The organism is Actinokineospora guangxiensis (assembly GCF_042657845.1).
Taxonomy (GTDB): domain Bacteria; phylum Actinomycetota; class Actinomycetes; order Mycobacteriales; family Pseudonocardiaceae; genus Actinokineospora; species Actinokineospora guangxiensis.
The window spans coordinates 57,672-113,610 of record NZ_JBHSKF010000011.1; the positions used below are offsets into that span (position 1 = coordinate 57,672).

Annotated in this window: 55 protein-coding genes and 1 riboswitch (2 of these 56 only partly in view); of the genes, 30 read left to right on the top strand and 25 right to left on the bottom strand. The window is 73.8% G+C overall.

Going from position 1 to position 55,939, the window contains the following annotated elements; translation table 11 throughout:
- Positions 1-1,220 carry the 5' portion of a DNA gyrase/topoisomerase IV subunit B gene (locus tag ACFPM7_RS20435; protein WP_378249272.1) on the bottom strand. It extends 832 nt beyond the left edge of the window, so the window shows 1,220 of its 2,052 coding nt (coding positions 1-1,220); the start codon lies at positions 1,218-1,220; its stop codon lies beyond the left edge, outside the window.
- Between the two features lie 341 nt (positions 1,221-1,561).
- Here ACFPM7_RS20435 and ACFPM7_RS20440 point away from each other — a divergent pair, with 341 nt between their 5' ends.
- From ACFPM7_RS20440 to ACFPM7_RS20455, 4 genes are all read left to right on the top strand, one after another.
- Positions 1,562-2,308, top strand: a complete 747-nt coding sequence (locus tag ACFPM7_RS20440) for a lytic polysaccharide monooxygenase (protein ID WP_378249273.1) — start codon at positions 1,562-1,564, stop codon at positions 2,306-2,308.
- Between the two features lie 67 nt (positions 2,309-2,375).
- Entirely contained in the window at positions 2,376-3,020 is a 645-nt protein-coding gene (locus ACFPM7_RS20445) for a DUF305 domain-containing protein (RefSeq protein ID WP_378249274.1), read from the top strand.
- Between the two features lie 30 nt (positions 3,021-3,050).
- Positions 3,051-3,272, top strand: a complete 222-nt coding sequence (locus tag ACFPM7_RS20450) for an ATP-dependent Clp protease adaptor ClpS (protein ID WP_378249275.1) — start codon at positions 3,051-3,053, stop codon at positions 3,270-3,272.
- Positions 3,269-3,778 (top strand): DUF2017 family protein, encoded by a 510-nt coding sequence (locus ACFPM7_RS20455; RefSeq protein ID WP_378249276.1) that lies wholly within the window; start codon positions 3,269-3,271, stop codon positions 3,776-3,778. The genes ACFPM7_RS20450 and ACFPM7_RS20455 overlap by 4 nt, the downstream gene beginning before the upstream one ends.
- On the opposite strand, the gene ACFPM7_RS20460 is transcribed toward ACFPM7_RS20455, so the two are convergent.
- From ACFPM7_RS20460 to ACFPM7_RS20495, 8 genes are all read right to left on the bottom strand, one after another.
- On the bottom strand, positions 3,762-4,334 hold the full coding sequence (locus tag ACFPM7_RS20460) for a 1,2-dihydroxy-3-keto-5-methylthiopentene dioxygenase (protein ID WP_378249277.1): 573 nt from the start codon (positions 4,332-4,334) through the stop codon (positions 3,762-3,764). The two genes, ACFPM7_RS20455 and ACFPM7_RS20460, sit on opposite strands and share 17 nt — an antisense overlap.
- Complete coding sequence (gene mtnB, locus ACFPM7_RS20465; RefSeq protein ID WP_378249278.1) at positions 4,331-4,942, bottom strand: methylthioribulose 1-phosphate dehydratase; 612 nt, start codon at positions 4,940-4,942, stop codon at positions 4,331-4,333. Before mtnB ends, ACFPM7_RS20460 begins: the two co-directional genes overlap by 4 nt.
- On the bottom strand, positions 4,935-5,660 hold the full coding sequence (gene mtnC / locus ACFPM7_RS20470) for an acireductone synthase (RefSeq protein WP_378249279.1): 726 nt from the start codon (positions 5,658-5,660) through the stop codon (positions 4,935-4,937). Before mtnC ends, mtnB begins: the two co-directional genes overlap by 8 nt.
- Positions 5,657-6,658, bottom strand: coding sequence for a s-methyl-5-thioribose-1-phosphate isomerase (locus ACFPM7_RS20475; protein ID WP_378249280.1), 1,002 nt, complete (start codon positions 6,656-6,658; stop codon positions 5,657-5,659). The genes mtnC and ACFPM7_RS20475 overlap by 4 nt, the downstream gene beginning before the upstream one ends.
- On the bottom strand, positions 6,658-7,800 hold the full coding sequence (locus ACFPM7_RS20480; protein ID WP_378249281.1) for an acyl-CoA dehydrogenase family protein: 1,143 nt from the start codon (positions 7,798-7,800) through the stop codon (positions 6,658-6,660). The genes ACFPM7_RS20475 and ACFPM7_RS20480 overlap by 1 nt, the downstream gene beginning before the upstream one ends.
- A gap of 98 nt (positions 7,801-7,898) precedes the next feature.
- Complete coding sequence (locus ACFPM7_RS20485) at positions 7,899-8,237, bottom strand: antibiotic biosynthesis monooxygenase family protein (RefSeq protein ID WP_378249282.1); 339 nt, start codon at positions 8,235-8,237, stop codon at positions 7,899-7,901.
- 42 nt (positions 8,238-8,279) lie between these two features.
- On the bottom strand, positions 8,280-9,008 hold the full coding sequence (locus tag ACFPM7_RS20490; RefSeq protein ID WP_378249283.1) for a putative protein N(5)-glutamine methyltransferase: 729 nt from the start codon (positions 9,006-9,008) through the stop codon (positions 8,280-8,282).
- 2 nt (positions 9,009-9,010) lie between these two features.
- On the bottom strand, positions 9,011-9,472 hold the full coding sequence (locus ACFPM7_RS20495; protein ID WP_378249284.1) for an anthrone oxygenase family protein: 462 nt from the start codon (positions 9,470-9,472) through the stop codon (positions 9,011-9,013).
- 129 nt (positions 9,473-9,601) lie between these two features.
- Here ACFPM7_RS20495 and ACFPM7_RS20500 point away from each other — a divergent pair, with 129 nt between their 5' ends.
- Positions 9,602-10,537 (top strand): DUF2382 domain-containing protein, encoded by a 936-nt coding sequence (locus ACFPM7_RS20500; protein WP_378249285.1) that lies wholly within the window; start codon positions 9,602-9,604, stop codon positions 10,535-10,537.
- Positions 10,538-10,598: 61 nt separating this feature from the next.
- Here ACFPM7_RS20500 and ACFPM7_RS20505 read toward each other — a convergent pair whose 3' ends face one another.
- Genes ACFPM7_RS20505 through ACFPM7_RS20515 form a run of 3 tightly spaced genes read right to left on the bottom strand, consistent with a single transcriptional unit; the run spans position 10,599 to position 14,838 of the window.
- On the bottom strand, positions 10,599-11,747 hold the full coding sequence (locus ACFPM7_RS20505) for an SWIM zinc finger family protein (RefSeq protein WP_378249286.1): 1,149 nt from the start codon (positions 11,745-11,747) through the stop codon (positions 10,599-10,601).
- Positions 11,744-14,452, bottom strand: coding sequence for a DEAD/DEAH box helicase (locus ACFPM7_RS20510; protein WP_378249287.1), 2,709 nt, complete (start codon positions 14,450-14,452; stop codon positions 11,744-11,746). The genes ACFPM7_RS20505 and ACFPM7_RS20510 overlap by 4 nt, the downstream gene beginning before the upstream one ends.
- Positions 14,453-14,481: 29 nt before the next feature.
- Positions 14,482-14,838 carry a VOC family protein gene (locus tag ACFPM7_RS20515; RefSeq protein ID WP_378249288.1) on the bottom strand — a complete coding sequence of 119 codons (357 nt, stop codon included), beginning with the start codon at positions 14,836-14,838 and terminating at the stop codon, positions 14,482-14,484.
- Between the two features lie 72 nt (positions 14,839-14,910).
- Between ACFPM7_RS20515 and ACFPM7_RS20520 the strand changes: the two genes are divergently transcribed.
- Together ACFPM7_RS20520 and ACFPM7_RS20525 are read left to right on the top strand one after the other, a co-directional pair.
- Positions 14,911-15,642, top strand: coding sequence for a TetR/AcrR family transcriptional regulator (locus ACFPM7_RS20520; RefSeq protein ID WP_378249289.1), 732 nt, complete (start codon positions 14,911-14,913; stop codon positions 15,640-15,642).
- Positions 15,643-15,733: 91 nt separating this feature from the next.
- Entirely contained in the window at positions 15,734-17,101 is a 1,368-nt protein-coding gene (locus ACFPM7_RS20525) for a glycoside hydrolase family 6 protein (protein WP_378249290.1), read from the top strand.
- Between the two features lie 55 nt (positions 17,102-17,156).
- Here ACFPM7_RS20525 and ACFPM7_RS20530 read toward each other — a convergent pair whose 3' ends face one another.
- Genes ACFPM7_RS20530 through cbiE form a run of 3 tightly spaced genes read right to left on the bottom strand, consistent with a single transcriptional unit; the run spans position 17,157 to position 19,797 of the window.
- Positions 17,157-17,870, bottom strand: a complete 714-nt coding sequence (locus ACFPM7_RS20530) for a cobalt-precorrin-6A reductase (RefSeq protein ID WP_378249291.1) — start codon at positions 17,868-17,870, stop codon at positions 17,157-17,159.
- Positions 17,867-18,610 carry a precorrin-4 C(11)-methyltransferase gene (gene cobM / locus ACFPM7_RS20535; RefSeq protein WP_378249292.1) on the bottom strand — a complete coding sequence of 248 codons (744 nt, stop codon included), beginning with the start codon at positions 18,608-18,610 and terminating at the stop codon, positions 17,867-17,869. Before cobM ends, ACFPM7_RS20530 begins: the two co-directional genes overlap by 4 nt.
- The gene (cbiE, locus tag ACFPM7_RS20540; protein WP_378249293.1) at positions 18,607-19,797 is read right to left on the bottom strand and encodes a precorrin-6y C5,15-methyltransferase (decarboxylating) subunit CbiE; all 1,191 of its coding nucleotides are present in this window, start codon (positions 19,795-19,797) and stop codon (positions 18,607-18,609) included. Before cbiE ends, cobM begins: the two co-directional genes overlap by 4 nt.
- Positions 19,798-19,913: 116 nt before the next feature.
- Positions 19,914-19,983, top strand: a riboswitch (cobalamin riboswitch).
- Positions 19,984-20,038: 55 nt separating this feature from the next.
- On the opposite strand from cbiE, the gene ACFPM7_RS20545 reads away from it, so the two are divergent.
- Genes ACFPM7_RS20545 through lepB form a run of 4 tightly spaced genes read left to right on the top strand, consistent with a single transcriptional unit; the run spans position 20,039 to position 24,611 of the window.
- Positions 20,039-22,006 carry a putative cobaltochelatase gene (locus ACFPM7_RS20545; RefSeq protein WP_378249294.1) on the top strand — a complete coding sequence of 656 codons (1,968 nt, stop codon included), beginning with the start codon at positions 20,039-20,041 and terminating at the stop codon, positions 22,004-22,006.
- Between the two features lie 10 nt (positions 22,007-22,016).
- Positions 22,017-22,631: a cob(I)yrinic acid a,c-diamide adenosyltransferase gene (gene cobO, locus ACFPM7_RS20550; RefSeq protein ID WP_378249295.1), complete on the top strand. Its 615-nt coding sequence runs from the start codon at positions 22,017-22,019 to the stop codon at positions 22,629-22,631.
- Complete coding sequence (locus ACFPM7_RS20555; protein WP_378249296.1) at positions 22,625-23,992, top strand: cobyrinate a,c-diamide synthase; 1,368 nt, start codon at positions 22,625-22,627, stop codon at positions 23,990-23,992. Before cobO ends, ACFPM7_RS20555 begins: the two co-directional genes overlap by 7 nt.
- A 25-nt stretch (positions 23,993-24,017) precedes the next feature.
- On the top strand, positions 24,018-24,611 hold the full coding sequence (gene lepB, locus ACFPM7_RS20560) for a signal peptidase I (RefSeq protein WP_378249297.1): 594 nt from the start codon (positions 24,018-24,020) through the stop codon (positions 24,609-24,611).
- A 47-nt stretch (positions 24,612-24,658) separates the two neighbouring features.
- Here lepB and ACFPM7_RS20565 read toward each other — a convergent pair whose 3' ends face one another.
- Positions 24,659-25,456, bottom strand: coding sequence for a CbtA family protein (locus ACFPM7_RS20565; protein ID WP_378249298.1), 798 nt, complete (start codon positions 25,454-25,456; stop codon positions 24,659-24,661).
- On the bottom strand, positions 25,447-25,650 hold the full coding sequence (locus ACFPM7_RS20570; RefSeq protein WP_378249299.1) for a CbtB domain-containing protein: 204 nt from the start codon (positions 25,648-25,650) through the stop codon (positions 25,447-25,449). Before ACFPM7_RS20570 ends, ACFPM7_RS20565 begins: the two co-directional genes overlap by 10 nt.
- A gap of 167 nt (positions 25,651-25,817) precedes the next feature.
- On the opposite strand from ACFPM7_RS20570, the gene ACFPM7_RS20575 reads away from it, so the two are divergent.
- From ACFPM7_RS20575 to ACFPM7_RS20600, 6 genes are all read left to right on the top strand, one after another.
- On the top strand, positions 25,818-26,375 hold the full coding sequence (locus ACFPM7_RS20575; RefSeq protein WP_378249300.1) for a histidine phosphatase family protein: 558 nt from the start codon (positions 25,818-25,820) through the stop codon (positions 26,373-26,375).
- A 330-nt stretch (positions 26,376-26,705) separates the two neighbouring features.
- On the top strand, positions 26,706-28,280 hold the full coding sequence (locus tag ACFPM7_RS20580; RefSeq protein ID WP_378249301.1) for a GAF domain-containing sensor histidine kinase: 1,575 nt from the start codon (positions 26,706-26,708) through the stop codon (positions 28,278-28,280).
- Positions 28,280-28,936: a response regulator gene (locus ACFPM7_RS20585; RefSeq protein WP_378249302.1), complete on the top strand. Its 657-nt coding sequence runs from the start codon at positions 28,280-28,282 to the stop codon at positions 28,934-28,936. The genes ACFPM7_RS20580 and ACFPM7_RS20585 overlap by 1 nt, the downstream gene beginning before the upstream one ends.
- 104 nt (positions 28,937-29,040) lie before the next feature.
- Positions 29,041-30,207: a UDP-N-acetylglucosamine 2-epimerase gene (locus ACFPM7_RS20590; RefSeq protein ID WP_378249303.1), complete on the top strand. Its 1,167-nt coding sequence runs from the start codon at positions 29,041-29,043 to the stop codon at positions 30,205-30,207.
- A 30-nt stretch (positions 30,208-30,237) separates the two neighbouring features.
- Positions 30,238-31,443 carry an MFS transporter gene (locus tag ACFPM7_RS20595; RefSeq protein WP_378249304.1) on the top strand — a complete coding sequence of 402 codons (1,206 nt, stop codon included), beginning with the start codon at positions 30,238-30,240 and terminating at the stop codon, positions 31,441-31,443.
- 11 nt (positions 31,444-31,454) lie between these two features.
- Positions 31,455-32,792, top strand: coding sequence for a GH1 family beta-glucosidase (locus ACFPM7_RS20600; RefSeq protein ID WP_378249305.1), 1,338 nt, complete (start codon positions 31,455-31,457; stop codon positions 32,790-32,792).
- On the opposite strand, the gene ACFPM7_RS20605 is transcribed toward ACFPM7_RS20600, so the two are convergent.
- The 3 genes from ACFPM7_RS20605 to ACFPM7_RS20615 all read right to left on the bottom strand — a co-directional run bounded on the left by ACFPM7_RS20605 (position 32,789) and on the right by ACFPM7_RS20615 (position 37,336).
- Positions 32,789-33,778: a beta-ketoacyl-ACP synthase 3 gene (locus ACFPM7_RS20605; protein ID WP_378249306.1), complete on the bottom strand. Its 990-nt coding sequence runs from the start codon at positions 33,776-33,778 to the stop codon at positions 32,789-32,791. The two genes, ACFPM7_RS20600 and ACFPM7_RS20605, sit on opposite strands and share 4 nt — an antisense overlap.
- 155 nt (positions 33,779-33,933) lie before the next feature.
- Positions 33,934-36,264, bottom strand: a complete 2,331-nt coding sequence (locus ACFPM7_RS20610; RefSeq protein WP_378249307.1) for a beta-xylosidase/alpha-l-arabinosidase — start codon at positions 36,262-36,264, stop codon at positions 33,934-33,936.
- Between the two features lie 73 nt (positions 36,265-36,337).
- Positions 36,338-37,336, bottom strand: a complete 999-nt coding sequence (locus ACFPM7_RS20615) for a LacI family DNA-binding transcriptional regulator (RefSeq protein ID WP_378249308.1) — start codon at positions 37,334-37,336, stop codon at positions 36,338-36,340.
- A gap of 263 nt (positions 37,337-37,599) precedes the next feature.
- Here ACFPM7_RS20615 and ACFPM7_RS20620 point away from each other — a divergent pair, with 263 nt between their 5' ends.
- The 4 genes from ACFPM7_RS20620 to ACFPM7_RS20635 are packed head-to-tail and all read left to right on the top strand — an operon-like array spanning position 37,600 to position 41,089.
- Positions 37,600-38,874: an extracellular solute-binding protein gene (locus ACFPM7_RS20620; protein ID WP_378249309.1), complete on the top strand. Its 1,275-nt coding sequence runs from the start codon at positions 37,600-37,602 to the stop codon at positions 38,872-38,874.
- 32 nt (positions 38,875-38,906) lie between these two features.
- Complete coding sequence (locus ACFPM7_RS20625) at positions 38,907-39,776, top strand: carbohydrate ABC transporter permease (protein WP_378249310.1); 870 nt, start codon at positions 38,907-38,909, stop codon at positions 39,774-39,776.
- Positions 39,773-40,651, top strand: coding sequence for a carbohydrate ABC transporter permease (locus ACFPM7_RS20630; RefSeq protein WP_378249311.1), 879 nt, complete (start codon positions 39,773-39,775; stop codon positions 40,649-40,651). The genes ACFPM7_RS20625 and ACFPM7_RS20630 overlap by 4 nt, the downstream gene beginning before the upstream one ends.
- Before the next feature lie 9 nt (positions 40,652-40,660).
- Positions 40,661-41,089, top strand: coding sequence for a hypothetical protein (locus tag ACFPM7_RS20635; RefSeq protein WP_378249312.1), 429 nt, complete (start codon positions 40,661-40,663; stop codon positions 41,087-41,089).
- A gap of 37 nt (positions 41,090-41,126) precedes the next feature.
- Here the strand turns inward: ACFPM7_RS20635 and ACFPM7_RS20640 are convergent, their stop codons facing one another.
- The 3 genes from ACFPM7_RS20640 to icmF are packed head-to-tail and all read right to left on the bottom strand — an operon-like array spanning position 41,127 to position 46,217.
- A complete protein-coding gene (locus tag ACFPM7_RS20640; RefSeq protein ID WP_378249313.1) occupies positions 41,127-42,074 on the bottom strand; it encodes a hypothetical protein in 948 nt (315 codons plus the stop codon).
- Between the two features lie 2 nt (positions 42,075-42,076).
- On the bottom strand, positions 42,077-42,943 hold the full coding sequence (locus ACFPM7_RS20645) for a 3-hydroxybutyryl-CoA dehydrogenase (RefSeq protein ID WP_378249314.1): 867 nt from the start codon (positions 42,941-42,943) through the stop codon (positions 42,077-42,079).
- Between the two features lie 46 nt (positions 42,944-42,989).
- On the bottom strand, positions 42,990-46,217 hold the full coding sequence (gene icmF / locus ACFPM7_RS20650) for a fused isobutyryl-CoA mutase/GTPase IcmF (protein WP_378249315.1): 3,228 nt from the start codon (positions 46,215-46,217) through the stop codon (positions 42,990-42,992).
- Positions 46,218-46,343: 126 nt separating this feature from the next.
- On the opposite strand from icmF, the gene paaI reads away from it, so the two are divergent.
- Genes paaI through ACFPM7_RS20680 form a run of 6 tightly spaced genes read left to right on the top strand, consistent with a single transcriptional unit; the run spans position 46,344 to position 51,000 of the window.
- Positions 46,344-46,730, top strand: a complete 387-nt coding sequence (paaI, locus tag ACFPM7_RS20655; RefSeq protein WP_378249446.1) for a hydroxyphenylacetyl-CoA thioesterase PaaI — start codon at positions 46,344-46,346, stop codon at positions 46,728-46,730.
- Positions 46,730-47,470: a precorrin-6A synthase (deacetylating) gene (gene cobF, locus ACFPM7_RS20660; protein ID WP_378249316.1), complete on the top strand. Its 741-nt coding sequence runs from the start codon at positions 46,730-46,732 to the stop codon at positions 47,468-47,470. The genes paaI and cobF overlap by 1 nt, the downstream gene beginning before the upstream one ends.
- 8 nt (positions 47,471-47,478) lie before the next feature.
- Complete coding sequence (locus ACFPM7_RS20665; RefSeq protein ID WP_378249317.1) at positions 47,479-48,318, top strand: ABC transporter substrate-binding protein; 840 nt, start codon at positions 47,479-47,481, stop codon at positions 48,316-48,318.
- A complete protein-coding gene (locus tag ACFPM7_RS20670) occupies positions 48,279-49,145 on the top strand; it encodes an amino acid ABC transporter permease (RefSeq protein WP_378249318.1) in 867 nt (288 codons plus the stop codon). Before ACFPM7_RS20665 ends, ACFPM7_RS20670 begins: the two co-directional genes overlap by 40 nt.
- Positions 49,142-49,897, top strand: coding sequence for an amino acid ABC transporter ATP-binding protein (locus tag ACFPM7_RS20675; protein ID WP_378249319.1), 756 nt, complete (start codon positions 49,142-49,144; stop codon positions 49,895-49,897). The genes ACFPM7_RS20670 and ACFPM7_RS20675 overlap by 4 nt, the downstream gene beginning before the upstream one ends.
- A 59-nt stretch (positions 49,898-49,956) precedes the next feature.
- Positions 49,957-51,000 (top strand): serine hydrolase, encoded by a 1,044-nt coding sequence (locus ACFPM7_RS20680; RefSeq protein ID WP_378249320.1) that lies wholly within the window; start codon positions 49,957-49,959, stop codon positions 50,998-51,000.
- A 46-nt stretch (positions 51,001-51,046) separates the two neighbouring features.
- Here ACFPM7_RS20680 and ACFPM7_RS20685 read toward each other — a convergent pair whose 3' ends face one another.
- Together ACFPM7_RS20685 and ACFPM7_RS20690 are read right to left on the bottom strand one after the other, a co-directional pair.
- The gene (locus ACFPM7_RS20685) at positions 51,047-52,051 is read right to left on the bottom strand and encodes a class I SAM-dependent methyltransferase (protein ID WP_378249321.1); all 1,005 of its coding nucleotides are present in this window, start codon (positions 52,049-52,051) and stop codon (positions 51,047-51,049) included.
- A gap of 349 nt (positions 52,052-52,400) precedes the next feature.
- Positions 52,401-54,035 carry an ABC-F family ATP-binding cassette domain-containing protein gene (locus tag ACFPM7_RS20690; RefSeq protein ID WP_378249322.1) on the bottom strand — a complete coding sequence of 545 codons (1,635 nt, stop codon included), beginning with the start codon at positions 54,033-54,035 and terminating at the stop codon, positions 52,401-52,403.
- Between the two features lie 91 nt (positions 54,036-54,126).
- Here ACFPM7_RS20690 and ACFPM7_RS20695 point away from each other — a divergent pair, with 91 nt between their 5' ends.
- The 3 genes from ACFPM7_RS20695 to ACFPM7_RS20705 form a co-directional block, all read left to right on the top strand.
- Positions 54,127-54,384, top strand: a complete 258-nt coding sequence (locus ACFPM7_RS20695) for a hypothetical protein (RefSeq protein ID WP_378249323.1) — start codon at positions 54,127-54,129, stop codon at positions 54,382-54,384.
- Positions 54,385-54,406: 22 nt separating this feature from the next.
- A complete protein-coding gene (locus tag ACFPM7_RS20700) occupies positions 54,407-55,360 on the top strand; it encodes a DNA polymerase domain-containing protein (protein WP_378249324.1) in 954 nt (317 codons plus the stop codon).
- A gap of 79 nt (positions 55,361-55,439) precedes the next feature.
- Positions 55,440-55,939, top strand: the start of a protein-coding gene (locus ACFPM7_RS20705) for a chitinase (protein ID WP_378249325.1). Its footprint extends 1,291 nt past the window's final position; 500 of the gene's 1,791 nt are visible here — the first part of the coding sequence; it begins with the start codon at positions 55,440-55,442; its stop codon lies off the right edge, out of view.

The window sequence follows — 55,939 nt, forward strand, 5'->3', positions numbered from 1 at the left end:
GCCTTGGTCTTGCGGTCCTCGCTCCAGGCGCGGATGTGCTTGTCCACCACGGCCTGGATGACCTTGGTGATGCCCGCGGTGGACAGTTCGTCCTTGGTCTGGGAGGTGAACTGCGGCTCGGGGATGCGCACGTGCACGACCGCGGTCATGCCTTCCAGCACGTCCTCCAGGGTCGGCATGTCCTCCTTGGGCTTGAGCAGCCCGCGGGTCTTGGAGATGGCGTCCTGCAGCGCCTTGACCGCGCCGCGCTCGAAACCCTTGCGGTGCGTGCCGCCGTGCATGTTGCGGATGGTGTTGGTGAAGCACTCCACCGTGCGCTCGTAGCCGGTGCCCCAGCGCAGCGCCACCTCGACCTCGGCGCGGCGCTCCACTTTGGAGCGCATGACGCCGTTCTCGTCGGCGGCGTTCTCGTGGTAGACGCCCTCGCCGGTGATCACCAGGGGGCCGCAGACCTCGCGCTCGCTGGACGGGGCGAGGAAGGAGACCATGTCGGTCAGGCCGCCGGGGAAGACGAAGGTCTCCTCGGCGATCGCGCCCTCGGTCGCATCGCGTAGCACGTACGTCACGCCGGGTACGAGGAACGCGGTGTTGCGCAGCTTGGCGCGGACGTGGTCGGCGTCGAGGACGGCGCCGTTCTCGAAGTAGCGGGTGTCGTACCAGTAGCGGATCGAGGTGCCGGTGGACTCACCGCGCTTCATCTTGCCGACGACGCGCAGGCCGGACTCGTGGGTGAACTTCGCCTTCGGCCCCGGCCCGTCGAAGACCCCGGGCACGCCGTGGGCGAAGGACATCTCGTGGACCTTGCCGTCGCGCTTGACGGTGACGTCGAAGCGCAGGGACAGGGCGTTGACCGCCGAGGCGCCGACGCCGTGCAGGCCGCCGGAGGTCTTGTAGCCGGAGCCGCCGAACTTGCCGCCCGCGTGCAGCCTGGTCAGGACCAGCTCGACGCCGGAGAGGCCGGACTTGGCGTGCACGCCGGTCGGGATGCCGCGGCCGTCGTCGTCGACCTGGACGCTGCCGTCGGCGTGCAGGGTGACCACGACCTTGGCGGCGTACCCGGCCACGCCCTCGTCGGTGGAGTTGTCCACGATCTCGGTGAACAGGTGCTGCACGCCGCGGCTGTCGGTGGAGCCGATGTACATGCCGGGCCGCTTGCGGACCGCCTCCAGCCCTTCGAGGTGCGTGAGGTCGTCGGCGCCGTACAGGGTCTCGGCTGTCACTTCTTCTCGCTCCCCGGGAATGGCTCGCTGGTCGAACAGGTGTCCAAGGTACCGGAGGGTATCCGGGCCGCCCGACAACGCGCCGGTTTGGCCGGGCTCGTGTGGCGGACTGGGCGGAGAGAAGGTATGGCGGGCCGGTATGCCCACTCGGCCGCAGGGCGCTGGTAGGAACGGATCAGCCGGGCATCATCCCTGGTCTTGACGGGTGATCCACAGGCTGGTTATGGTCTAGACCAAAGCTTGACTTCGGGAAGGCAGGCGTCCCACTGCTTGCCCGTTTCCACACCCCTGCGCCGGCTGCCCGCCGGCGGAAACGCAGTCCTCCCGTGGAGGAGCAGACGATGAAGCACAAGCGAAAGATCGCCACCATCGCCGCGGGCGTCGGCCTGAGCCCGCTGATCATGGTTCTCCTGCCCGCCTCTCCCGCGGCGGCGCACGGATACATCTCCAACCCGCCCAGCAGGCAGGCCCAGTGCGCATCGGGCACGGTGTCCAACTGCGGCGCGATCCAGTGGGAGCCGCAGAGCGTCGAGGGACCGAAGGGGCAGCGCAACTGCCACGCCGGTGACTCGCGCTGGGGCCCGCTCAACGACGACTCCAAGGGGTGGCGCGCCACCTCGGTCGGGTCCTCGGTGACCTTCAACTGGATCAAGACCGCCCGGCACTCCACGTCGAACTGGGAGTACTACATCGGCGGCACCCGGATCGCCTCGTTCAACGGCAACAACCAGCAGCCCGGCTCGACGGTGACCCACCAGGTCAACCTGGGCGGCTACAGCGGGCGCCAGAAGGTCCTGGCCATCTGGAACATCGCCGACACCCCGATGGCGTTCTACAACTGCGTCGACCTGCAGATCGGTGGCGGCGGCACCAACCCGCCGACCACGAACCCGCCCACCACCACCCCGCCGACGACCAACCCGCCCACCACCACCCCGCCCGCCTCGGGCACCTGGTCGGCGGGCACGGCCTACGCCACCGGGTCGACCGTGACCTACAACGGCGCGTCGTACCGCTGCGTCCAGGCGCACACGGCGCTCGCGGGCTGGGAGCCGAGCACGACCCCGGCCCTCTGGACCCGGATCTGACCAGCCGGGTGCGGGGTCCGCGGCGCGGCGGGCCCCGCACCCTTTCCGTCACTGGAGTGACTACCCCATGCGGCGATTCCTCCTGTTTCCCCTGGTCCTGGCTCTGACGGCGTGCGCGGGACCGCTTCCGGCCGAGTTCGCCCCGAAGTCCCCGGCCGCGGGCCACCAGCACGGGCTGCCACCCGCGGCGTCGGTCCCCGCCCCGGCCGACGCCCCGGCCGACGGCGCGGCCGACCCGTCGGTGAACGACTTCAACCTCGCCGACGTCATGTACCTGCAGATGGCGATCGCCAACCACGAGCAGGGCGTCGAGATGGCCGCGCTGGCCGAGCCGCCGCGGGTGCGCCCGCAGGTGGCCGAGCTGTCGGCGGCCATCGGCTCCACGCAGCGCTCCGAGGTCGACCAGATGCGCGCCTGGCTCACGAGCTGGGGCCACACCGACGAGGTGTCGGCCGACCCCGCTGACCACGCCCACCACGGTGGCATGCCGCTCACCACGCCCGAGTCGATCGCGGCGCTGGCGGCGCTGCCCGACGCCGAGTTCGAGCACAGCTACCTGACGCTGCTGACCGGGCACCAGCACAACGCGGTGGAGATGGCCCGCGCCCAGATGACCGACGGCGCGAACCCCGAGGTGAAGAAGTTCGCCGACCGGGTGGTGCAGTCGCGGACCGGGCAGATCAGCGCCATGCTGAAGATCAGCGCGGGCTGACAGGCGGCCCCGCCACGGCATACTCGTGGTGTGCGGGTCCTCATCATCAACGACGACGTGAACACCATGCCCGTCGTGGCGCACGCCCTGATGGCGGTCTGCGGCGCGAGCGGCGCGCAGGCGTGGGAGTGGACCCAGCACGTGCACCTGACCGGGCACGCCGAGGTCGCCAACGCCCTGGACCCCGACGCGGCCGAGGCGGTGGCGCTGCGGCTGCTGCGCTACGGCGTGCGGGCGATGGTGCTGCCGTGACCGCCGACATCTCCGAGGACTACTTCGACGCCGCGCCCGCGGCCGACGGCGTCGTCGTGCGCATGTCGGCCAACGTCGCGGCGACCCTGGCGCACCGGGTGGAGCGGCTGGCCCGGTTCCTGGAGACCGGCGAGGTGGACGCCGCGCCGGGCGGGCTCCTGCGGCGCAGGACGACCGCCGAGGACGTCATCCGGCGGATGTACCCCGACGTCTACCCCGACCGGGCCGCCGCCGACGGGTTCCGGCAGCGGCACAGCGCCGCGCTCGGCGACAGCAGGGCCGCGCGGGCGCTGGTCTTCCGCTGCTCGGCGCAGACCCAGCACGTGCTCTCCCGCGAGGAGGCCGAGGGCTGGATCGGGGCGCTGGGGCTGGTCCGCTTCCTCACCGCCGAGCGCACCGGCCGCGGCGGTGACGCCGCGGACCTGGTCTGGTTCAGCTGGGCGCAGGAGGCGCTGGTGGGCGCCCTGCACCCGGACTGGCTGAGCCCGCCTACCGACCCGCGGTGATCTGGTCGAAGGTGGGGAAGCGGTGGGCGACGGAGTCGGCGAGGAAGTCGGCGACCCAGCCGTCGTCGTCGTGGAAGAAGCGGATCGACACGTAGTCGGGGTTGGTGCCCATGTCGAACCAGTGGGTGGTCTTGGCCGGGACGCTGAGCAGGTCGCCCGCCTCGCACAGCACGGCGTGGACCTTGCCGTCGACGTGCAGGTAGAAGATGCCGGAGCCGCGAGCGAAGAAGCGGTCCTCGTCGTCGTCGTGGGTGTGCTCGGAGAGGAACTTGGCGCGGGCCCGCGCCGCCTCCTCCCGCCACTCGGGGCTGTCCTCGGGGGTCATGGCGACGGCGTCGACGAAGGTGTAGCCCTCGGCGGCGATGACACCATCCACTTCGGACCGATAGGCGGTCAGCACCTCGTCGGAGGCGGGGTGGGCGGGCAGCGGGACCACGCGCCAGCGGGCGAAGCGCACGCCCAGGCCCGCCAGGATCTCGGTGATCTCGTCGGGGTCGTCGGTCGTGACCAGTTCGGTGGCCGGATCGGTGTCCGGCCACACGGTCAGCAGGGTCATCGGGCCACCTCCATGGCGAAGCGGAGCAGCCACTCCAGGCACTCGGCCCGGTGGCGGGCGGTCATCAGGTCATCAGCCCACACGTACACGCCGTGGCGGGCGACCACCAGCGCCGGGGTCCTCGGGTCGTGCACGGCCTCGAAGGCGTCGCCGAGCACGCGCATGTCCTGGCTGTTGGGCACGACCGGGACCAGCACCTCGTCGTCCTCGGCGGCGCGGCCGAAGCCCTTGAGCATCTCCAGGTCGCGCAGGACGATGCCGTCGGGCCACAGCTCGGCGGCCACGACCGGGGCCATCATGTGCAGGTGCACGACGGCGCCCGCGCCCGCGACGGCGGCGATGCGCGCGTGCAGCCCCGCCTCGGCCGAGGGCCGCAGCCCAGCGCCGCCGGGCTGCTCCCCCGCTGCCGCGCCCTCGGCGTCGACCACGACGAAGTCGGTGTCGGCCAGCTCGCCCTTGTCCAGGCCGGAGGCGGTGACGGCCAGCCGCAGCGGGTCGCGTCCCAGGGTGACCGACAGGTTCCCCGACGTGCCGCGCATCCAGCCGAGTCCGGTGTAGCGGGCGCTCTCGGCGGCCAGCGCGGCGCCGGCGGCCAGGGCGTCAAGCACGGGTCACCTCGATGTCGGCCAGGGACTCGACGGCGCGGTGGCCGCCGAAGTCGGCGCCCGCGTACGGCTCGCCGGGCCGGGCCAGGCCGACGGTGCGCCACCCGGCCTCGGCGGCGGCGTCCAGCTCGGCGGGGACGTCGGAGAGGAACAGCACGCGGTCGGGGGCGGGCCCGCCGAGGCCTTCGGCGATCGCGGCGTAGGAGCGCGCCTCGCGCTTGGGCCCGGCGTTGACGGTGTCGAAGTGGTGGCGGAAGAGGCCGGTGAGGTCGCCGTCCGTCGTGCTGGAGAACGAGGCGATCTGCCCGGCGACCGAGCCCGAGGAGAAGATCGCCATGGGCACGTCGGCGGCATGCCACTCGCGCAGCCTGGGCACCACGTCGGGGAAGTACTCCGAGACCAGGTCGCCGTCGGCGTAGCCGCGCTGCCAGATGAGACCTTGCAGCGCCTTGAGCGGGGTGGCCTTGCGGTCGGCGTCCATCCAGCCGTGCAGGACCGCGACGATCTCGGCGGTGGTGGCCGTCTCCGGCAGCCCGGCGTCGGCGCGGATGTCGGCCACCGCGCCCGCGACGACCGGGTCGGCGGGGTGCGCGTCGATCCACGGGCCCAGGCGGGGCCGGGCGTAGTCGTAGAGCACGACGTGGACGCCGCTCGTGGGCATCAGCGTGCCCTCGATGTCGAGCACGACCCAATCGACCTTGTAGGTGCCGCCGTCAGTCACTCTCGTCCTTCCCAGTAGCGGGTCAACGCCTCGGGCGCGAAGGGGCCCCGGTCGGTCACCACGGTGGTGACGAAGCGGGGCGGGGTCACGTCGAAGGCCGGGTAGTGCCCGCGCACCCGGGTGCTCGCGGTGCGGGCGCCCAGGGTGTGCAGCACGTCGTCGCCGTCGCGGTGCTCGATGGGGATGTCGGCGCCGGTGGCCGCGCCCCGGTCGGGGGTCTGCACCTGGGCGAGGTAGGGGACGCCGAAGGCGTGCGCGGAGACGGCCAGGCCGAGAGTGCCGACCTTGTTGACCACCGACCCGTCCATCGCGACGCGGTCGGCGGCGGTCAGCAGGACGTCGACCTGGCGGCCCGCCAGCACCGAGGCGCCCATGCCGTCGGTGATGAGCGTGGTGTCGACGCCCATCTCGGCCAGCGTCTCCGCGGTCAGCCGGGCACCCTGGAGGTAGGGCCGGGTTTCGGTGCAGACGAACGCGAGGGTCTTGCCCGCGCGCCGGGCGGCGGCGACGGTCTCGGTCAGGTACAGGTCGGCCCAGCAGTGGGTGAGGACGCGCTGGCCGTCGGCGAGCAGGGCGGCGGTGTGCTCGCCGAGGGCGCGGCTGCGCAGCCGGTAGGCGGTGTCCCCCGCCTCGGCCCCGCGCTCGGCGGCGGCGACCAGGTCGTCGCCGCGCAGGCCCGCGGTGGCGTCGAGGACGAAGGCGACGGCCTTGGCCAAGTGGTCGTTGGTCGGGCGGGCGGCGATGAGCAGGGCGGCGTCGGCGGACAGGGCGGCGTGCGGGTCGGGCAGTTCGGCCGCCGCCCGCGCGGAGAGCACCATGGCCTGGAGCGCGGCGAAGTACGGCCCCGACGACTGGGTGACCATGTCGGCGATGGCCTTCGCGACCTCGGCGGCCGTCGCGCACCGCACCCACACCCGCTCGAACGGGAAGCGGCGGCGGTCGAGGATGTGCACGCCGTCGGCGTCGGCGCGGACGCTGCGGGCGAGGGTCGGCTCCATCAGCTGTAGCCGGAGGGCTCGGGCAGCTCGCCGGTGAGCAGGTGCCTGCCGACCTCGGCGGCCTTGTAGACGGCCGGGTCGTGCAGGGTGAGCGTGCGGGCGTTGCGCCAGAACCGGTCCAGGCCGTAGCGGTTGGACGTCGCCCGCGCGCCGGTCAGCTCGAAGACGCGGGCGGTCACCTCGACGGCGACCTCGGAGGAGAGCGCCTTGGCCGCGGCGATGGCCAGGCCCGTCGCGCCGCGCTGCTCGGGGGTGAGCGCCGCGCCCTGGGCGTCGGCGTCGGCGAAGGCCGCCGCGGCGCGGTCGACCAGCAGGTCGGCGGCCTCGGTGCGGGCCAGCAGGGTGCCGTAGGCGGCGAGGGTGTGCGGGTCGTCGACGGCGCGCTCGACGCCGGAGGCGGGCCAGGCCCTGGTGAACTGGCGGGTGTACCCGGCGGCGGTGTGCAGGGCCCCGCGGGCGGTGGCGGTGAGGACCCGGCTGAGGACCAGCTGGAAGGCGATGGCGGGCAGGGTGGCCCGCGGGTAGGCGGGGTCGTCGGCGGCGGGGTGGACGCCGAGGACGTCGGCTTCCGGCACGAACACCTCGGCGAACTCGACGCCGCCGCTGGCCGAGCGGCGCTGGCCGAGGTTGTCCCAGTCGCCGAGGGGCCGCAGCCCGGGAGCGTCGGCCGGGCAGACGAAATTGAGTTTGCGGTTCCCGTGCGCCCCGGCGACGATCAGCCGATCGGCGACGCTGGCCCCGGTGGCGAACATCTTGCGCCCGGTGACCAGGTATCCGCCATCCACAGAGGACAGTGTGAGGGCGTCGTCGCGGGGGTTGGCCACGCCTGCCCAGAACCAGCCGCGCTCGGCGGTGGCGGCGGCCAGCTCCTCGGCGCGGCCGAAGCCGTCGAACTGGCCGAGCCGCCAGAGGTGCAGGTAGTGGTAGCCGAGCAGGTGCCCGACGGAGGCGTCGGCGGCGGCGACCTCGCCGAGCACCCGGTGCACCAGCGGCCACTGGCCGCGCACCGGCAGGGCGAGCAGACCGTGCGCGCGCAGCAGGGCGACCTCGGCGGTCGGCTCCCCGCCCTTGGCCTCGCGCTCGACGGCGTCCCCGGCCAGCTCGCGCGCGGCGGCGCGCGCCGCCTCCACCCACTCGCTCATTGATCCCCTCTCGGCGTGCCCGGCAGTGGAAGTATGCCTGCCCGCGTCCCGCCCTCCCACCACCCGGACGCCATCGGGGTGACCGGGATCACCGCCGGTCAGTCCACTTCGGAATGCCGGTGGCCGTAGGCCCGCTCCACCCGCGCCACCCGCACCGTGTAGGCGCTGTACCACTCGGCCCGCCCCCGCGCCCTGGTCACGGTGTGCTCGGGGTGCTCGCGCCAGGCCGCGATCGCCGTTTCGTCGGTGAAGTACGCGACCGTGATGCCCACCTCCTCCCGCGCGTGGTCGGAGCCCAGGTAGCCGGGAGTGGCCTGGACCAGCTCGGACATCCGGTCGGAGGCCTCGGCGTAGCCGGGGGCGTCCGGTCTCAGCAGCGAGGTGAAGATGACGGCGTAGTAGGGCGGTTCCGGCGTCGTGGCCAGCGGGTCCTGCACCCGGTCATCGAACCCCCGGCCGCCGGTGTGGCGCAACCGGGTTCAGCGGGTGCCGGTGACGATGGTGGCGGCGGGGCCGTGGGTGGCGCCGGGGGTGAGGCCCGCGGCGGCGAAGATCGCGGCAGCGGCGGGGGCCTGGCTCTCGTGGGTCTCGATGAGCAGGGTGCCGCCAGGGGCCAGCCAGCGCGCGGCGTCGGCGGCGACGCGGCGGTGGGTGTCGAGGCCGTCGGGGCCGCCGTCGACGGCGGTCCTCGGCTCGTGGTCGCGGGCCTCCGGCGGGAGCAGGGCGATGGCGTCGGTCGGGACGTAGGGGGCGTTGACGGCCAGCAGGTCGACCCGGCCCAGCAGCGTGCTCGGCAGCGGAGCGTAGAGGTCGCCGAGCAGGACCCGGTCGCCGATGTTGCGGCGGGCGCAGCGCACCGCGGTGGGGTCGATGTCGACGGCGGTCAGCTCGACCGCGCCCAGGCGGGCCTCGATGGCCATGCCGACCGCCCCGGAGCCGCAGCACAGGTCCAGCACGACCCGGCCGCCCGCGGCCACCGCGGCGTCGACCAGGTCCTCGGTCCGCTTCCTCGGGACGAACACCCCCGGCTCGACGGCGACCCGCAGCCCGCAGAACTCGGCCCAGCCGAGCACGTGCTCCAGCGGCTCCCCCGCGACCCGCCGGGCGGTCGCCGCGGCCGGATCGGGTGCGGCGAGCAGCAGGTCGGCCTCCTCCTCGGCGAAGACGCAGCCCGCTGCCCTGAGCCGGGCGACGGTTTCGGCGCGCACCGCTACAGGCCCGCGCAGAAGAAGGCGACGCCCGCGGTCGAGACGATCCCGCGCACGTGGTTGAACCGCACCCAGCGCGGCTCGAACGCGGCGCGGACCGCGGCGAGGTCGGCGCCGTCGGCGACCGGCCCGGCGGCCTCCAGGGCGTTGTTCAGCGGGACGTTGACCGTGATCGTGATCAGGGTCGCGGCGACGGTCAGCACCGCGCCGGCGAGCACCGGCCAGCGCGGGTCGTCGCCGAGCAGCTCCATGACGGCGATGGCGATCGATCCGATCGGCGCGGCGGCGAACACGACGCCGAACACCGCGTTCTGGATGCGCCGGTTGATCCGCTGCATGGTGTCGACGAACGCGCGGTCGTCCACTTCGCCCAGCGCGAGCATCACCGAGATGGAGAACGCGAAGTAGAGCCCGGCGATCAATCCGCTTGCGACGGTCGTGGCGATCAGCACGACATCCGACATCGTTACCCCCTGAGTGTTCGCCGGTCAACCTACCCGGTCACGGCTGTCACTGGCACGAGTGAATCAGCGGATGACCGTTCGGGGGCCCGGGTACGCCACTCGGAGTACAGCCGAGAAGAGGAGTGAGCGATGATCGATCGGGCTCAGGTCAGCCAGCTGCTGGAATCCGACGTGGTCGACTCCCGGGGGGAGAAGATCGGCGCGGTCCGCCAGGTGTGGCTCGACGACCAGACCGGCGCCCCGCTCTGGGCCGAGGTCCACACCGGGCTCTTCGGCATGCGGGACACCTTCGTGCCGATCCAGGACGCGTCCCTCGGCGACGGCCAGGTCATGGTGCCGCTGGAGAAGAAGCAGGTGAAGGACTCCCCGAGCATCAGCGTCCACGACGGACACATGTCCGAGGAGCAGCAGGACGAGCTCTACCGCTACTACGGGATGATCCCGCAGGCCAGCACCGGCGACCACGACCGGCTGCCGAACGGGAAGTCCGGACGGGACGGCCGGCAGACCGGGATGGCCGCGGACCAGCGCGCCGACGCCGGGGCGGTGGACCGCCGCGCCGACGGGCGGCAGGCGGGCATGCGGGACCAGGCGGGCATGCGCGGGGACGGCAAGACGGGCATGCGGGAGCAGGCAGCGGGCCAGGCGGGAGCGCGGGGTCGGGCGGGAGAGCACGACGGCGCGGCGATGGTCCGCCACGAGGAGGAGCTGCACGCCGGGGTCCGCGACGTGGAGGCGGGCCGGGTTCGGCTGGTCAAGCACGTGGTGACCGAGGAGCAGCAGATCACCGTGCCGGTCAAGCGCGAGGAGGTCAGGGTCGTGCGCGAGCCCGTGACGGGCGGCACCCCGGACCGGGACGCCTTCAGCGAGGGCCAGGCCGAGGTGACCCTGCACCGTGAGGAGCCAGTGGTCGAGAAGACGGTCCGCCCCGTGGAGAAGGTCCGCCTGGACAAGGAGACCGTCACCGACGAGCGCACGGTGAGCGGCACCGTGCGCAAGGAGCGAGTCGACATCCAGGACGAGACCGGCGGCACCGAGAAGGACCGCGCCAAGCGATCCCGCTAGAAGCGATCGGCTCCGTCATCGGGCCCCCGACGGCTGTCACCGTCCGGGGGCCCGATGACGTTCACCCACCCTCCACCACGCCCCCAGCGTCCAACAGAGCCGCCGCGGCGTCTGGGTTGGGTCGGCCCGATGGCCACCAGTTGTTCGCTCGCCGTCGGTACGGGTACCAGCGCCCGTCGCGGCCGTAGCGCAGCTGTGCGTCGCCGAGGGTGACGTGGTTGCCCGTCACCTCCACGGCCGCTTCCGCGACGGAACCGGCGGCGTCCCCGCCCCTGGCCAGTTCGGCCCTCGGCGCCTTCCACACCGTGTCGAGCGCCCGCAGGCCCGCCAGACCGCCCTGCCGCCACGCGGCCACCGCCCGGTCGAGGTCGGCCCGCGCCCCCCGCAGCCGGGGCTCGGCCGTCGGGTGGACGGCGGCGAAGCGCACGATGTCGTCCGCCAGGGGCAGCACCGCCACCTCGCCCGGGGCCGAACACTCGGCCAGCAGCGCCCTGGCCCGCACCGCGGCGTCCGCGGCCAGCAGGGCCAGCGCGTCGGGGTCGATCCCTGGGGCGGCGGGCACCGACAGCGCCGCGGGGCGATCGGCGGGCACGCCCGGCGGGGCGGGCAGGGTGGCGACCGGGTCGGCGAAGGCGGCGGTGGCGGGTATGCCGGGTGGAGCGGTCTCCACGAGGAAGTCGCGGTCGCGGCCGCGCAGCAGCAGGAGGACGAACGGGTCGGCGTCGAGGAGCCAGGCGGCTTGGTAGGCGACGGCGGCGGCGTGCCTGCAGGGCATCTCCCAGCCGGGGCATCCGCAGTCGGAGTCGAAGTCGCCGATGCCGGGCAGCAGCGCCACGTCGACGGCGGACGCGGCGTCGGCGAGGGCGGTCGGCATCTCGCCGTCGAGCAGTGCGGCCAGGTGCCCGGACTCGGCGCCCACCTGGGCGGCGAGGCGGTCCCACTCGGCGTCGGTCAGCTCGGGGACGCGCACCGCGGTCGGATACGCGGCGTCGTCGCCGGGGTCGTGGACGACGGCCGACAGCCTGCCGGGGCTGGCCGTGATCGCCCCGACGTGCCCGGCGCGGGCCAGCTTGCGCCCGACGCGCAGCTGCTCGCCGTCCAGGGCGCTGTCCTCCAGGCCGGCGACCCAGGCCCGGCCCCACCACGTTCTGGCGAAGCGGCCCGCGCCGCGCACCGGCCCGAACGCGGGGAACCCGCGCGCCCGGCTCACGCCCCGCCCCGCAGGTCCACCAGCGCGGAGAGCTCCGCGTCGGTCAGTTCGGTGAACGCCGCCTCGCCGCCGGACAGCACGGACTCCGCCAGCTCGCGCTTGCCCGCCAGCAGGGTGGCGATGCGGTCCTCCAGGGTGCCCTCCGCGATCAGCCGGTGCACCTGCACCGGGCGGGTCTGCCCGATCCGGTAGGCCCGGTCGGTGGCCTGGTCCTCCACCGCCGGGTTCCACCACCGGTCGAAGTGGACGACGTGGTCGGCGCTGGTGAGGTTGAGGCCGGTGCCCGCCGCCTTGAGGGAGAGCAGGAAGACGCCGAAGTCGCCGCGGGTGAACCCGGCGACCAGCTCCTCGCGCGTGGGCACCGGGGTGCCGCCGTGCAGGAACCCGGTCGGCACGCCGCGCTCGCGCATGCGCCGCTCGATCAGCCGCGCCATGGCCACGTACTGGGTGAAGACGAGCACCGCGCCGTCCTCGGCGCGGATGGTGGCGACCAGCTCGTCGAGCAGGTCGAGCTTTCCGGAGCGACCGGCGAGCGGCCCGGTGGTGTCCTTGAGGTAGTGCGCCGGGTGGTTGCAGATCTGCTTGAGGCCGGTGAGCAGCTTCATCACCATGCCGCGGCGGGCCATGCCGGACGCCGAGCGGATCTGCGCCATGGTCTCGCGGACCAGGGCGGTGTAGAGCCCGGCCTGCTCGGCGCTGAGCGGCACCGGCTGGTCGGTCTCGGTCTTGGGCGGCAGCTCGGGGGCGATGCCCGGGTCGGACTTGCGCCGCCGCAGCAGGAACGGGGCGATGAGCCGGGCGAAGCGGCGGGCGGCCTCGGCGTCGCGGTCGCCCTCGATGCGCTCGGCCCAGCGGGCGCGGAAGGCGGCCTGGCCGCCGAGCAGGCCGGGGGTCGTCCAGTCCAGGATGGACCACAGCTCGGTGAGGTTGTTCTCCACGGGCGTGCCGGTGAGCGCGACGCGGGCGGCGGGGCGCAGCGCGCGCAGCGCCTTCGCGGTGGCCGACGCCGGGTTCTTCGCGTGCTGGGCCTCGTCGGCGACGACGAGGTCCCAGGTGTGCCCGGCGAGGCGGTCGGTGTCGGCGCGCAGGGTGCCGTAGGTGGTGAGGACGAAGCCGTCGTCGGCCAGTTCGCGGGCCGCGCCGTGGAAGCGCCGCACCCCCACGCCGGGGGCGAAGCGGCGGATCTCGCGCTCCCAGTTGCCCAGCAGCGACGCCGGGCAGACCACCAGCGTCGGGCCGCAGGCCCGGTGCAGGTGCAGGGAGATCAGGGTGATGGTCTTGCCGAGGCCCATGTCGTCGGCCAGGCACGCGCCGAGGCCCAGCGAGGTCATCCTGACCAGCCAGCGCAGGCCGCGCAGCTGGTAGTCGCGCAGGGTCGCGGCCAGGCCGTCCGGGGCGGTGACCGCCTCGCCGCCGGTGTCCGGCTCGGCGATGCGGGCGCGCAGCTCCGCCAGCCAGTCGGCGGGCTCGACCTCGATGGACTCGCCGTCGACCTCGGTGACGCCGGTCAGCGCCATGCCCAGCGCGGCGATGCCCTCGACCGGCTTCAGCGCGCGCTCGCGGGCGCGGCGCAGCGTCTCGGCGTCGACCAGCACCCAGCCGTCGCGCAGCCGCACGAGCGGCCGGTGCGCGTCGGCGATGCGGTCCAGCTCCTCGGCGGACAGCGCCCGGCCGCCGACGCGCACCTGCCAGTCCAGCTCCACCGGCGAGCCGAGCCCGCCGCTGGGCCTGCCGACGGAGACCCGGGAGGACAGCCCGCCCAGCAGCTCTCTCGGCCAGTGCACGTCCACACCGGCCGCGGTGAGTCGGGGCGCGGCGGCCATCAGCTCGCCGATCTCGGCGTCATCGATGACCAGCCGGTCGGGCACCGGCTGGCCGAGCAGGCGGGCCAGCGGCGTCCACTCCCGCGACGCGCGGCGCAGCGCCCTGGTCACCTCGACGCGCGCGCCGCGCCCGAGCGCGGACCCGGCCCACACCCGCTCGGCGTCGAGCACCACGGCCGGGTCGGCCAGCGAGTGCGCCTGCACGACGACGTGGAAGGCGCCGGTGGCGTAGTCGCCCCCGGGGACCTCCGCGCGCAGCGAGACCCGCACGCCCGCGTCGAGCCCGCCGGAGACCTCCTCGGCCCACGAGCGCAGCTTGGGCGCGCGGTGGGCGGACCGGGAGGCGTAGAGCGGGCCGCCCGCCACCTTCACGGCGGCGGCGGTGCGCGGCATGCCGTCGACCACGGCGTCGATGAAGGCGCGCAGGTGGGTCAGCGCGTCGGGCAGCAGGCCGTCGCCGACGGGCACGGCGCGCGCGGTGGCGGGCATGGCCTCGGCCAGCTCGCGCAGGCGGGCGGTGTCGGCGTCGTCGTAGGGGCCTGCCCGCCAGACGTCGGCGTCGGAGGGGCTGAGGGCGGGCAGGACGCGTCCGCGCGCGACCAGGTGCAAGGCGAGCAGCACGGCCGCGCCCCAGAACGCGGCGGCCGGGTCGGCGGCGGGGTCGCGGCGGGCGCGGCTGAGCACCGGGACGGCGTCGGCCACCGGGATGCGGGTGACGGCAGCGGTGCGCGGGTCGGGGTCGAGCAGGGCCAGCGAGCCGGGCGCGCCCACGTCGAAGGCGCCGACGAAGGCGACCACGCCCGCGCGGGCCGGGTCGTCGGGCAGGAAAAGCGCCTGGCTGCGGGCCAGGGCGGCGGCCGCGTCGGCCGGGATGTTCGCCACGGGCGGGGATTCTCCAGGAGTCGGCGGGTTCAGGCGGGACGCTCGCCGAGCCACTGGACGAGCTGGACGGTCAGGCCGTTGGGGTCGCGGACCTGGCAGAGCCGCTCGCCCCACTCCTCGTCCTGGACCGGGCCGGTGGCGATCCCGGCGGCGGCCAGCCGTTCGGCCTCGGCGCGCACGTCGGCGACCTCCAGGGCGATGATCACTCCGCCGGCCCGGGCGGCGCCGGGCAGCAGAACCAGCTCGAAGTCGGTGTCCGGCTGGACGAGCTTGGCGACGTGGTCCCACACCATTGTCGGCCGGAACGCGAAGTGCTCGGTGTAGAACGCGGCACCGCCGCGCACGTCGGCGACCTGCGCGGCGAGGCTTACCCGCTGAACCCGCATGGCTACACTCCTAGGGTCAGTACGCCGTACGACTCGTACACTGTACCGTACACGATACGAAGGGCGGCGCGCATGCCGGAGAAGGCCGAGCGCCGCGACCCCGCGCGCACAATGTCGCTGCTGTGGCGCTCCCCCGGCGAACCGGCCCGGGGCCGCAGGCCGGGGCTGACCGCCGACGCGGTCGTCGCGGCGGGGATCGAGCTGGCCGACGAGGCAGGCCTGGCCGAGCTGTCGATGCGCCGGGTCGCCGAGCGGCTGGGCGTGGGCACCATGTCGCTCTACACCTACGTGCAGAACAAGGCCGACCTGGTGGCCGCGATGCGCGACCAGGTCGTCGGCGAGGTCGCGGTGCCCGATCGCGACGGCGACTGGCGGGTCGAGCTGACCGCCTACGCGCACGGCCTGTGGGACCTCATGCACCGCCACCCGTGGCTGCTGGGCACCCCGATCGCGCACGAGCTGGCGGGCCCCAACGAGACGGTCAGGATGGACGCGGTGCTCGGCATCGGCGCGGCGGCCGGGTTGGCCGAGTCGGACATGCTCGGGGTCTACCTGCTCGTGGACGCCTACGTGCGCGGGCTCGCCTGGATCTCCGTCGACACCCAGCAGGCCTCGGCGCGCAGCGGGATGACCGAGGTCGAGTGGTGGGCCGACAAGGAGGCCATCGTCAACGCCTACGTCACCCCGGCGCGGTTCCCGGCCATGACCGCGGTGGCCGCGGCGGGGGCGTTCGCGGGCGACGGGTTCGACTTCGGCCTGCAGCGGGTCCTCGACGGGATAGCGGCGCACCTGGACGGCCAGTGATCGATTCAGCGCGGGGGGTTCACAAGACCTACGTCCACTCGTAAACTGGGAGCGCTCCCAGCGTCTCACCGCCGAGAAACCGGAGTCGACCGTGCCCCCTGCCACACCCGTGTCCCCGCCCGCCCGCCGGTCCCGGCGCGCCACGTTCGCCGCAGGCGCGCTGGCCGCCGCCGCGGCCATCGCCGCGACCGCGGTCGCCCTCACCGCGCCGCCCGCGGGAGCAGCGGAGTCGGAGTTCTACGTCGTGCCGGACACCTCGGCCGCCCGCTGGGCCGCGGCCAACGCGGGCGACAGCCGCGCCGCGGTGATCCGCGACCGGATCGCCTCGGTCCCGCAGGCCAGGTGGTTCACCACGACCAACACCAGCGAGGTGCGCGCCCAGGTCAGCTCCTTCGTCGGGGCGTCGGCAGCCGCGGGCAAGATCCCGATCATGGTTGTCTACAACATCCCCAACCGCGACTGCGGCGGGGCCAGCGGCGGCGGGGCGCCCAGCCACGACGCCTACCGCGCCTGGGTCGACCAGGTCGCCGCGGGCCTGGGCAACCGACCGGCCTACATCGTGCTCGAACCCGACGTGCTGCCCCTGATGAGCAACTGCCAGAACGCCGACCAGCAGTCCCAGACCCGCGCTTCGATGGCCTACGCGGGCAAGAAGCTCAAGGCGGGCTCCGCGCAGGCCAGGGTCTACTTCGACATCGGCAACTCGGCCTGGCTGACCCCGGGCGAGGCCGCCAACCGGCTGCGCGCGGCAGACGTGTCCAACAGCGCTGACGGCATCTCGATCAACGTGTCGAACTACCGTGCCAACTCCGAGACCGTGCCCTACGCCAAGCAGGTCCTGAACCAGCTGGGCGACTCCCGCCTCAGGGCCGTGATCGACACCAGCCGCAACGGCAACGGCCCGCTGGGCGAGGAATGGTGCGACCCGGCGGGCCGCGCGATCGGCGTGCCCAGCACGACCCAGACCGGCGACTCCCAGATCGCGGCCTTCCTGTGGGTGAAGCTGCCCGGCGAGGCGGACGGCTGCATCGCGGCGGCGGGCCAGTTCGTCCCGCAGCGCGCCTACGAGCTGGCCATGGCCGCACCGCCGGTGTCGACCACCACCCGCCCGACGACCACGACCACCTCCACGACCACCACGACCCCGCCGCCGTCGGGCTCCTGCCGGATCGCCCACCGGGTCGTCAACTCCTGGAGCGGCGGCTTCACCGCCGAGGTCTCGATCACCAATGGCGGCTCCGCGCTGTCGTCCTGGGCCGTGGAGTTCTCCGCCCCCGGCGTCTCGGTCAGCAACGGCTGGAACGGCACCTGGTCGGCCGCCGGCGGCAAGGTCCGGGTGACCAACGCCGCCTGGAACGGCAACCTCGGCGCCAACGCCACGGTCACGGTCGGCTACAACGGCACGGGCAGCGCGCCGTCGACCAGCAGCCACACGCTCAACGGCGCGCTCTGCAACTGACGCATCGACGCGCGCCCGCATAGGGGCCCGGCTCGCCGCCCGAGCCGGGCCCCTCCTACGTCCGCAGCCAGGCCAGCGCGGCGGCGACGTCCTCGACCACCGGCACGTCCGGCGGGCGGGGCCGCTCCACCACGAGCACGGCCACGCCGAGCACCCGGGCGGCGTCGAGCTTGGCCGCGGTCATCGGGCCGCCGCTGTCCTTGGTCACCAGCACGTCGATCCGGTGGCGCGCCATGATGTCGACCTCGCCGTCCACCGTGTACGGACCGCGCGCCAGGACGACCTCGGCGTCGGCGGGCAGCGGACCCTCGGGCGGGTCGACGCACCGGATGAGGAAGCGCTGCGGGCACCCCGCGAACGCGGCGAGCCCCTGTCGGCCGGTCGTCAGGAACACCCGGTCGCCGGGCAGCCCGGCCGCCGCGGCCGCCAGGTCGGGCACGCGCACCCACCGGTCCCCCGGCCGCTCGGTCCAGCCGGGTCTGCGCAGCAGCACCACCGGCACTCCGGCGACCCCGGCCGCCCGCGCCGCCGACGCGCTGATCCGCTCGGCGAAGGGGTGGGTCGCGTCCACCACGGCGTCGATCCCATTGTCCCGCAGCCATTCGGCGAGCGCGTCCGGTCCGCCGAACCCGCCGACCCTGACCTGCCCGACGGGCAGCTTCGGGTCCCGCACGCGCCCGGCCAGCGAGGTGATGACCTGGTGGGCGGGGTGCAGAACCGCCGCCAACTCGCGCGCCTCCCCCGTGCCGCCGAGCACGAGCACCTTCACGGCCGGACCCTGGCCGCCGAGTACAGGTGGCTGTCGAGGAAGTCCGCCGACCCCAGGGTCCTGCCGACGATGATCACCGCGGTCCTGCGCACCCCCGCGGCGCGCACGGCCGCGGCGATGGTGGCCAGGCTCCCCCGCAGGACCAGCTCGTCCGGGCGGGACGCGCGCGCCACCACCGCGACCGGGCAGTCCGCTCCGTAGTTGGGGATCAACTGGGCAACGACCTCATCGATGCGCTGGACGGCCAGGTGCAGCACCATCGTCGCGCCGCCGCGGCCCAGGGTGTCCAGGTCCTCCCCCGGCGGCATCGGGGTCGCCCGAGCCGCGGTCCTGGTCAGGATGACGGTCTGGCCGACACCCGGGACGGTCAGCTCCCGGCCCAGGGCGGCCGCCGCGGCGGCGAAGGCGGGCACGCCGGGGCAGACGTCGTGCGGCACACCCGCGGCGTCGAGCCTGCGCATCTGCTCCGCCATCGCGCTGAACACCGACGGGTCGCCGGAGTGCAGGCGGGCGACGTCGTGGCCCTCGGCGTGCGCGGCGACCATCTCGGCGACGATCTCGTCCAGGGTGAGGTTCGCGGTGTCGACCGTGCGGGCCTCCGGCGGGCAGAAGTCGAGCAGCTCGGCGGGCACCAGCGCCCCCGCGTACAGGCAGACCGGCGCGGCGGCGAGGATGTCGCGCCCGCGCACGGTGATCAGGTCGGCGGCGCCGGGGCCCGCTCCGACGAAGTGGACGGTCACGTCTCCTCCTTGACCGCGCGCCACTGGGTGATGGCCCGCTGGGGCTGCCACGCGGTGAACCCGCCGAGCGGCGCGGCGCGCTCGACCGCGATCCGGGTGAGCGTCCCGCCGAGAGCCCGCCACCGCTGGAGCACCAGCGACTCCGACTCCAGCGTGACGGCGTTGACCACCAGCCGCCCGCCCGGTGCCAGCGCCGCCCAGCACCGGTCGAGCACGCCGGGCGCGGTCACCCCGCCGCCGACGAAGACCGCGTCCGGGGTGGGCAGCCCGTCCAGCGCGTCCGGCGCCGCCCCGAGGACCAGCTCCAGGTGTGGGACGCCCAGGGCGGCGGCGTTGCGGGCGGCCCGCGCCGCGCGCTCGGGCGCAGGCTCGACCCCGACCGCCCGGCAGGCCGGGTGCGTCCGCAGCCATTCGACGCCCACGCTGCCCGACCCCGCGCCGATGTCCCACAGCAGCTCGCCCGGCTCCGGCCCCAGCGCGGCGAGGGTGAGCGCGCGGACCTCGCGCTTGGTGATCTGGCCGTCGTGCTCGTAGACGTCGTCGGGCAGCCCGGGAGCCCGCGGCAGCCTGCGCGCGCCGGGCGCGGCGCGGCATTGCACCGCGACGACGTTCAGCGCGGGCGCGGGACCGGTGTACCCGTTCGCGGTGCTCGTCTCGACCCGCTCGCCGGGCGCGCCCAAAAAGGACAGAACGGTCAGCGGGCTCGGTCCGAAGCCGCGGTCGCGCAGCAGGGCCGCCACCGCGGCGGGCGTGTCCGCGCCCGCGCTGAGCACCAGGACGCGGCGGCCGGGGTGGAGCGCGGCGTGCAGGCGCTCGACCGGCCTGCCGACGGCGGAGACGACCTCCACCTCCGCCAGCGCCCAGCCCAGCCGGGCACAGGCCAGCGACGCCGACGACACGTGCGGGATCACCGCGACCTCGGCCAGCCGCGCCAGCTCCACGCCGATGCCGAACCACATCGGGTCCCCGCTGGCCAGCACGCACAGGTCCCGGCCGCGGTGCTCGGCGAGCAGGCCGGGCACCGCGGGCAGCAGCGGCGACGGCCACGCGACCCGCTCGGCGGACACCGGCAGGCCCGCCAGCTGGCGCGCGGAGCCCACTACCACCTCCGCGCGCTCCAGCGCCGCCCGCGCGGGCGCGCCGAGCCCGGCCCAGCCGTCCGCCCCGATCCCCACCACGGTCACCACGGGCGCACACGCTAACCGCGCGACGGCATCCCCGACAGGCGGCCGAGATCCACACCACCGCTCCTTGGCCGCCGCGCGCCGGTCTGACACGATGCGACAGACCAGCTGTGTGCGAGGGAAACCGGTGCGAATCCGGTGCGGTCCCGCCACTGTGACCGGCGCCCGTGGCGCCGGGAGCCAGGGCGCTCCACGCAGCCGAGCCACCGACCCGGGCGCGGACCCGGAGAGTGAGGACTGCCGCATGCCCGAGACCGGGTTCCCGTTCGCCGCCGTGGTCGGGCACGACGACCTCAGAACCGCGCTGCTGCTCAACGCCGTGCACCCGGGGATCGGCGGCGTGCTGGTCAGGGGCGAGAAGGGCACGGCGAAGTCGACGGTCGTGCGGGCGCTGTCGGCGCTGCTGCCCCCGGTCGAGGTGGTCCCCGGCTGCCGCTTCGCCTGCGATCCCGCCGCGCCGGACCCACGCTGCCCCGACGCCCCGCACGACGGCGCGGCGAGCAGGCCCGCGCGGCTGGTCGAGCTGCCCGTCGGGGCCAGCGAGGACCGGCTGGTCGGGTCGCTGGACCTGGAGCGGGCGCTGAAGGAGGGCGTGCGCGCCTTCCAGCCGGGCCTGCTGGCCGCCGCGCACCGCGGGGTGCTGTACGTCGACGAGGTCAACCTGCTGCACGACCACTTGGTCGACCTGCTGCTCGACGCCGCCGCGATGGGCCGCGCGCACATCGAGCGCGAGGGCGTGTCGGTGGCGCACGCGTCGTCGTTCCTGCTGGTCGGGACCATGAACCCGGAGGAGGGCGAGCTGCGCCCGCAGCTGCTCGACCGGTTCGGGCTGACCGTGCAGGTGCGCGCCGCGCGCGAGGTCGACACCCGCGCCGAGGTCATCCGGCGCAGGCTCGCCTACGAGGCCGACCCGGCCGGCTTCGCCGCGCGCTGGGCCGGTGCGGACGCCGCGCTGGCCGAGCGGATCACCGCCGCCCGTGCCGCGCTGCCCGCGGTGGCGCTGCCGGACTCCGAGCTGCGCCGCATCGCCGCGCTCTGCGCCGCCTTCGACGTCGACGGCATGCGCGCCGACCTTGTCGTGGCGCGCACCGCCACCGCGCACGCCGCCTGGCGCGGCGGGGACCGGGTCACCGAGGCCGACGTGGAGATCGCCGCGCGCCTGGCGCTGCCGCACCGGCGCAGGCGCGACCCGTTCGACGAGCCCGGCCTGGACGACAAGCAGCTCGACCAGGCCCTGCGCGACGCCGCCGAGGAGGCCGACCGCGAGCCCGACCCCGAACCGCCCGGCGGCGGTGGTGGGGGCCGTCGGGAGGAACCGACCGAACCGGGCGCGCAGGAGAGTCCACAAGAGACACCAGAGGCGCGGGCGAGCGGCGGCGACGGCGACGGCAAGCGCGCGGGCGCGCCCGACGCGGGCTTCACCGCGCGCCGCTTGGAGGTCGCGGGCATCGGCGACGGCGCGCCCGGCAGGCGCTCGCGCTCGCGGGCGGGCGGCGGGCGCACGCTGCGCGCGTCCCGGCGCGGCACCGGCGTGCACCTGGTCGGCACCGTCACCGCCGCCGCGCCGCACCAGCGCGCCCGCGGCCGCAGCGGCCCGCTGGAGCTGCGCGCCGACGACCTGCGCGGCTCGGTCCGGGAGGGCCGGGAGTCCAACCTGGTGCTGTTCGTGGTCGACGCGTCCGGCTCGATGGCCGCCCGCAAGCGCATGTCCGCGGTCACCGGGGCGGTCGTCTCGCTGCTGCGCGACGCCTACCAGCGCCGCGACAAGGTCGGCCTGATCACCCTGCGCGGCGCGGAGTCGACGCTGGCGCTGCCGCCGACCTCGTCGGTGGAGGCCGCCGTGGCCCGGCTGCGCGACCTGCGCACCGGCGGGCGCACCCCGCTGGCCGACGGCCTGCTCAAGGCCCGCCGCGCCCTCGCCGCCGAACGCCTGCGCGACCCGCGCCGCCGCGCGCTGCTCGTGCTGGTCACCGACGGCCGGGCCACCGTGGCCGCCCGCCCCGGCGGCGACCCGCTCGCCGACGCCGTGCGCGCCGCCTGCCTGCTCGCCGCCGACGGCGTCGCCGCCGTGGTCGTGGACTGCGAGTCCGGCCCGGTCCGGCTCGGCCTCGCCGACCGGGTCGCCGCCGCGCTCGGCGGCACCGGGGTCCGGCTGGCCGACCTGTCCGCCGACGCGGTCGCGGGCGTCGTGCGCGCCGCCCGCGCGGCCTGAGGGGGGCACCGTGCCGCAGGGCAGGCCGGAGGCCGTCCCCGACGACGGCAAGACCACCAGGCAGCGCCGCAACCGTCCCCTGCTGGTGGTGCACACCGGGGAGATGAAGGGCAAGTCCACCGCCGCGTTCGGGCTGGCGCTGCGCGGCTGGAACCAGGGCTGGGACATCGCGGTGTTCCAGTTCGTCAAGTCGGCCAAGTGGCGCGTCGGCGAGGAGAACGCGCTGCTGGCCCTCGGCGGGCTGCACGAGCGCACCGGCGAGGGCGGTCCGGTGCAGTGGCACAAGATGGGCTCGGGCTGGTCGTGGTCGCGCAAGCAGGGCAGTGAGACCGACCACGCCGAGGCCGCGCGCGACGGCTGGCGCGAGATCGCCCGGCGCATCGCCGCCCAGGAGCACGATCTCTACGTCCTGGACGAGTTCACCTATCCGCTGAAGTGGGGCTGGATCGACGTGGACGAGGTCGTGGCGGCCCTGTCGGCCCGCCCCGGCCACCAGCACGTCGTCATCACCGGCCGCGACGCGCCACCCGCCCTGGTCGACGCCGCCGACCTGGTGGTGGAGATGACCAAGGTCAAGCACCCGATGGACGCCGGGCAGAAGGGCCAGAGGGGCATCGAGTGGTAGCCGGGGCGGCCCCCAGGGTCGTGATCGCGGCCCCGGCCTCGGGCAGCGGGAAGACCACGGTGGCGACCGGGCTGATGGCGGCGCTGCGGGCGCGCGGGCACCGGGTCGCGCCGTTCAAGGTCGGCCCCGACTACATCGACCCCGGCTACCACTCACTGGCCGCCGGACGCCCCGGCCGCAACCTCGACCCGAACCTGGTCGGCGAGCAGCGGGTCAGGCCGCTGTTCGGCCACGGCGCGCGCGGGGCCGACATCGCGGTGGTCGAAGGCGTGATGGGCCTCTTCGACGGACGCCTGGAGACCGGGTTCGGCTCGACGGCGCACGTGGCCGCGCTGCTCGACGCGCCGGTGCTGCTGGTGGTCGACGCGCGCGGGCAGAGCAGCAGCATCGCCGCGCTGCTGCACGGCTTCCGCTCGTTCCGGCCGGGCGTGCGCCTGGTGGGGGTGGTGCTCAACCAGGTCGGCTCCGACCGGCACGAACAGGTGCTGCGCTCGGCGTGCGCCGAGGTCGCGCTGCCGGTGCTGGGCGCGCTGCGCAGGGCGGGCGCGGTGGACGTCCCGTCGCGGCACCTGGGGCTGGTGCCCGCCGCCGAGCACGGGGCCGCCGCGGTCGGCGCGGTGGCGGCGATGGCCGAGCTGGTCGCCTCGTCGGTGGACCTGGCGGCGGTGGTCCAGCTGGCCGCGAGCGCCCCGCCGCTGGACGGCCCGGCGTGGGACCCGGCCGCGGAGGTCGCGCGCGGGCCCGAGGCGCTCATCGCGGTGGCGGGCGGCCCGGCGTTCACCTTCGGCTATGCCGAGCACGTGGAGCTGCTGGAGGCGGCCGGGGCGAGCGTCGCCGTGGTCGACCCGGTGCGCGACGCGCGGCTGCCGCCGGGCACGGCGGGCATCGTGCTGCCGGGCGGCTTCCCCGAGCAGCACGCCGCCGCGCTGTCGGCCAACGCCCCGCTGCGCGCCGCCCTCGCCGCCGCCGCGCGCGCGGGAGTGCCGGTGCACGCCGAGTGCGGCGGCCTGCTCTACCTCTCCGCCACCTTGGACGGCCACCCCATGTGCGGCGTGCTGCCCGCCGACGCGGTGATGACGCCGCGCCTGGTGCTCGGCTACCGCGACGCGGTGGCCACGGCGGACTCCCCTCTGCACCGGGTGGGCGCGCGGGTCACCGGACACGAGTTCCACCGCACGCGCACCGAGCCCGCGCACGGCGAGCGGCCCGCGTGGACCTGGCGCGGACCGGACGGCGCGGTCGTCCGCGAGGGATACGCCACGCCGCGCCTGCACGCCTCCTACCTGCACACCCACCCGGCGGGCGATCCCGACGCGGTCGCCCAGTTCGTCGCGGCGTGCCGGAGCGGTGTCCCGGGCTGAGTCGGCACGCGGAAGAATCACGGCGGTGACGACCAAGGCCCGCGGGCGACTCGCCGTGACCGCGGTCGCGGTGAGCGTCCTGCTCGTCGCGGCCATCGCCACCGCGGTCGCGGGGTACACGCTGTCGTACACCGTGGAAGGCCGCAGCATGGCGCCCACGCTCGAACCCGGCCACCGGGTGCTCACCGCCCCGTTCTCCGGCGACTACTCCCCCGTGCGGCTGGACATCGTCGTCGCCCACCCGACCCCGGGCTCCGCCCCGGTGGTCAAGCGGATCGTGGGCATGCCCGGCGACCAGGTCAGGATGGCCGACGGCCGCGCGCGGGTGCGCCCCGGCGGCGCGGGCCCCTGGCTGGCGCTGGCCGTGCCGGGAACCGGGGACGCCTGGCACAGCACGCCCAGGACGTGCTGCACCGCCGAGGGCACCGGTGGCGTGGACGCCCCGGCGACCGTCCCGCCGGGGCACGTGTGGCTGCTCGGCGACAACATCCCGGTCTCCGACGACTCCCGCGCCTACGGTTTCCTGCCGTTCTCCGCGATCGATGCCCCGCTGTGGCTGCGCACCTGGCCGATCGGCTCGGCGGGCGAGCTGGTGGGCGCGGCCGGGCTCGTCCCGTAGGACGCGCGAACGCCCCCGCGCCGGGCGCGGGGGCGTTCGCGGTCGGGTCAGCGCTTGGCGGTGCTCCGGTGCAGCAGCACCCCGAAGACCACGGCGATGCCCGCCCAGAGCACGGCGGAGGTGCCCAGCGAGGCGATGCGGAACTCCCAGAGCAGGTCGCCGGGGAAGCCCTCCGGCACCTCCTGGAAGGTCGGCAGCAGCGTGGCCACGAGGGTCACCAGGACCACGTAGCCCAGCGCCGCCAGGACTCCGGCAGACCACCCGCCGAGCTTGGGCGTCAGCCGGTTGGCCACGGCCACGGCCAGGACGGCGGCGACCAGCGAGAGGCCGATGACGGCGAAGTACAGCGCCGTCCGCTCCCCGATGGTCGACTCCTGGCCCACCGCGGGCGGGTTCGCCGGGTAGGTCAGGAACGGCACGACGACGACGGCGGTGTAGCCGATGCCCGCCAGCGCCAGCGCCGTGCCCCTGGGCGAGAGCCTGCCTATGCGGCCGTAGGCGAAGGCGAACGCGATGGCGAACAGCCCGCCGAGCCCGAGGCCGTAGGCGACCGCGCCGATGCCGAGGCCGCCGGTCGCCTGGAAGGCCCGGGTGACCGGCTCCTCCTCCGCGGCGGCTTCCTCGCCGTGGGAGTGGCCCGCGTCCTCGCCGCCCTCATCGGCGCCGTGGGAGTGCCCGCCCGCCGACTCCTCCAGGGCGATGGCGCGCTCGACGGCGGGCTCGCCGAACGCGCTGGCGAAGCCGAAGGCGAGCAGCCCGCCGACGAGGCCCGCCAGCAGGCCCCAGACGAGCAGGGATCGAACGGTGAGGGTGGGGGTGGGGGTAGGGGTTTCGGTCAGTGGCACGGGAAGCCCAACAGGTGGCGCGCGTCGTGGACCAGTTCGTGGACGGTCGCGCCGTCGAACAGGGCGATCGCGCCCTGCTCCGTGCTGACGAAGTACATCACCAGCAACGAGAGGATTCCGACGAAAACGGCGTAAGGGAGAATCTCGCGGATCGGTATGCGTACCGGCAGGGGTGTGGCGACGGCATGCGTCATGACGACCTCCATCCGGGCAACCCGCGGCCCGGGATCGTGGGGAGAGCTGGCAGAGGGTCTGACTGCGGTCCGCGAAGGACCACACAGTGGCGCGGCCGTGCCGGAATCACACCGGCTTCCTTCTACCATCAGGGTCGATTGATGAACGTATGGGAGCCTCAGCGGCAGTGTCAACGAACCGACCGGCGACGGGTCCCACGTCACCGTCCACCCTGGTCCTGATCACCCACCTGCCCACGGCCGCCACCCGCGCCGCGGCCTTCCCGGCCGATGAGCCGCTGCTGCCCGCCGATCGGGCCGCACCGCCCAGGACCGTCGACGCCGCCGTGCGCGGTCCGGAGCTGCGGTGCGCGCAGACGGCGGCGCTGTTCGGCTTCGACGCCGCCCCGGACGCGGCCCTGCGCGACCTCGACGCGGGCGCCTGGCGCGGCCTGCCGCTCGACCGGGTGCCCGCCGACGGCCTGGCCGCGTGGCTGGCCGACCCGGCCGAGCGCGCGCCCGGCGGCGAGTCCGTCGCCTGCGTCGTGGCCAGGGTCGGCGGCTGGCTCGACCGCCCTCTGCCCGCCCGCAGGGTCGCCGCCGTGACCCATCCCGCGGTCGTGCGGGCCGCGCTCGTGCACGCCCTCGGCGCACCGGCTCGCGCATTCTGGCGAATCGACGCCGCCCCCGGATCGCATCTCGTTCTGCGCGGCGGGCCGGGCCGCTGGACCGCGCATTTCCGCTGATTCCGGGTGGGCCAAGGCGGACTCCGGGGTGCAATTGTCGCGATTGCCCCGCGACCGGCGGCCCGGGGCGGGGCTAGGGCCGGAAGTCACCGCCCGCGATGGGCGGATTCCTCCCAAAAGCCCCCGATCCGCACTCGCCGTGATGTTCGGATGACGCACGGTGCCATCCGGCAGGCGGCAACCGGACTGCCCGCCATTCGGGTAGCAAGCCACCATTCGCTGTGACCTTATTCGCCCGATAGGGGCAGGAATTGTCTCGGGGGTGTATCAGTTCGGGGATTGCGAACGATCCCACCATCAGGTGCGGCCGATGACGGCCGCGATGGCCGAGTGGAGGCCGAGCTGGACACCGATCTGCGCGACGCGAACGGGCTCGGCGCCATCGCGGTCCGGCCGGGACCGCAGGGCGACCCCCTGCTGACCGCCGTCCTCGCCATCGGCGGCGACCTGCGCGTGCGCTCCGTGCTCGACCGGACCGTCGCCGCCGCCGCCGCGCTGACCGGGGCCACCCGCGTCGAGCTGACCGTGCTCGGCCGCGACGGCGAGATCACCGACCGGGCCACCGCGGGCCCCGACATCGCACTGGCCCCCGGCATCATCGAGCACATCACCGCGGCGGGCTCCGCGGTCGGCACGCTGCGCGCCGCGCGCACCGATGATGAACCCGCCTTCACCGACGCCGACGCGCACGCCCTCGCCGTGCTCGCCACCGCGGCGGGCAACGCCCTGGGCAACGCCCACCGCCACGAGCGCGGCCACCGGCGCGCCGAGTGGCTGCGGGCCACCACCGAGGTCACCGCCGCGCTGCGCACCGGCCCGCCCGCCGAGGACGGCCTGGCCCTGCTGGCCCGCAAGGCCAAGGAGATCCCGGACGCCGTCCTGGCGATAGTCGCCCTCCCCCACACCGCCGACACCATGGTCCTGCACACCGTCGTCGGCCTGATGGCCGACGAGCTGACCGGCGCCCGCGTCGGCCTGACCGACAGCATCACCGGCGACGTGCACAGCACCGGCCGCGCCCGCTCCTTCGAGGCCGTCGCCGACGCCACCGAGCGCCGCTCGGCTCGCACCTACTCCATCCTCGGCTCCGGCATCGGCAGGCTCGGCCCCGCCGCGTTCGTGCCGCTCGGCGCGGGCTCGCGGCCCATCGGCGTCCTCATCGTCGCCAAGCGCCTCGGCGACACCCCCTTCGACGACGACGACCTCGACATGATCAGCGGCTACGCCACCCACGCCGCGCTGGCCATCGAGTTCGCCGAGGCCCAGCAGGACCGCCAGCGCCTGGCCCTCTACGAGGAGCGCGACCGCATCGCCAGGGACCTGCACGATCTGGTGATCCAGCGGCTGTTCGCCATCGGCCTCGGCATGCAGGCCCTCGGCCGGGGCGCGGGGGCGCCGGTGGCCGCCGAGCTGGGCGGGTTCGTCAGCGAGATCGACACCACGATCCGCGACATCCGGCGCAGCATCTTCTCCCTGCAGGAGCCCGCCAACGGCCCGCAGAGCGCGCGCGGGGACATCCTGCGGGTGATCTCCGAGGCCACCGTCACCCTCGGCTTCGAGCCCAGCGTCAGCCTGGACGGCCCGCTGGACTCGGTCGTCCCGCCGGAGGTCCAGCTCGACCTGATCGCCACCCTGCGCGAAACCCTGTCCAATGTGGTCCGCCACGCCCTGGCGGGCCAGGTGATGGTCAACGTCGTGGTCGACCGCACCGCCACCCGGCTCTCGCTGACCGTGCGCGACGACGGCACCGGCCTGCCCGCCGGGATCGGCCACCGCGGCGGGCTGACCAACATCGCCCGCCGGGCCGAGCGCTGGGGCGGCCGCTGTGTGGTGGACAGCCCCGACGGCCGCGGCACCCGCATAGACTGGCAGGTCCCGCTGCACCGGACCGGACAGGAGCGCTGATGGGCATCTCGGTGTTCATCCTCGACGACCACGAGGTGGTCCGGCGAGGACTCAGGCAGCTGCTGGAGGCCGAGGCCGACATCGACGTCGTCGGCGAGGCCGCGACGGCCGCCCAGGCGCTGGCGCGGGTCCCGGCGCTGCGCCCCCAGGTGGCCGTCCTGGACGTGCGCCTGCCGGACGGGGAAGGGGTGACGGTCTGCCGGGACCTGCGGTCCTCGGTGACCCCGCCGCCCGCGTGCCTGATGCTGACCTCGTTCTCCGACGACGAGGCGCTGTTCGGGGCGATCATGGCGGGAGCGGCCGGGTACATGCTCAAGCAGGTCAGCGGGAACGACCTGGTGTCGGCGGTGCGGACGCTGGCGGGCGGGGGGTCGCTGCTGGACGCGGGGGTGACCGCGACGGTGCTGGACCGGCTGCGGGCCGGGCGGGTGGAGGACCCCCGCTACGCGACACTGAGCCCGCAGGAGCGCAAGATCCTGGACCTGATCGCCGAGGGGATGACGAACCGCCAGATCGCCATGCAGCTGTACCTGGCGGAGAAGACGGTGAAGAACTACGTCTCGACGCTGTTGCACAAGCTGGGCTTCGACCGCCGGACCGAGGCGGCGGTGTACGCGACCCGGCTGCGCTCGTCGCGCCCGGGTGAGTCGCGATAGGAGCGTGCTCCCGGCGCCCCGCCCGGCTGGGTAGGCGCGACGGCGTGTCGGCTGCGAGACCGGCTCGGCGGGGGTAGCTTCGGGGCGGACGGAAGGGGGAGCCGATGGCCCGGTGCACGCTGGTTCCCCTACCCGCGCAGACACGGCCCGACAGCGAGCCCGTCGTCTGCCTGGTCGCGGGCGAGGGGGCCGGCGCGGTCCGGCTCTCGCCGTTGGCGTTGCGGTTGCGGGAAAGTCGGCGGGTGCGGGTCGTGGTGACGGCGTGCGGACCCGCCGCCGCCGACGCGCTCGCCGCGCTCGGGGCGCCCCCTGACGCGGTGATTCCGCTGGAGGGCCCCACTCTTCTGTCCGCGCCGGCGCTCATGTCCGCTTTGGACAGGCTCTTCGCCGACAGCGCCGCCGACGCCGTGGTGGTGGCCGGGGATTCCGCGGTGGCGTTCGGGGCGGCGATGGCGGCGTTCTGGCGGCGCACGCCGGTGGTGCACCTCGACGCCGGGGTCCGCTCGCACGACCTCACCGCGCCGTTCCCCGAGGAGGGGCACCGCAGGCTCATCGCGCAGGTGGCGTCGCTGCACCTGACGACGACGGCCGAGGCGAGCGCCAACCTGGCCGAGGAGGCGCACTCCGGGCGCACCGTGCTCACGGTGGGGAGCACGGCGGTGGACGCGGCGCGGTTGGCGTTGGCGCGGCGGGCGTGTTCGCCGTTCGCGGAGCTGGAGGCGGTGGCGGCGCGGGGGGACGGTCGGGTCGCGGTGGTCTGCCTGGACCCGGACCGGCACCGGGCGGAGACCTTCGCCAGGGTGTTGCACGCGGTGTGCGACCTGGTGCTGGCGACGCCGGACCTTGAGGTGGTGCTGCCCGCGCCGCGCGAGAGCGGGCTGCGGGCGCTGGCCGAGGACATGCTGGGGCGGCTGGTGCGGGTGGTGGTGACCGACCCGCTGGCGCAGCCGGACCTGCTGGGGCTGCTCGCGGTGGCCAGCGCGGCGGTGTCGGACCCGGGGCCGCTGGTCGAGCAGGCCGCCGCGCTCGGCGTGCCGACGCTGGTGCTGGCGGGCGAGCGCGGGACGTGGACGGAGCCGGAGCACCAGGGGGCGCCGTGGGTGGCGGGGCCGGACCGGGCGGTGGTGGCGCGCATCGCCGAGAAGCTGGTGCTGACCGGGCCGCGGCCGCCGGGCGCGGTGCTGGAGGACGGGGTCGCGGCGCTGCGGTGCGAGCAGGCGGTGGAATGGCTGTTGGGGCTATCGGAGCGACCGGCGGAGTTCGTATGCTGACGCGAACTTCGTTCATTTTTAGGGGTCGCCGTGGAGACGCAGGCCGTCGGGCGTGAGGTGTCCGCGCGGTGGACCGCCGCGCTCGTCCTGACCACCGTCGGCACGTTCGTCGGGTGGTACGGGCCGCTGCAGATCCTGCTCGCCAAGCAGGCCGACATGATCGCGCCGCTGTCGAAGGAGAACCTGCTCGCCCTGGTCGCCGCACTGGGGGCGATCTGCTCGATGGTCGCCAACCCGGTGTGGGGCGCGCTGTCGGACCGCACCACCGGGCGGTGGGGGCGGCGCACGCCGTGGGTGGTCGGCGGCTCGCTGGCCGGGGCGGGCGGTCTGGCCGTGCTGTCGCAGGCGGCGTCGACCACGGGCATGATCATCGGGTGGTGCCTGGTGCAGATCGCCCTCAACGCGCCGCTGGCCGCGCTCAGCGCGGCGATCCCGGACCAGGTTCCGGTGTCGCGGCGGGGCGTGGTCGGCGGCTGGTTCGGCCTGGCCCAGACCGTCGGGGTGATGGCCGGGACCGGCCTGGCGATCGCGGGCGGCACCATCGCGGGCGGCTACCTGGTCTGCGCGGCGGTGGTCGTGCTGGGCGCGCTGCCGTTCGCGCTGACCCGCGAGGACCCGGCGCTGGAGTGCCCGAGCGGCCCGCTGCTGCGCGGCTTCGTCATCAACCCCCGCCGCTACCCCGACTTCGGCTGGGCCTGGCTGACCCGCTTCCTGATGAACCTGGGCAACGCCATCGCCCTGCTCTACCTGCTGTACTTCCTGGACGACGCGGTCGGCCTGGACGACCCCGACGGCGGCGTCTTCATCCTGACCGCGCTGTACGCGCTGGCGCTGGTCGCCACCGTGGTGCTGGCCGGGGCGTGGTCGGACAGGGCGGGCTCGCGGCGGGTGTTCGTCGCGGTGTCCGGGTCGGTGATGGCCGCGGCGTCGGTGCTGCTGGCGCTCTCGCCGACCTGGCCGGGGGCGGTCGTCGCGGCGCTGGTGCTCGGTGTCGGGTTCGGCGCCTACACCGCCGTCGACTTCGCCCTGGTGACCCAGGTGCTGCCCGCCGACGCCGACCGGGGCAAGGACCTCGGCCTGGTCAACATCGCCAACACGCTGCCGCAGGTGCTCGCCCCGGCGATCGCCGCGCCGGTGGTGCGCTCGCTCGGCGGCTACCCGGTGCTGTACTCGGTGGCCGCCGCGGTCGGCCTGCTGGGGGCCGTGCTGGTGTTCCGCATCCGTTCCGTCCGATGAGGAGTGGTCGAATGTTTCCCGAAGGCTTCCTGTGGGGTGCCGCGTCCGCGGCTTACCAGGTGGAGGGAGCCGTGGACGAGGACGGGCGCGGGGTCTCGGTGTGGGACACCTTCACCGCGCGCCCGGGGGTCGTCCGCGACGGTGACACCGGCAGGGTCGCCTGCGACCACTACCACCGCTACCGCGAGGACGTCGCCCTGCTGCGCGACCTCGGCGTCGGCGCGTACCGGTTCTCGGTGGCCTGGCCGAGGGTGGTGCCCGCGGGCGAGGTCAACCCGGCGGGGCTGGACTTCTACGACCGCCTGGTCGACGAGCTGGTCGGCGCGGGCATCGCCCCCGCGGTCACACTGTTCCACTGGGACCTGCCCCAGCACCTGGAGGACGCGGGCGGCTGGCTCGACCGCGACACCCCGCACCGCTTCGCCGAGTACGCCGCCGTGGTCGCCGAGCGCCTGGGCGACCGGGTCACGCTGTGGATGCCGCTCAACGAGCCGGTCGTGGTGACCATGTTCGGCTACGCGCTGGGCAGCCACGCGCCGGGCCGCACGCTCGGCTTCGAGGCGCTGCCGACGGTGCACCACCAGCTGCTCGGCCACGGCCTGGCCGTGCAGGCGCTGCGCGCGGCGGGCTGCTCGGGCATCGGCATCGCCAACAACCACGCCGCGGTCTCCCCCGCCTCCGACGACCCGGCCGACGTCGACGCCGCCGACAGCTACCGCACGCTGGTCAACTGGCTGTTCTCCGACCCGATCCTGCGCGGGGAGTACCCGGTGCCGGAGCTGGCCGCGGCGATGCCCGGCCCGGTCGCCGCCGACCTGAAGGTCATCAGCGAGCCGCTGGACTTCTACGGCGTGAACTACTACCAGCCCACGGTGGTGGGCGCACCGACCGGCAAGGAGGTGCAGGTCGAGGGCGCGCTGCTGCCGGCGGGACTGCCCTTCGAGCCGCGCGAGATCGACGCGCCCAAGACCGACTTCGGCTGGCCGATCGTGCCCTCCGGGCTGCGCGACACGGTGCTGATGTTCACCGAGCGCTACGGCGACGACCTGCCGCCGGTCTACATCACCGAGAGCGGCTGCTCCTTCCACGACCCCGACCCGGTCGACGGCCGCGTCCCCGACCAGGCCCGCGTCGACTACCACGAGTCACACCTGGCCGCGCTGGCCGAGGCAATCGCGGCGGGTGCCGACGTGCGCGGCTACTTCGCCTGGTCGGCGACGGACAACTTCGAGTGGGCCGCGGGCTACGCCGAGCGCTTCGGCCTCGTGCACATCGACTACCGGACCCAGGTCCGCACGCCGAAGGACTCCTACCACTGGTACCGGGACTACATCCGGGCCAACAGCTAGGCGAGCACCGGCACTCTGGCGGGCATCCGCACGACCTGGGCGGCGTAGGTCAGGCCCGCGCCGAAGCCGATCAGCAGGGCCAGCCCGCCGGGGGCCACCGCGCCCTCGGCGAGCAGCCGGTCCATCGCCATCGGGATGCTGGCCGCCGAGGTGTTGCCCGCCTCGACCACGTCGGCGGCGACCACGGCGTCCGGTGCGCCGAGCTTGGCCGCGATCGCCTTGACGATCCGCAGGTTGGCCTGGTGCGGGATGATCGCGGCGAGGTCGGCCGGGCGCACGCCCGCCCGCTCGCAGGCCTGCACGGCGATCGGGTGGATCTCGGTGGTGGCCCAGCGGAACACGGCTTGGCCCGCCATGTGCATGAGCCCGCCGTCGGGGATGTGGATGAGGTCGGCGGCCGAGCCGTCGCTGCCCCACACGACCGGGCCGACGCCCGGCTCGTCGGCCGCGGTGAGCACGGCGGCGCCCGCGCCGTCGCCGAAGATGATGCTGGTGCCGAGGTCGGCGGGGTCGACCAGCGAGGTCATCCGCTCGGTCCCGACGACCAGGACGACGCGCGCGGACCCGGCGCGGATCGCGTCGGCGGCGACGCCGAGGGCGTAGCAGAAGCCCGCGCAGGCGGCGTTGAGGTCGTAGGCGGCGGCGCCGCCCGCGCCGACCTGGCAGGCGACGGCGGCGGCCAGGCCCGGCAGCGGCGCCTCGGCGCTGCACGTCGCGACGATCACCAGCTCGACGCCCGCCGGGTCGAGTCCACTGTGGTCGACCGCGCGGCGGCCCGCGGCGACCGCCATCGCGGTGGTCGTCTCCCCGCCCGCGGCGACCCGCCGCGACTCGATCCCGGTGCGCTCGCGCACCCATTCGCCCGTGCGCCCGAAGCGCTCGGCGATGAGGGCGCTCTCGACCGCCCCTACCGGCCGGTACGCCCCGACTCCGACTATCTGGGCCCCGGCCGCGCCAGCGGTCCGGCGCAATGCGCTTACTGCCACCGAGCCAGGTTGGTCAACTACCAATCGGTAGCACGCACGTTGTGACCATATTCTCACCGAAAGGATGAGCACTCGTGAGTAGCTTTTCTCCGGCCGCGGCGCGCTCCGACGCCGAAAGGCCCGACCGGACGCCGGGCCTTTCGGTCCACACCGGACTATTCGACCGGCGCGGGTGAGACCTCGACGGGCGTCGACAGGACCCGGTCGTGGCCGACGGCGCGCCGGGCGCCGGTCAGCCGGACGCGGGCGGTGAGCGGCTGGTCGTCGCTGGAGGTGCCGACCCTCAGCTCCAGCGCGCCGGGCTCGACGGCCAGGCGCCCGTCCACCCCGGCGAAGGCGGTCCGGTCGGCGTGCAGGCGCAGCCGCACCCTGGCCGCGGCGCCCTCGGCCAGCTCGACCCTGGCGAAGCCGACGAGCTGCTGCACCGGCCGGGCCACCGGGGCGACCGGGTCGTGCAGGTAGAGCTGGACCACCTCGGCTCCCGCGCGGTCACCGGTGTTGCGCACGGTCACCTCGACGGCGAACTCGCCGTCGGTGGGCGCTTCGTCGGTGTCCACCGACAGCTCGGACAGGGCGAAGGAGGTGTAGGACAGGCCGTGGCCGAAGGCGTAGGCCGGGGTGGTGTCGGCGGCGGTGATGCCGCTGGGGGCGTCGAGCCGGGCGTGCAAGTAGCCGTGCGGCTGGCCGCCGGGGCGCAGCGGGATCTGGATGGGCAGCTTGCCGGAGGGGTTGACCCGGCCGGACAGCACCGCGGCCACCGCGGGCCCGCCCGCCTCGCCGGGGAAGAACGCCTGCACGACCGCGGCGGCGCGGTCGGAGACGTCCAGCGCGTAGGGCCGCCCGGACAGCACCACCACGACGACCGGGGTGTCGGTCTCCAGCACCGCCTCCAGCAGGGCGGACTGCGCGCCGGGCAGGGTCAGGTCCTCGGCGTCGCAGCCCTCCCCGGAGGTGCCCCTGCCGAAGAGGCCGGAGCGGTCGCCGACGACGAGCACGCAGACGTCGGCGGCCGCGGCCAGCGACACCGCGGCCGGGATGCCGTCGCGCTCGTCGGCGTCGACCGGGCAGCCGGGGTCGTGGGTGATCAGCGCGTCGGGGAACTCCGCGCGCAGGGCGGCGAGCGCGGTCGGCGCGACGACGCCGAGCGGCACGTCGGGGTACTGGGTGCCGACGTGGTTGGGGAAGGCGTAGCAGCCGAAGAGGGAGAGCACCTCGTCGGCGCAGGGCCCGACCACGGCGATCCGGCCGGGGGACGCGGCCAGCGGCAGGGTGCCGTCGTTGTCCAGCAGCACCACCGACTTCTCGGCCAGCTCGGCGGCCACGGCCCGCAGCGCGGGCGGGGCGAGGTCGACCGAGGCGGCCTCCTGCGGCTCCCAGTCCGCGTCGAGCAGGCCCAGCTCGCCCTTCTGCCGCAGGACCCTGGTCACGGCCCGGTCGACCAGTTCCTCGGACACCTCGCCGGAGCGGACGCGCTCGGCCAGCGGCGCGCCGTAGCAGCGCACGCTGGGCAGCTCGACGTCGATGCCCGCGGCCAGGGCGAGCCCGGCCGCCGCGCCCGGGGAGTCGGCCACGCCGTGCATGGTCTCCAGGAAGGACACCGCGAAGTAGTCGGCGACGACGACGCCGGTGAAGCCCCACTCCTCGCGCAGCAGGCCGGTCAGCAGCGTCGGGTCGGCCGCGGGCGGCAGGCCGTCGACGGCGGCGTAGGAGTTCATCACCGAGCGGGCCCCGCCCAGGCGCAGCGCCATCTCGAACGGCGGCAGCAGCACGTCGCGGAACTCGCGGGGGCCGACGGAGACGGGCGCGTGGTTGCGACCGCCGCGCGAGGCCGAGTAGCCGGCGAAGTGCTTGAGCGTGGCCACGAGGCCCGTGGACTCCAGGCCCCGGGTGTAGGCCGAGCCGATGAGCCCGACCAGGTACGGGTCCTCGCCGATGGACTCCTCGGTGCGGCCCCACCGCGGGTCGCGGGCCACGTCCAGCACCGGGGAGAGCCCCTGGTGGACCCCGACCGAGCGCATGGTGGAGCCGATCAGCGCGGCCATGCGCTCCACCGCGTCGGGGTCGAAGGAGGCGCCCCAGGCCAGCGGGGTCGGGCAGACGGTGGCCTGCCAGGCGGTGAAGCCGGACAGGCACTCCTCGTGGGCGACCGCGGGAATGCCGTGCCGCGACCCGGCGACGAGCCTGCGCTGGGTCTCGGCGAGCACCTTCGCGCCGACGGCGGGGTCGACCGGACGGGTGCCGAAGACCCGGGTGAGCTGGCCGAGACCGGGCCGGGTCAGCACGTCCCACGGCGGCAGCGGCTCGGCGAACTCGTGCTGGGCCGGGGCGACCTCCTCGTCGGTGTCGGACACGCCGACCCAGACGCCGACGAGCTGGGCGAGCTTCTCCTCCAGGGTCAGCTCGGCGACGAGCAGCGCAACCCGCTCGTCAAGCGGGCGGGCCGGGTCGGCCCAGGCTGCTCCGCTGGTGCGGGCGGGGATGGTCACAAGGCTCCTACTCGGGGCAGCGCGGATCGACGCGACGGATGGGGTGCCCGTCGCGCCGGGGTTGTTCCGCTGGTCAGTTCTGGGGCGGCGCCGTGGTCGCCCTGACGACCAGCGGCGTGGCGAGTTCGACGCGGTGGCTGCGCGGCGGCGTGCCCGCGATGAGGTCGGCGAGCATGCGCCCGGCGAGCCTGCCCATCTCGGCCAGCGGCTGGCGCACCGTGGTCAGCGGCGGGGCCGACCAGCGGGCCACCGGCAGGTCGTCGAAGCCGACGACGCTCAGCGCGCCGGGCACGTCCAGGCCGAGGCCGCGGGCGGCTTCGATGACGCCGAGCGCCTGCTCGTCGTTCCCGGCGAAGATCGCGGTCGGCGGCGACGGCAGGGCCAGCAGCTCCAGGGCGTGGCGGTAGCCGCTCTCGTGGTGGAAGTCGCCGTGGCGGACCAGGGACGGGTCCACGGCGATGCCCGCGCGCTCCAGGGCGGTGCGGTATCCGTCTATGCGCGCCTTGCTGCACAGGAAGCCGAACGGGCCGCCGATGACGGCGATGCGCCGGTGGCCGAGGTCCAGCAGGTGCTCGGTGGCGGCGAGGCCGCCCGCCCAGTTCGTCGCGCCGACGCTGGGGATGTCGGGGCTGGGCAGGTCGGCCGGGTCGACCACGACGAGCGGGACCCTGGCGCGCTCCAGCAGGCGCAGGTCGGCCTTGGTCAGCTCCGAGGTGACCAGCAGCGCGCCTGCCCGCCGCGACCGCACGATGCGCGACGCCCAGTCCTTGCCGCTGGACATGGCCGAGACGACCGGCTCGACGCCGGACTCGACCACGCCGCGGATTATCTCCACCGCCCACGGGCTGTCCAGGGCGGTGAAGACCAGGTCGACCACGATGGTGTCGGTGGCCGCGCGCCGCGAGCCCACGGGGACGTAGGCGTGCTCCTCCAGCAGCCTGCGCACGCGCGCCCGGGTCTCGGCGGCCACGTCGTCCTTGCCGTTGAGCACCTTGGACACGGTGGGCAAGGAAACGCCGGCGGCCTGCGCGATGGTGGCCAGGGTCGGCCGCCGCGTACGGGGACTCGACATCGCTCCTCCTCGCCGGTCAAGCAGGGTGTGCGAGCCAGTTTTCTCGAAACGACTCCGAAACACAAGACCGCGAAGTTTCGGGCCGAGATCATCTCGTTATAGCCGCTGGCAGGGCTATGAGCTGCGGAAACTCGAAAGTCTTGCGAACCCTTGTGAGTCTTGACACGCGAATCGGACGGCCATAGTTTCCCTCCCTAGTCACCCGAGTATCGAAATACTTTCGGAAGGTGGGCGGTGCGATGGTGCGCCGATTCGGAACACGGATGAGGGCTGTCTGCGCGGTGTTCGCCGCGACGGCGCTCGCCGCCTGCGGCACCGCGGGACCGGGCACCGGAGCCGGCGGCGGCGCGGGCGAGCCGGTGGTCATCTGGGCGTTGCAGGACGAAGCGCTGAACAAGATCGAGCAGGACTCGATCAACCGGTTCGGCGCGGACAAGGCGAAGCTGGAGACCTTCGCCAACGACCCGTACAAGCAGAAGCTGCGCGTGGCCCTGGGCTCACCGCAGGCGCCGGACGCCTTCTTCAACTGGGGCGGCGGCAACCTCAAAGAGTACGTCGACGCGGGCAAGGTCGCCGACCTGACCGGCCTGCTCGACAGCAAGCCCGAGCTCAAGGCGGCGTTCCTGCCGAGCGTGCTGGACGGCGCGAAGATCAACGGCAAGCACTACGGCATCCCGATGCGCGGGATGCAGCCGGTGGTCCTGTTCTACAACAAGAAGGTCTTCACCGAGGCGGGCGCCGAGCCGCCGAAGACCTGGGACGACCTGCTGGCCCTGGTCGACACGTTCAAGGGCAAGAACATCACCCCGATCTCCCTGGCCGGGTCGCAGGCCTGGACCGAGCTGATGTGGGCCGAGTACGTCCTGGACCGCATCGCCGGGCCCGAGGTGTTCCAGAACATCCGCGACAACGGTCCGGCGGGCTGGAAGGACCCGGCCGTGGTCGAGGCGATGACCGCGCTCAAGGGGCTCATCGACCGCGGCGCGTTCGGCGACAACTTCGCCTCCGTGGGCTACGACATCGGCGGCGCGTCCACGCTGCTGGCGCAGGGCCGCGCGGCCATGCACCTGATGGGCTCGTGGGAGTACACCAACCAGCTCAGCCAGTCCCCCGACTTCGTCAAGGCGGGCGACCTCGGCTGGGTGCCGTTCCCGGAGATCCCCGGCGGCAAGGGCGACCCGGGCAACGTGGTCGGCAACGCGACGAACTACTACTCGCTGACCGAGGGCTCGCCGCAGCTCGACGCCGCCAAGGAGTTCGTCTCCACGCAGCTCACCAGCCCGGAGTACGTCAAGGCGCTCATCGACGCGGGCGACGTCCCCGCGGTGGCGGGCATCGAGGAGCAGCTGAAGTCCGCGCCGAACGCCGAATACACCCAGTGGGTGTACGGCATCGCCAAGGACGCGCCGACCTTCCAGCTGTCGTGGGACCAGGACTTGCCCGCCGACCAGGCCGAGTTCATGCTCACCCAGTTGCAGGAGTTCTTCCTCGGCAAGGTTTCGCCGCAGCAGTTCGCCGACTCCCTCGCCAGCCGCTGACCGGATAGCGGTCGAACCGAAAGAGCCAGAAGATGTCCACCGTGCGTCCGTCCCCGGCCTACGCGCTGCCCGCGTTCGCGTTCTTCGGGATCTTCGCCGCCCTGCCCATGGTCCTGGTCGTGTACCTGTCCATGACCGCCTGGGGCGGGCTCGGCACCCCGGAGTTCCTGGGTCTCGACAACTGGAGCACCCTGCTGTCGGACCCCGCGGCGCGGGAGTCGCTGGGGCGGACCGCGGTGTTCATCGTGCTCACCTGGGCCGTCCAGACCCCCGTCGCGCTGCTGATGGGGGCCTGGTCGGCCGGGAAGCAGCGCAACCGCGCGATCCTGAGCGCGCTGTTCTTCGTCCCGCTGCTGCTGTCCACCGCGGCCATCGCGCTGCTGTGGCAGGTGCTGCTGGACCCGAACTTCGGTCTCCCCCAGTCGGTGACCGCGTTGCAGTCGATCGGTTTCCTGGGCGACCCGGAGATCGCGCTCTACACGGTCGTGTTCGTGGTGAGCTGGCAGTACATCCCGTTCCACGCGCTGCTCTACCAAGGCGCGGCGCGCAACATCCCGGCCGTGCTCTACGACGCGGCGATGATCGACGGCGCGTCGCGGGCGGGCCGGTTCTGGTTCGTGACCCTGCCGCAGCTGCGGTACACGGTGGTCACCTCGTCGATCCTGATGGTGGTCGGGTCGCTGACCACTTTCGACACCGTGCTGATCCTGACCAACGGCGGCCCGGGGACGGCGACCCGCATCGCGCCGCTGTACATGTACGACACCGGGTTCGCCGGGTTCCAGATGGGCTACGCCAGCACGATCGCGGTGCTGCTGCTCGTGCTGGGCACGGCGCTGTCGCTGATCACGATGAAGGTGACGAGGTTCCGCTCGATGCAGAGCCAGCAGGAGGGCCAGTGACCGCGCTGCAGACCCGTCGCGCCGCGGCGCGGCCAGAGCCCCCGGCGCACCGGGGCCGCAGGCAGCGGCCGAACCTGGTCGCGGGCATCGGAGCCGCGCTCTGGCTGATCGTCGTCATCGTCCCGCTGTACTACCTGCTGACCGGCAGCGTCCGGGGCCGCGGCGAGTACCTGACGGGCGATTCGCTGTCGCTGCCGGAGAACCCGACGCTGGACAACTACGCCACGGTGCTCGAAGGCGGGTTCACGACCTACCTGCTCAACAACATCATCGTCACCGTGGGCACGGTCGCCATCGTCGTGCTGTGCGCGGTGCCCTGCGCCTACGCGGTGGCGCGCAGCAGCAGCCCGGTCATCAAGTACGGGTTTACCATGCTGCTGATGGGCCTGGCGATCCCGGCCCAGGCCACCATCATCCCCGTCTACCTGATCATCACCCGGCTGCACCTGTACGACAGCCTGTTGGCGATCATCCTGCCGACGGCGGCGTTCGCGCTGCCGGTGGCCACCCTCGTGCTGGTCAACAGCCTGCGCGACGTCCCGCGCGAGCTGTACGAGGCGCAGGAGATCGACGGCGCGTCACCGTGGCAGACGTTGACGAACCTGGTGCTGCCGCTGGCCAAGCCCGCCGTGGTGACGGTCGTGATCTACACCTCGCTGCAGGCGTGGAACGGCTTCCTGTTCCCGCTGGTGCTCACGCAGTCGACCGACACCCGGGTGCTGACCCTGGGGTTGTGGGAGTTCCAGGGCCAGTTCGGCGCGAACGTCCCCGGCCTGCTGGCCGCGGTGACGCTGTCGGTGCTGCCGATCTTCGTGGTGTACCTGATCGGCCGCCGCTTCCTGCTCAGCGGTCTGACGGCGGGCTTCGGCAAGTAGGCTGCCCGCATGGACGTCCGTGCAGTCGAGCTGGGATCACGTGTCCGCGCCCGGGGCCTTCCCCCGGCCGTCGAGGCGATCGCCGTGCGCGGGGGAGCCGAGGTGCACCCGGCTCTCGCCTACCGGGCACAGGCGGTGTCGGCGGCGGCCGACGGGCCCGCGTGGACGGTCGTCGCGATGTCCGGGCGGGACGACCTCGTTCCGCTGTGGACCTGCGGCACCGCGACGGTGTTCTCCGCGGGCGACGGCTCCTTCCTGCACTGGGACGCCGAGGAGGACCAGCCGTGGCGCGCATGGCCCACTTTCGCTGGCCCGGCGCGGCACCTGCTGACCGACCTGTGGGAGGACGAGACCGACGACGCCGAGAGGGTCGCGGTCGCTCGCCTGCTGCTGCCAGCGGAGCAGATCGCCGCGGCTCTGGTCCCAGAGGACCGCTAGCGCACGTCCTGGACGCGAGGCTGTGGTTGCACCCCTGTCAGATCGCGGACGTGTGGCTCACCGGGACGTGGCCTGCGAGGTAGACGTGCGCGAGCCGTCGGCCGGGTGCGGGTTCTGGGCCGGGACCGGTTCCGCTGACCAGGTCGGCCAGGTCGTCGCGGGCTTTGCCGAGCAGGGCGAGGAACGCGAGATCGCGGACGCTGTCGCCGAGCGGGGCCTGCCCGCCGTGGCGGTCGAGCGCGGCGAGCGGTTCGGCCAGGGGCGCGGCGCGCAGGAGGTCGCGGAATCGGCCGTGCCGTTCGGCGACCGCGTCGCAGGCCCGTGACCACTGCCGCGCGGCGCAGGGACCCGGCTCGGGAGCGTCGGGTCGGTAGTTGACGAGCCACATCTGGTGCTCCTCCGAGGCGAGCAGCCTGCCCGCGAGCGACGCCGCGACCGGCCGGAAACCCGTGAGCCGCCGCGGGAGGACGTCGCCGACCCGGGTCCCGATCCCGGCGTCGAGCAGGTCGCCGACATCGCGGGCGAGGCTCGCGCCGACCGCGTCCAGGGCACCGGCGAGCGCGGGCAGCGCCCACCACGGGTCGCGCTCGCGCAGCGCGAGCCCCCGGTGGCGGAGGAAGAGGTCGAGCGGGGTGTCCGCCGTGATGGCCATCGTCCGGGAGTCCCACGGGTCGTCGTCGACCTCGCAGACCTCGTCACGGCCCGCGGGCATGACCAGCGAGCGGCCGACGCCCGCCCTCCCGACCACCAGGGTCCCCGGACCCAGGTGCCAGGAGAGCGCGCCGTCGCTGGTGGCCTCCGCGATGCCCTCGGCGGCGAACACCTCGACGTCACCGACGCGCGCGCCGTCGCAGACGGCCAGGAAGGCACGCAGCGAGCGTGGCAGCGGGGCGGGCAGGAGCGCGTCGGCGACCGCCAGCGCGGCCTCGTCGGCGGGCGCCGCCGCCACGAGCCCGCTGACGCCCTTGAGCTGCCCGCCTGCCACGGTCAGTACTGGTAGAAGCCCCGGCCCGACTTCTTGCCCATCAGACCGGCGTCGACCATGCGCAGCAGCAGCGGCGGCGCGGAGTACAGCGGCTCCTTGAACTCGTCGTAGAGCGAGTCGGCGATGGCCTTGGTGGTGTCCAGGCCGATGAGGTCGGTCAGGCGCAGCGGGCCCATCGGGTGCGCGCAGCCCAGGATCATGCCCTTGTCGATGTCCTCGGCCGAGGCGAAGCCGGACTCCAGCATCCGGATCGCCGAGAGCAGGTAGGGCACCAGCAGCGAGTTGACGACGAAGCCCGCGCGGTCCTGGGAGGCGATGACCTCCTTGCCGAGCACGCCCTCGACGAACGCCTTGGCGCGGTCCTTGGTCTCCTCGGCGGTCAGCAGCGACGGGACCAGCTCCACCAGCTTCATGACCGGCACGGGGTTGAAGAAGTGCACCCCGACGACGCTCTGCGGGCGGCCGGTGGCCATGCCCAGCTTCATGATCGGGATGGATGAGGTGTTGGAGGCGAACACCGCGTCGGCGTCCTCCACGACCTTGTCCAGGGTGGTGAAGACCTCGGTCTTCACCGTCTCGATCTCGGCGACGGCCTCCACCACGAACTGGCGGTCGGCGAACTCGGCCAGGTCGGTGGTGTAGCGCAGCCTGCCGACGGCGGCGTCGCGCTCCTCCTCGGTGATCTTGCCGTTCTTGACGCCCCTGGCCAGGGACTTCTCGATCCTGGCCCGGCCGGCCTCGGACGCGGCGCCGGTCACCTCGGCGACGACGACGTCGGCCCCCGACCGGGCGCAGACCTCCGCGATGCCCGAGCCCATCAGACCCGAACCGACCACTCCGACGCGGCTGATCACCGTTTCCCCTCCCATCCCGTGCCGCTGGTGGCGGCCCGCACAGTCTGCCCCACGGCGCTGACTAGACGTTGCGCCGGTACTGCCCGCCGACCTCGAAGAACGCCTCGGTGATCTGGCCGAGGGTGCACACCCGGGCGGCGTCCATCAGCACGTCGAAGACGTTGCCGTCGGTGCAGGCGACCTCGCGCAGCCGCGCCAGCGCGTCGGCGGCCTCGACCCGGTGGGCGTCCTGGTAGGAGCGGGTGCGCTCCACCTGGGACTCCTTCTCGGCCTCGGTGGCCCTGGCCAACTCGATCTCCACGACGGCGTCCTCGTCGCCCGCGGCGGGCAGGAACGTGTTGACCCCGATCAGCGGCAGCGAGCCGTCGTGCTTGCGGTGCTCGTAGAGCATCGACTCGTCCTGGATGCGCCCGCGCTGGTAGCCGGTCTCCATCGCGCCGAGCACTCCGCCGCGGTCGGAGAGGCGGTCGAACTCGGCGAGGACGGCCTCCTCCACCAGGTCGGTCAGCTCATCGATGACGAAGGACCCCTGCAGCGGGTTCTCGTTCATCGACAGGCCCCACTCGCGGTTGATGATCAGCTGGATGGCCATCGCGCGGCGGACGCTGGACTCGGTGGGGGTGGTGATCGCCTCGTCGTAGGCGTTGGTGTGCAGGGAGTTCGCATTGTCGTAGAGCGCGCAGAGCGCCTGGAGCGTGGTGCGGATGTCGTTGAAGTTCATCTCCTGGGCGTGCAGCGAGCGCCCGGAGGTCTGCACGTGGTACTTGAGCTTCTGGGAGCGCTCGTTGGCGCCGTAGCGCTCCTTCATCGCGACCGCCCAGATGCGGCGGGCGACGCGGCCGATGACCGAGTACTCCGCGTCCATGCCGTTGGAGAAGAAAAACGACAGGTTCGCGGCGAAGTCATCGATGTCCATGCCGCGGGCCAGGTACGACTCCACGTAGGTGAAGCCGTTGGCCAGGGTGAAGGCCAGCTGGCTGATGGGGTTCGCGCCCGCCTCGGCGATGTGGTAGCCGGAGATCGACACCGAGTAGAAGTTGCGGACCTTGTTGCGGATGAACCACTCCTGGATGTCGGCCATCATCCGCAGGCTGAACTCGGTGGAGAAGATGCAGGTGTTCTGGCCCTGGTCCTCCTTGAGGATGTCGGCCTGCACCGTGCCGCGCACGTTGGCCAGCGCCCAGGCGGCCAGCTCGCGGCGCTCCTGCTCCGACGGCTGCCTGCCGTGCTCGGCGGCGAACACCTCGACGCGCTGGTCGATGGCGGTGTTGAGGAAGTAGGCCAGGATCGTCGGCGCGGGGCCGTTGATCGTCATCGACACCGAGGTGGTCGGCGCGGTCAGGTCGAAGCCGGAGTACAGCGCCTTCATGTCGTCCAGGGAGGCGATGGACACCCCGGAGGTGCCGACCTTGCCGTAGACGTCCGGCGGGGTGTCGGGGTCGCGGCCGTAGAGGGTCACCGAGTCGAACGCGGTCGACAGGCGAGTGGCCGGGTTGCCCTCGGAGAGCAGCTTGAAGCGGCGGTTGGTGCGGAAGGCGTCGCCCTCGCCGGCGAACATGCGGGCCGGGTCCTCGCCCTCGCGCTTGAACGGGAAGACGCCCGCGGTGTAGGGGAAGCCGCCGGGCAGGTTCTCCTTGCGCAGGAAGCGGACCAGCGTCGCCTCGTCGTCGAAGCGGGGCAGCGAGACACGCGGGACCTTGTTGCCCGACAGCGTCTCCCGCCACAGCGGCGTGCGCAGCTCCTTGTCGCGGATCTTGACGACGAGTTCCTCGGCGCGGTACTGCTCGACGGTCGCGGGCCACGCTTCCAGCGCGGCCCGGACGTCGCGGTCGATCCTGTCGGCCGCGGCCTCGGCGGCCATGTCCAGCTCGGCGCTGGGGGTCTCGGCGATGGCCGCGCGGGCGATCTGCAGCGCGGCGTGCTCACGCACGGCGGCGACCTGCTGGTCGGTGCGGCGGTGGTAGCCGCGCACGGCGTCGGCGATGTCGGAGAGGTAGCGCTGGCGCGACAGCGGGACGATCGAGGCCGCGTGCTGGGAGGTCTTGCCCGCCACGTGCGGCAGCACGCCGTCGCCGAAGGCCACGCCCTTGCCCGCGAGCAGGCCGCGCAGCTCCTGGTAGAGGGCGGTGACGCCGTCGTCGTTGAAGGTGGCGGCGCTGGTGCCGAAGACCGGCATGTCCGACCACTGCGCGCCGAAGGCCTCGCGGTTGCGCACCAGCTGGCGGGCCACGTCGCGGCGGGCGTCCTCGGCGCCGCGGCGCTCGAACTTGTTGATGGCCACCACGTCGGCGAAGTCGAGCATGTCGATCTTCTCCAGCTGCGAGGCAGCGCCGAACTCGGGCGTCATCACGTAGAGGGAGACGTCGACGTAGGGCACGATCGCGGCGTCGCCCTGGCCGATGCCGGGGGTCTCCACGACGACCAGGTCGAACCCGGCGGCCTTGCAGGCGGCGATGGTGTCGGCCAGGCCCGCGGGCACCTCGGTGTCGGCGCCGCGGGTGGCCAGGGACCGGAAGAACACCGGGCCGCCGTCGATGCTGTTCATCCTGATGCGGTCGCCGAGCAGCGCGCCGCCGCCTTTGCGCCGGGTCGGGTCGACGGCGATCACCGCGATGCGCAGCTTGTCCTGCTGGTCCAGGCGCAGCCTGCGGACCAGCTCGTCGGTCAGCGAGGACTTGCCGGAGCCGCCGGTGCCGGTGATGCCGAGCACAGGGACCTCGCGGGCCGCCGCCGCCTCGGTGATGGCCTGGCGCAGCTCGGGGGCGAGCCTGCCGGACTCGATCAGGGTGATGGCGCGGGCCAGCGCGCGGTCATCGCCCGCGAGCACGGCCTCGGCGCTGGTCTCGGCGGGCAGCTCGGTGTCGCACGCCTGCACCATCGTATTGATCATCCGGGCGAGGCCGAGGCGCTGGCCGTCCTCCGGGGAGAAGATCCTGGCCACGCCGCGCTCGTGCAGCAGGGCGATCTCGGCGGGCACGATGACCCCGCCCCCGCCGCCGTAGACCTTGATGTGGCCCGCGCCCTCCTTGGCCAGCAGCTCCACCAGGTAGCTGAAGTACTCCACGTGCCCGCCCTGGTAGGCGCTGATGGCCACGCCCTGGGCGTCCTCCTGCAGGGCGGCGGCCACGACCTCGCGGACCGAGCGGTTGTGCCCGAGGTGCACGACCTCGGCCCCCTGGGCCTGCAGGATGCGCCGCATGATGTTGATGGCGGCGTCGTGCCCGTCGAACAGGCTCGCCGCGGTGACGAACCGGACAGGGTTCGAGGGCTTGTGCAGCGGTGCGGACATCATCGGCCTCCAGGCGCGCGCTCGTGGCTCATTTAGTTTGACGTCCTACTATCTGATGGGCAACTGAAGTGTGGCTGACCTCATGCGATTAGCATCTGCGCGGTGGTCCCTGAGCCCGTTCTGCGCATGATGGCCGACGACCTGGCCTCCTCCTCCCTCGGCATCGAGGTGCTCGACGCCGGGCCCGGCTGGGCCGAGCTGGCCATGACCGTGACCGCGGCCATGGTCAACGGCCACGGCATCGGCCACGGCGGCTACGTCTTCCTCTTCGCCGACACCGCCTTCGCCTGCGCGTGCAACAGCCACGGACCGGTGACGGTGGCCGCGGGCGCCGACGTGACGTTCGTGGCGCCGGTGCGCGAGGGCGACCGGCTCACCGCCCGCGCCACCGAGCGCACCCGCTACGGCCGCAGCGGCGTCTACGACGTCACGGTGAGCCGGGCGGGCCCGGACGGCGCGCCTGAGGTCGTCGCCGAGTTCCGCGGCCGCAGCCGCACCGTCGGGAGGCCGTGATGCGCGTCGAGGTGGTGGGCATCGGCGCGGGCGACCCCGACGACATCACGGTGCGGGCGGTGTCCGTGCTCGGCCGGGCCGACGTGGTGTTCCTGCTGGACAAGGCCGACGCGGCGGGCGAGCTGATGGCCCTGCGCGAGGACCTCGCCGCCCGCTACGCGCCCCAGGCCAGGGTGGTCCGCGGGGCCGACCCCGACCGCGACCGCGTCTCCCCCGGCTACACCGCCGCCGTGGACGACTGGCGGGCCCGCCGCGCCGACGTCTGCGCGGAGATGCTCGGCGAGCTGGGCGAGGGCGAGACCGGCGCGTTCCTGGTGTGGGGCGACCCGTCGCTCTACGACAGCGTCATCGCGGTGCTGGAGGACGTGCGGAGCAGGGGCGCGTGCTTCGAGCTGGGGGTGGTGCCGGGGATCAGCAGCATCTCGGCGCTGGCGGCCAGGCACCGCACGACGCTCAACCAGGTCGGCGGCGCGGTGCAGATCACCACCGGCCGCAGGCTCGCCCAGGGGTGGCCGGACGGGGCCGAGGACGTGGTGGTCATGCTGGACGCGCGCTGCGCGTTCCTGAACTTCCCGGATGCCGAGATCCGGTGGGGCGCCTACGTGGGCATGCCGGGGGAAATCCTCATCGCCGGAAGGGTTTCCGAGGTCGGGGCCGACATCCAGCGGGCGCGAGAGCGGGCCCGCGAGGCCAACGGCTGGATCATGGACAGTTACCTGATGCGCAAACCTGCGCGATGATGCGCACCATGCGCATGACCGCTCCCCTCGCCGCCGTCGCCGCCACGCTCCTGCTGGCCGGGTGCGCCCCCGAGGCCGCACCGCCGGTGACCACCCCCACCTGCAGCAAGGACACGCTGCAGACGATGACCGCGGGCAAGTTCACCTTCGCCACCGACGAGCCGGTCTACCAGCCGTGGTACCTCGACAACGATCCGAGCAACGGGAAGGGCTTCGAGTCGGCGGTGGCCTACGCGGTGGCCGAGTACCTCGGCTACGCCCGCACCGACGTCGTCTGGAACCGGGTGCCGTTCAACGCCGCCATCCAGCCCGGCAAGAAGAACTTCGACGCCAACCTGACGGAGTTCTCGATCACCGAGGAACGCCGCCAGGCCGTCGACTTCAGCGCCCCCTACTACGAGGTGGCACAAGCCGTCGTCACCGTCGGCTCCTCCCCCGCCGTCGACGTCAAATCCGTGGCCGAACTGCGCAAGGTGAAGCTGGGCGCGCAGGTCGGCACCACTTCCTACGAGGCCGCGGTCGGGATCGCACCGGAGGAGGAGGTCGCGGTCTACAACACCAACGACGAGGCCAAGGCCGCGCTGACCGCGGGCCAGATCGACGCGCTCGTGCTGGACCTGCCCACCGCGTTCTACGTGACCTCCGCCGAGCTGACCGACGGCTCGATCGTCGGGCAGTTGGCGCGCGGCCGCGGCAGGCCCGAGCAGTTCGGCATCGTGCTGGACAAGGGCAGCCCGCTGACGCAGTGCGTGTCCAGCGCGGTGGAGGCGCTGCGCGCCAACGGCATCCTCCAGAAGCTGGAGCAGGAGTGGCTGGCGAGCCCGAGCACCGCGCCCCAGCTGCGGTGATCAGCGAGTCGCAGCGGGAGCGCCTCGCCTACCGGCGCTCCCGGACGCGCCGCTCGACCCTGATCGCGCTGGTGTCGACGGTGGCCTTCGCCGCGGTGGGCTACTTCGCGGTGACCGGTTCGCCGGGCTGGCCTCGGGTGCGGGAGTCGTTCTTCGACTGGGACGTCGCGGTGGCTTCCCTGCCGAAGGTGGCGGCCGGGCTGTGGCTGAACCTGCGGGTGCTGCTGGTGTGCGCGGCGTGCATCCTGGTGCTCGGCCTGCTCATCGCGTTCCTGCGCTCGCTGCGCGGGCCGGTGTGGTTCCCGGTCCGCGCCGCCGCGACTGTCTACGTCGACGTCTTCCGCGGGCTGCCGCTGCTGATCTGCCTGTACCTGGTCGGTTTCGGGCTGCCCGGCCTGCGCCTGACCGGGGTGCCCAACGACCCGGTGCTGCTCGGCGGCATCGCGCTGGTGCTGGTGTACTCGGCGTACGTGGCCGAGGTGTTCCGGGCGGGCATCGAGTCGGTGCACCCCTCGCAGCTGGCCGCCGCCCGCTCGCTGGGACTCGACCACCGCCGCACGATGCGCCTGGTGGTGCTGCCGCAGGCCGTGCGCCGGGTCACCCCGGCCCTGCTCAACGACTTCGTCGCCCTGCAGAAGGACTGCGGCCTGATCTCGGTGCTGGGCGCGGTCGACGCGGTGCGCGCGGCCCAGATCGAGGCATCGCGGTCCTACGACTTCACCCCGTACGTGGTCGCCGGGCTGCTGTTCGTGCTGCTGGCGGTGCCGTCGGCCAGGGCGGCGGACTGGGCGGCGCGGCGCGCGGCCCGACGGCAGGGGGCGCTGTGACCCCACCGCACGCCCTGCTGTCCGTTCGCCACCTGAGCAAGTCCTACGGCGGGCGCCGGGTGCTCGACGCGATCGACCTCGACGTCGCCGAACACGAGGTGGTCGCGCTGATCGGGCCGTCCGGGTCGGGCAAGTCCACGCTGCTGCGCTGCCTGAACCTGCAGGAGGACCTGGACGACGGGCAGATCGTCCTGGACGGGCGCGACATCTCCGACCCGCGCGTCAACCCCGACGTCGCCCGCCGCTCGATGGGCGTGGTGTTCCAGGCTTTCAACCTGTTCCCGCACATGACCGTGCTGGACAACATCACCCTCGCCTCGCGCGTCGTGCACGGCGTGGCGCGCGCGGACGCCGAGGAGCAGGCGCACGCCCTGCTGGGCCGCGTCGGCCTCGCCGACAAGGCCGCCGCCTACCCCGACCGGCTCTCCGGGGGCCAGCAGCAGCGCGTGGCCATCGCCCGCGCCCTGGCCCACCGGCCCCGGCTGCTGCTGTTCGACGAGATCACCAGCGCGCTGGACCCCGAGCTGGTCGGCGAAGTGCTCGCCCTGGTCAGGGACCTGGCGGCGGCGGGCAGCACGATCGTCATGGCCACCCACGAGATGGGCTTCGCCAAGCAGGTCGCCGACCAGGTGTGCTTCCTGGACGAGGGCAGGCTCATCGAGCAGGGGCCGCCCGCCCGGGTGCTCGGCGACCCCGGGCACCCCAGGACCCGGCAGTTCCTGTCCCGGATCATCGACGCGGGCAGGCTGTGACGGGAGGCCGGGTTCGCGATCGGCTCCCGCACCACCGCGGTGTGCGGTTGGATGCTCACATGCGACTCAGCCGCCGCGCCGCGCTCGGCGTCGGGACAACAGCAGCCACCACCGCGCTCCTCGGGTCCACCACCGCGCGCGCCGAGACCGGCGACGACCTCGCCTCACCCTCGTCCGACGAGGCGCCGCCCACCGACCGCGGCGGGGCGCACCGCGCCATCGCCCGCCGCTACCGGCGGGCCACCGCCCAGGCGGGCGGCGAGTGGTCGTCGGTGGTCGCGATGGCCGACGCCGGGGGCGCCTTCCACGACGTCGTCGCCGAGGGGGCCGACCGCGTCGTCGAGGCCTACAGCGTCAACAAGGTCGCCGTGGCCGTCGCGGTGCTGGACAAGGTGGACCGCGGTCTGCTCACCCTGGACCGGCGGGTGGAGGTCACCGACGCCATCGTCATCCGCGACACCGACGGCATCTTCGGCCTCGACGGCGCCTACCCCAGCTCGGTCACCATCGGGCACGCCATGGCGGCGCTGCTGACGGTCTCGGACAACACCGCGGTCCGGTTGTGCGGGCTGGTGTGCCCGGCGCTGGAGCTCAACGAGATCCTGCGCGCCAAGGGCTTCACCCACACCCAGGTCGTCCCGGTGAGCAACCCGAACCGGTTCTTCCTCGGCACTACGACCCCGCGCGAGACCACCGACCTGCTGCACCGCCTCGCCGCGGGCGAGTTGCTGTCGGCGGCCTCGACGGAGTACGTGCTCAACGCCCTGCGCTCGCTCACCTCGTTCACCGACGGCGTCCGCCTGCGCCTGACCTCGCCGGAGCGGCTGCGCGTGGCGACCAAGGCGGGCTGGTTCAACGACGGCCGCAACGAGGCCGGGCTGGTCTTCACCGAGGACGGCGCCGCGGTGCTGAGCTACGCGCTGTTCGCCTCCGGCGCCTTCCGCGGCGACCCGGCGGTCAACGACGCCGACTTCGGCGCCACGCACCCGGCGCTGCGCGCGCGTGCCGCGCTCGGCCGCACGCTGGTGGACGCCACCGTCCACAACGGTTCCACCACGCGCCGCCCGCACCGCGCGGAGTACTCCCCCCGCAACGGCGGCTGATCCGGCGAGGACGCCGGGCGGCCCGCTCGGGCCGCCCGGCCCCACCTCACGCGGGTTCGAGCTCGAAGATGAACGACGCGGCGGGCGTCTCGATGAGGTGCTCGGCCTTGCAGGTCCAGCCGCTCTCGGCGAACACCCCGCGCCAGTCGTCCAGGGTGGGCAGCTTCACGCCCATCAGCGCGTGGCCGACCTCGAAGCCGAGGGTGAACACCGGGTGCTCGCCATCGGCGTGCTCGGTGGTGCGGCCGGTGTCGCCGAGCAGGAAGCGCTTGGCGTTGGGGAAGACCTCGCGCAGCCTGCGCAGGGTGGCCACGCACTCGGCGCGCGGCCAGAAGTCGTGGCCCATCATGAAGCAGGTCAGCAGCTCGACGTCGGCGAACTCCGGGCGCGGGTCCAGCGCCCGCACGTCGGCCTCGATGAAGGAGACCCGGTCGGCCAGGCCCGCGGCGGCCAGCTCGCCGGTGGAGAACTCCAGCACGGGCGCGGCGATGTCCACGCCGACGCCGGTCGCGCCCGGGGTGGCGCGCACCAGCTCCAGCAGGCGCTGCCCGCTGCCGCTGCCCAGGTCGGCGATGCGCGTGTAGGAGAAGTCCAGGCCGGACACGACCGACCAGAAGACCGGGTCGAAGAAGCGGGCGTTGATCTCGCGGCAGGCGAAGCCGATGGCGGCGGCGTCGCGGGAGTAGTAGCCGCCGGTGCGCGCGGCGCGGGGCAGCACCTTGGGCATCGCCGAGAACAGCGCGCCGCTGCCCTGGACCAGCCAGTGGAACAGCGAACGCGCCCGCTGGGTCTCGGCGAAGTGCGGGCCGGGCAGCACGTGCTCGTCGGTGCGCTCGACCACGCCCACCGAGGCCAGCGCCTGGAACACCGCCGCGGTGGCCTCGGTGTCCAGCTCGCGGTCGTCGGCGAACTGGCCGATATCGAGCTTGCCGTGTTGGTCCAAGTGGTCTAAAGCGCCGATTTCCCAGGCGGCGCCGATGGCCGCCGCGGCGACCGCGGAGTTGAAGACGTCCGCGATCGCACGCCGGGACTCCAGACCGATCTCTGCCATTGAAAACCTTCCAGTCAGTGTTATTCGTCACTGCGCGCGGCGCATGGCGAATACACTGTGGTATTCACTCACCGCCCACAGCCAGGCCCGTCACCTGCGAATACAACAGGGACCGAACGGCCTCCAAGGTCAGCGCCACCGTCAGCTGAATACAAGTGGAATCTTTCGGGCAATATGCCCGGCGAAGATCCGGATCGGACGGTAGTGGGCTGCGCGCTCGACTGTCAAGCCAGTGAAACGGTTCCCACGAAATACCGCTGAGACCGCAAATTGCACCATTGCGGACGGCAACGGACGGCTTTAGCGGATTAGGCCGAAAGAGTGGTCCGTGCGGCCGTCCGGCTGGTCGTCAGCGCTCGGTGACCTGTCCATCGTGGACCTCCACCCGACGGTCGACGTGGACCGCGTCGAGCATCCTGCGGTCGTGGGTCACCAGCAGCAGGGTGCCGGGGAACTCCGCGAGCGCGGACTCCAGCTGCTCGATGGCGGGCAGGTCGAGGTGGTTGGTCGGCTCGTCCAGGACCAGGAGGTTGACCCCGCGCGCCTGCAGCAGCGCCAGCGCCGCCCTGGTCCGCTCCCCCGGCGACAGGGTGGCGGCGGGGCGCAGGACGTGGTCGGAGGTCAGGCCGAACTTGGCCAGCAGCGTGCGGACCTCGGCGGTGGGCCAGTCCGCCATCTCCCTGCCGAACGCATCGACCAGCAGTTCGTCGCCGAGGAAGCGCCCGCGCGCCTGGTCGACCTCGCCGACGCGCACACCGGGGCCGAGGTAGGACTCACCGCCCGCCAGCTCGGCGCGGCCGAGCAGCGCGGCCAGCAGCGTCGACTTGCCCGAGCCGTTGGCACCGGTGATGGCGACCTTGTCGGCCCAGCCGATCTCCAGCGACACCGGGCCCAGGGTGAACGACCCGCGCCGCACCACCGCCTCGCGCACGGCGGCGACGACCGCGCCGGTGCGCGGGGCCGCGGCGATGGTCATCCGCAGCTCCCACTCCTTGCGCGGCTCCTCGACCACCTCCAGCCGCTCGATCGCGCGGTCGGTCTGGCGGGCCTTGGCCGCCTGGTTCTCCGAGGTCTCGCCGCGGAACTTGCGCACGAACTTGTCGTTGTCGGTGGCCTTGCGCCGCGCGTTGCGCACGCCCTTCTCCATCCAGGCCCGCTGCATGCGGGCGCGCGCTTCCAGGCCCGACTTCGTCTCGGCGTACTCCTCGTACTCCTCCCGGGCGTGCCGCCTGGCCCGTTCGCGCTCCTCCAGATAGGACGCGTAGCCGCCGCCGTACTCGTTGACCTGGTTCTGGTGCAGGTCGAGTTCGACCACCGTGGTGACGGTGCGGGCGAGGAACTCGCGGTCGTGGCTGACCAGGACGGTCGCCGCGCGCAGCCCGGCGACGAACTGCTCCAGCCGCTCCAGGCCCGCGAGGTCGAGGTCGTTGGTCGGCTCGTCCAGCAGCATGACGTCGTAGCGGCTGAGCAGCAGCGAGGCCAGGCTCGCCCGCGCGGCCTGGCCGCCGGAGAGCGAGACCATGTCCTGGTCGAGCCGCGGGATGCCGATGTCGGCGGCGACCTGCTCGGCGCGCTCCTCGAAGTCCGCGCCGCCGAGGACGAGCCAGCGGTCCAGCGCGGCGGCGTAGGCGTCGTCGGCGCCGCGCTCACCGGCGGCGAGGCGCTCGGCCTGCGCGTCCATCTCCGACTGCGCCGCGGCCACCCCCGTGCGCCGGGCGAGGAAGGCGACGACGGTCTCGCCGGGGTGCCGGTCGGGTTCCTGCGGGAGGTATCCGACGGTCGCCGACGCCGGGCTCAGCGTCACCGCGCCGTCCTCGGCCGGTTGCAGCCCGGCCAGCGTGCGCAGCAGCGTCGACTTGCCCGCCCCGTTGACCCCCACGAGGCCGACGACGTCGCCGGGAGCGACGACCAGGTCGAGGTCGGTGAACAGGATGCGGTCGCCGTGCCCGGCGGCCAGGCCCTTGGCCACCACTGTTGCGCTCATGCCCTCCATGATTACCCACCGTGGCTACCGGTTTTCCGCCAGGGCACGTGCGCGGGTGTCCGGCGGGCGCGGCTCGGCCAGCATGGGAGGGGTGGACAGCCTCGTCTGGGCCGAGCCCTATGAGCACGACGGCGTCGCCGTGCTGCGTGCCTCCGCGGTCACCGGTGGTGGTGGGGGCGGCGAGGACGGCACGCTGAAGGGACTGGGCCTGGGGCTGGCCGCGCGGCCGGTCGGCGCGTTCGTCGTGCGCGGGCGCGACGTGCGCTGGGTGCCCGCGCTGGACGTGACCCGCCTGGCGCTGGGCGCGCTGGCGGCCGCAGCGCTGGCGATCCGGTGGCGGCGGGGCTGAGCGGGCCGGCAGGGTGGTGGCCATGAGCGGCGAGGAGCGCGGCGGGGTCCCGCTGACCAATCTCGACCAGTCCCTGTTCGACGGCGCGGGGGCGACCAAGCGCGACCTGGTCGACTACCTCGACGCCGTGCGCGAGGCCATCCTGCCGGGCCTGCGCGAACGTCCGCTGTCGGTGGTGCGCGTGCTGCGCGGGCAGGGGCCCTTCATGCAGAAGAACGTGCCGAAGTACACCCCGGACTACGTCAAGACGGTCAAGGTCTGGGCCGAGGCGTCCAAGCGGGAGATCAGCTACGCGGTCTGCGACGACCGCAAGACGCTGCTGTGGTTCGCCAACCAGCGGGCGATCGAGTACCACACCACGCTGACCTACGCGGGCACGTGGCACCAGAGCCACATCTGCCTCGACATCGATCCGCCCGAGGGCGCGGGGTTCGCCACCGCGGTCGCCGCCGCGCACCTGGTGCGCCAGGCGCTGGCCGACTGCGGTCTCGCGGGCGCGGTGAAGACGTCGGGCTCCAAGGGCGTGCACGTGTACGTGCCGATCACCGAGCACGAGATCGACGACGTGGCCGCCGCGACCCGGGCACTGGCCGCGCGTGCCGAGCGGGTCGACCCCGAGCTGGCCACCACGGCGTTCATCCGCGAGGACCGCGGCGGCAAGGTCTTCCTCGACGCGACCCGCTCCGGCGGGGTGACGGTGGTGGCCGCCTACAGCCCCAGGCTGCGCCCCGGCGCGCCCGTGTCGTTCCCGGTGCCGTGGTCGGAGCTGGACTCGGTCACCCCCGCCGACTTCACCATCCACACCGTGCCCGGCCTGCTCACCGGCGACCTGTGGGCCGAGCTGATGCCCGAGCCGCAGGCCCTGCCCGCCGACCTCATCGCGCAGGGCCACACCATCCCGGTCGCGCGGGTCCAGGCCATGCACGAGGGCAAGCGCAGGGCGAAAGCCCGCCGGGAGGCGGGCGAAGACGCCTGATTGGTCTGGACAAGAGCGGGCATTGGTCTAGACAATAGCTCTGACGGCGCTCCCCTGCGCGCCGTCGGAGGAGGCGACGATGAAGTACGTCCCCGTCCGCCGCGCCGCCGCGGTCCTCGCGGCGCTCGCGCTGACCGCAGGCGGCCTCGCCGCCACCGCCGGGCAGGCGAGCGCGGCCAACCTGCTCGCCAACCCCGGCTTCGAGACGGGCGCCCTGACCGGCTGGACCTGCTCGTCGGCATCGGTGAGCACCGACGCGCGGACCGGCTCGCACGCCTTGGCGGGCAACGCGACCGGCTCGGACAACGCCCGCTGCGCCCAGACCGTCTCGGTCCTGCCGAGCACGACCTACGCCGTCTCGGCCTGGGTGAAGGGCAACCCGGTCTACCTCGGTGTGACCGGCGGCCCGTCGACCTGGACCGGCGCGGGCGCCTACACGCGCCTGTCGCTGAGCTTCACCACCGGCGCGAGCCAGACCAGCGCCCAACTCTACCTGCACGGCTGGTACGGCACCGGCACCTACCTGGCCGACGACATCAGCTTCGACGGCCCCGGCGGCGGCCCCGGCGACCCCGGTGA

Bases quoted from the DNA above. Each gene is read 5' to 3' on its own strand.
- ACFPM7_RS20515 (WP_378249288.1), bottom strand. From the start codon at position 14,838: ATGCGGGTTCAGCGGGTAAGCCTCGCCGCGCAGGTCGCCGACGTGCGC.
- ACFPM7_RS20440 (WP_378249273.1), top strand. From the start codon at position 1,562: ATGAAGCACAAGCGAAAGATCGCCACCATCGCCGCGGGCGTCGGCCTG.
- ACFPM7_RS20480 (WP_378249281.1), bottom strand. From the start codon at position 7,800: ATGAGCGAGTGGGTGGAGGCGGCGCGCGCCGCCGCGCGCGAGCTGGCC.
- ACFPM7_RS20700 (WP_378249324.1), top strand. From the start codon at position 54,407: ATGAGCGGCGAGGAGCGCGGCGGGGTCCCGCTGACCAATCTCGACCAG.
- ACFPM7_RS20665 (WP_378249317.1), top strand. From the start codon at position 47,479: ATGCGCATGACCGCTCCCCTCGCCGCCGTCGCCGCCACGCTCCTGCTG.
- ACFPM7_RS20620 (WP_378249309.1), top strand. From the start codon at position 37,600: ATGAGGGCTGTCTGCGCGGTGTTCGCCGCGACGGCGCTCGCCGCCTGC.
- ACFPM7_RS20445 (WP_378249274.1), top strand. From the start codon at position 2,376: ATGCGGCGATTCCTCCTGTTTCCCCTGGTCCTGGCTCTGACGGCGTGC.
- cobF (WP_378249316.1), top strand. From the start codon at position 46,730: ATGCGCGTCGAGGTGGTGGGCATCGGCGCGGGCGACCCCGACGACATC.
- paaI (WP_378249446.1), top strand. From the start codon at position 46,344: ATGATGGCCGACGACCTGGCCTCCTCCTCCCTCGGCATCGAGGTGCTC.
- ACFPM7_RS20600 (WP_378249305.1), top strand. From the start codon at position 31,455: ATGTTTCCCGAAGGCTTCCTGTGGGGTGCCGCGTCCGCGGCTTACCAG.
- icmF (WP_378249315.1), bottom strand. From the start codon at position 46,217: ATGTCCGCACCGCTGCACAAGCCCTCGAACCCTGTCCGGTTCGTCACC.
- ACFPM7_RS20495 (WP_378249284.1), bottom strand. From the start codon at position 9,472: ATGTCGGATGTCGTGCTGATCGCCACGACCGTCGCAAGCGGATTGATC.
- ACFPM7_RS20590 (WP_378249303.1), top strand. From the start codon at position 29,041: ATGGCCCGGTGCACGCTGGTTCCCCTACCCGCGCAGACACGGCCCGAC.
- ACFPM7_RS20570 (WP_378249299.1), bottom strand. From the start codon at position 25,650: ATGACGCATGCCGTCGCCACACCCCTGCCGGTACGCATACCGATCCGC.
- ACFPM7_RS20690 (WP_378249322.1), bottom strand. From the start codon at position 54,035: ATGAGCGCAACAGTGGTGGCCAAGGGCCTGGCCGCCGGGCACGGCGAC.
- ACFPM7_RS20475 (WP_378249280.1), bottom strand. From the start codon at position 6,658: ATGGAGCCGACCCTCGCCCGCAGCGTCCGCGCCGACGCCGACGGCGTG.
- ACFPM7_RS20585 (WP_378249302.1), top strand. From the start codon at position 28,280: ATGGGCATCTCGGTGTTCATCCTCGACGACCACGAGGTGGTCCGGCGA.
- ACFPM7_RS20615 (WP_378249308.1), bottom strand. From the start codon at position 37,336: ATGTCGAGTCCCCGTACGCGGCGGCCGACCCTGGCCACCATCGCGCAG.
- ACFPM7_RS20645 (WP_378249314.1), bottom strand. From the start codon at position 42,943: ATGGGAGGGGAAACGGTGATCAGCCGCGTCGGAGTGGTCGGTTCGGGT.
- ACFPM7_RS20625 (WP_378249310.1), top strand. From the start codon at position 38,907: ATGTCCACCGTGCGTCCGTCCCCGGCCTACGCGCTGCCCGCGTTCGCG.
- ACFPM7_RS20680 (WP_378249320.1), top strand. From the start codon at position 49,957: ATGCGACTCAGCCGCCGCGCCGCGCTCGGCGTCGGGACAACAGCAGCC.
- ACFPM7_RS20520 (WP_378249289.1), top strand. From the start codon at position 14,911: ATGCCGGAGAAGGCCGAGCGCCGCGACCCCGCGCGCACAATGTCGCTG.
- ACFPM7_RS20635 (WP_378249312.1), top strand. From the start codon at position 40,661: ATGGACGTCCGTGCAGTCGAGCTGGGATCACGTGTCCGCGCCCGGGGC.
- ACFPM7_RS20500 (WP_378249285.1), top strand. From the start codon at position 9,602: ATGATCGATCGGGCTCAGGTCAGCCAGCTGCTGGAATCCGACGTGGTC.
- ACFPM7_RS20545 (WP_378249294.1), top strand. From the start codon at position 20,039: ATGCCCGAGACCGGGTTCCCGTTCGCCGCCGTGGTCGGGCACGACGAC.
- ACFPM7_RS20460 (WP_378249277.1), bottom strand. From the start codon at position 4,334: ATGACCCTGCTGACCGTGTGGCCGGACACCGATCCGGCCACCGAACTG.
- ACFPM7_RS20685 (WP_378249321.1), bottom strand. From the start codon at position 52,051: ATGGCAGAGATCGGTCTGGAGTCCCGGCGTGCGATCGCGGACGTCTTC.